Genomic DNA, 57,310 nt, shown 5'->3' on the forward strand with positions numbered 1-57,310 from the left:
CCTACCAGGTGGCCACCAGCAGCGGCGCCACCTCGATCATGTTCCGCAAGGCCAACCTGCGGCTGGAAGTGACGCCGCAGATCACGCCGGACGGCAACGTCGTCATCGACGTCGACGTCAACAAGGACAGCGTCGGCCAGGAAACCCGCGCCGGCTTCGCCATCGACACCAAGCACGTCAAGACCCAGGTCATGGTCGAGAACGGCGGCACCGTGGTGCTGGGCGGGATCTACCAGCAGACCGAACGCAACACCACCGACAAGGTGCCGCTGCTGGGCGATGTGCCGGTGCTCGGCTATCTGTTCCGCAGCAACACCCGCACCAACGACAAGACGGAATTGCTGGTCTTTATCACGCCGAAGATCGTCGCCGAGCGGCTGTCGACCCGCTAGGCCGCCGCAACGCAAGCTCACGCGTCACAAGCTTATTTATGAACACTAAGGGAATTCGCATCATGAAAAAAATCACCGGATGGCTGGCCCTGCTGGCATGCGCCAGTGTCTTGTCCGCCTGTGGCGGCGGCGGCGGTTCGGCCGGCGCCAACGGCAATGGCGTGACGCCGTCCAAGGCGGCTTCCGTGGTGCTGACCGCCAGCGCGAACACCATCGCCTCGTCCGGCCTGGACGGCACCGAGGTGACGCTGACGGCCATCGTCAAGGATGCCGGCGGCAATGCGCTGCCGAACGAGACGGTCAACTTCAGCGCCAGCTCCGGCACCATCAGCAACACCAACCGCATCACCAACAGCTCCGGCCAGGTGGTTGAAAAGCTCAGCGTCAAGGGCGACCCCAGCCCCCGCACCATCACCATCAGCGCCAGCGCCAACAACGGCGGCGCCAAGTCGACCGAGATCAAGGTCGACGTGGTCAGCGCCGTGCCGAGCCTGACGTTGACCACCTCCGCCGGTTCGCTGGCCTCGGTCGGCACCGCCGGCAGTGAAGTCGATGTGATTGTGCTGGTACGCGACTCCAACAACGCTGCGATGGCCGGCGTGACGGTGGGCCTCAAGGCCGACTCGGGCAGCCTGTCGCTGTCCAGCGTCGTTTCCGACGCCCAGGGCCGGGCGGTCGCCAAGCTCGGCACCGGAGACGATCCGACCTCGCGCGACATCAAGATCACCGCCAGCGCGCCGGGAGCGGTGTCGAAGACCACCGTGATTCCCGTGACCGGCAACAAGCTGACCATCAACGCCCAGCCGACCATCAATGTCGGCGCCAGCGCCGACGTCACCCTCAAGCTGGTCGATTCGGCCGGCAACGGCTTGAGCGGCAAAGCCGTGACCTTCGGCTCCAACTCCAACTCCCTGACCGTCAAGGGCGGCGGCGCCGCCGTCACCAATACGGCCGGCCAGCTGGTGCTGACCTATGCGGCGTCCGGCGGCTCGGCCGACCAGATCACCGTGCGCGCCGGCGGCGAAATGGCCACGGTCGGCATCGTCATCAATTCCTCGACCTTCGCGATCAAGGTGCTCGACCTCAACGGCAGGGTGGAGACCGTCGCCGACATCGGCGGCTGCCAGCAGGTCGCCGTGACCGGCGGCCCGATCCCGGCCTCGCCTTTGGTCGCCACCGTCACCATCAACACCTCGCGCGGCGATATGTACAGCAATGCCAGTTGCACCACCAAGCTCAACGGAGCGATGCTGTTGAGCAATGGCGCCGCCACCGCCTTCGTCAACGCCAGCGGCCCCGGCGTGGCCACGCTGACGGCGACCTCCGGCCTGCTCAACACCCAGACCGACCTGGAGTTTGTCGCGCCGTTGACCGATGTCGCCACCATTTCGGTGCAGGCCGATCCGGCCGTGATCGGCGTCAATCCCCTGGGCATCACGTCCCAGCAGACCACACTGCGCGCCGTGGTGCGTGACGGCACCGCGCTCAACAACGTGGTCAAGAACGCCACCGTGGCATTCACCATCGTCGCCGATCCGAGCGGCGGTTCGCTGACCCAGCCCAACGTGGTGCTGACCGGCGCCGATGGCGCCGCCACCGTCAGCTTTGTCGCCGGCAGCAATCCGTCGGCGCTCAATGGCGTGCAGGTGCGGGCCAAGCTGAGAGACGGTTCCCAGGCCAGCGCCATCGCCAGCCTGACGGTTGCGCAGAAATCGCTGTTCATCAGCGCCGGCACCGGCAATACCGTGATCATTCCGCCCGACACCACCACGCTGTACCAGCTGGACTATTCCATCCTGGTGACCGACGCGGCCGGCAACGCGGTGCCGGGGGTGAAGCTGACCGCATCGGTGCTGCCGGTGGCCTACTTCAAGGGCGCGATGTTCTTCCCTGAACCGCAGGGCCCATGGCAGCCGGCGAGCCGCCTCGGCTGCGCCAACGAAGACAGCAACACCAACGGCATCATGGACGCGGGCGAGGATCTCAACGGCGACGGCAAGCTCACCCCGGGCATCCCGGTCACCGTCACCACCAACGTCACCACCGACGCCAAGGGCCAGGCCCTGGTCTCGCTGACCTACACCAAGGACAACGCCAACTGGCTCGATTTGAACCTGACGGTGCGCGGCCAGGCAAATGGCACTGAGTCTTCCTATACGGCTCTGGTACACTTGCCGGGCGCCGGGATCGATTACGCGACGAAAACAGTGCAGCCACCGGGTGTTAAAAGCCCGTACGGCACCTCAACTTCGTGTAGCAACTCAAATTAACGTTCATGCCTAATGTGTTTCTAGTCGGCCTGATGGGGGCGGGAAAAACCACCATCGGCCGCATCCTGGCCCGCAAGCTGGGTTTGCGCTTCATCGATTCCGACCACGAGATCGAGGCCCGTACCGGCGCCTCGATCCCGTGGATTTTTGAAATTGAAGGCGAGCAGAGCTTCCGCCGGCGGGAGGCGGACGTGATCCGCGAGCTGACCGCCCAGCCCGACCTGGTGCTGGCCACCGGCGGCGGCGCCATCCTGAACCCGGACAACCGCGCCTACCTGAAGGCGCGCGGCACCGTCATTTATCTGCGCGCCACCGTCAACAGCATCCTGCAGCGCACCGCGCACGACAAGAACCGGCCGCTGCTGCAAACCGCCGATCCGCGCAAAAAACTCGAAGAATTGATGGCGACCCGTGATCCTTTGTACATGGAAATTGCCGATATCGTCATCGATACCGGCCGACCTAACGTACAATCGATGGTTCAATCCATCCTGACCCAGCTGGAAACCCGGGCTTGCGAAGCCTCGCCCAACTGCGTCACACAAGCCGAACCATCGATGAACGAAGAATCCACCATCCTGTTAAATGTCGAGCTGGGCGAGCGCAGCTACCCCATCTCGATCGGCCCGGCGCTGTTGCAAGACAGCATGCTGCTGGCGCGTCATGTCAACGGCGACAAGGTCGCCATCGTCACCAACACCACCGTCGCGCCGCTGTACCTGGAGCGCGTCGAGGCCGGCTTGCGCCAGGCCGGCAAGCAAGTCACGTCCATCGTGCTGCCGGACGGCGAGGAACACAAGAACTGGTCCAGCCTGATGCTGATCTTCGATGCGCTGCTGGCCGCCAAGGCCGACCGCAAGACCACGCTGATCGCCCTGGGCGGCGGCGTCATCGGCGACCTGACCGGCTACGCGGCCGCCAGCTATATGCGCGGCGTCGATTTCATCCAGGTGCCGACCACCTTGCTGTCGCAGGTCGATTCCTCGGTGGGCGGCAAGACCGGCATCAACCATCCGATGGGCAAGAACATGATCGGCGCGTTCTACCAGCCGCGCGCGGTGATCGCCGACACCTCGACCCTGGAAACCCTGCCGGCGCGCGAGCTGTCGGCCGGCCTGGCCGAAGTGATCAAGCACGGCGCCATCATCGACGCCGCCTTCTTCGACTGGATCGAGGCCAACATCGGCAAGCTGATGGCGCGCGACAAGGGCGCGCTGGCCTACGCCATCGCCCGCTCGTGCGAGATCAAGTCCGACGTGGTGCGCCAGGACGAACGCGAGGGCGGCCTGCGCGCCATCCTGAATTTCGGCCACACCTTCGGCCACGCGATCGAAAACGGCCTGGGCTACGGCGAGTGGCTGCACGGCGAAGCCGTCGGCTGCGGCATGGTGATGGCGGCCGACCTGTCGCACCGCATGGGCCTGGTCGACGCGGCCACCGTGGCGCGCATGCGCGCGCTGGTGGTGGCGGCCGGCCTGCCGGTCAAGGCGCCCGACCTGGGCACCGAGCGCTGGCTGGAGCTGATGGAGGTCGACAAGAAGAACGAGGGTGGCGCCATCAAGTTCATCCTGCTGAAACCGCTGGGCGCTCCGAGCATCACCAACGCGCCGCAGGAGCTGCTGCTGGCCACGCTGGCCGCCAGCATCTAAGCGGAGGTTCGCATGCTGCCCGACGAATTCCTCGCCCCTTACGCGGCCCATTCGGCGGGCGGAGCGGGGCGCCGCTTTGACGAAACGGCGCACGCCTCGCGCAGCCAGTTCCAGCGCGACCGCGACCGCATCATCCATTCCTCGGCCTTCCGCCGGCTGGAATACAAGACCCAGGTGTTCCTCAACCACGAGGGCGACCTGTTCCGCACCCGGCTGACGCACAGCCTGGAGGTGGCGCAGGTGGGCCGCTCGCTGGCGCGCAACCTGCGCCTGAACGAGGACCTGGTGGAAGCCATCTCGCTGGCGCACGACCTGGGCCACACGCCGTTCGGCCACGTCGGCCAGGACGTGCTCAACGAATGCATGCAGGACCACGGCGGCTTCGAGCACAACCTGCAAAGCCTGCGCGTGGTGGACGAGCTGGAAGAACACTACGGCGCCTACAACGGCCTGAACCTGATGTTCGAGACCCGCGAGGGCATCCTCAAGCACTGCTCGCTGAACAATGCGCGCTTGCTGGGACCGGTGGCGCAGCGCTTCATCGACCGCACCCAGCCGTCGCTGGAAGCGCAGCTGACCAACCTTGCCGACGAGATCGCCTACAACAGCCACGATATCGACGACGGCCTGCGTTCCGGCCTGATCACCATCGAGCAGCTGGAACAGGTGGAGTTTTTTGCGCGGCTGTGGCGCGATGTGCAGGTGACCTTCCCCGGCCTGTCGGGCCGGCGCGCGATCTATGAAACCCTGCGCCGCCTGATCACCGCGCTGGCTGACGATTTGATCGCAACTTCCAGCGCCTTGCTGGCCGACGCCGCGCCCAAGAGCCTGGACGAAGTGCGGGCCGCGCCGCCGCTGATCCGTTTTTCCGATCCGATGCGCAAGGACGCGACCGAGCTCAAGCGCTTCCTGCGCGAGAATCTGTATCGTCACTACAAGGTCAACCGCATGCGGGTGAAAGCCAGCCGCATCGTGCGCGAGCTGTACCACGCCTTCATGGCCGAGCCGGTGCTGCTGCCGCCGGACTACCAGGACAAATCGGGCGACGTCGGCAAGCAGGCGCGCAAGATCGCCGACTACATCGCCGGCATGACCGACCGCTACGCGATCCGCGAACACCGCCGCCTGTTCTCGCTCGACGAGCTTTGAGTGGGCTCAATCGTGCGGTCTTGAGCAGCAACGGTGTTCGGCGCATGATAGCTCGATGGACGAGCAAATCACCCAACTGGATCGGCGGCTGACCTCGGTAGAAAAGGAGGTCGCCGTCCTTGCTGCGGACGCGGCTTTGATGTTCCCGCGCCATGCCACCAAGGAAGACGTTGCCAGGGTTGAGGCCAGAGTCGCGGTCATCCAGTCAAATTACGCTACAAAGGAAGACCTCGTCAAACTTGAGGCCAGAATTTCTGTCATTCAGTCAAGCTACGTAACCAAGGAGGACTTAGCCAAACTTGAGGCTAAGGTTTCCGCCATTCAGGCCAATTTCGCGACCTACGTAACCAAGGAGAACTTAGCCAAACTTGAGGCCAAGGTTTCCGCTATTCAGGCCAATTCCGCGACCAAGGACGATATTAGCGATCTGAGGTTGTATTTGGCTAGGTTGGAAACGCGCATGACGGTATGGGCCATCGCTTCAGTCATTTCAATTTCCGGCGTGGTGGTTGGCGTCGTCAAGATCTGGCCCTAGAACATCCTTTGCTGCGCGGCCTTGCTGTCGCCTACCAATTCCAGCAGCAGTTTCTTGATCGGTGCCGGTAGCGGGGCGTCGGGGATCTTGGCGGCGTCGTACCAGACGTGGCCGGACTCGGCGGCCATCGACAGGCGGCGCGCCAAGGTCACGCGGTAGGGCGCGATGTGCAGCTTGTAGTGCGTGAACACATGCGTCACCGTCGACAGCCGTTCGTGCGATTCCATCTCGCCGAACTTGCCTACCGCCAGCATCAGCGCGGCATCATCGACTGCTTCCACCTCGTCGTCCCCGGCCAGCAGATGGCCATCCAGCTCCGGCAGCGACAACAAACCGCCCCAGATCCCGCTTGGCGGACGCTGTTCCAGCAGCACCTGGCCGCCGTCGATAATCGCCAGCATCACCGCGTGCTTTTCCGGGCTGGCCTTCTTAGGCTTGCGCACCGGCAGGTCCTTGGTGCGGTTGCTGGAAAACGCCACGCAGCGCGGCTGCATCGGACAGCGTTCGCACGAAGGGCTGCTGCGCGTGCACAGCGTCGCGCCCATGTCCATCAAACCCTGCGTGTACGACTCGATGCCTTGCTCCGGCAACAGCGCCTCGGCGCGGCGCCACATCGCCTCCTCGGTCTTGCGCTCGCCGGGATAGGTGTCGATGCCGAACACGCGCGCGAACACCCGCTTGACGTTGCCGTCCATGATGGCCGCCCGCGTGCCGCTGGAAAACGCCGAGATCGCCGCCGCCGTCGAACGGCCGATGCCGGGCAGCTCCGCCAGCAACAGCGGATCGGAAGGGAACACACCGTCATACTCCGCCACCACGCGCTGCGCGCACTTGTGCAGATTGCGCGCCCGCGTGTAGTAGCCCAGGCCGCTCCACTGAGCCATCACATCCTCGACCGGCGCGGCAGCCAGGTCGCGCAAGGTAGGGAAGCGCTCCAGGAAGCGCGCGTAATAGCCCAGCACCGCCGACACCTGCGTCTGCTGCAACATGATTTCCGACAGCCAGATCAGATACGCATCGCGCGTGTTCTGCCAAGGCAGCACATGGCGTCCATGTACTTTTTGCCAGCCGATCAGATCGGCCGAGAAACTGGGATCTGCAAAATTCTCACCTGCTACAACCTTCATTCTGTTCCTAGTCCTTAAGCGGCGGCGTCCAGCGCCACGAATTCCGCATTGATGGCGATGCTGATCTGCCCCGCCAATTCATTGAGCCGCGCCTTCTGCGCCTCCAGCTCCTGCTGGCTGCCTTCAAACGCGTCGATTTTCTGTTCCAGGCTGTCGGTCGCATCGTGGATGCGCTGGATCGACGCCAGCCGGTGTTTCAACTGATCCTTGTGCTGGCGGATCTGCGCCTCCAGCGGCGCCATGATCACCTTCAGCCAGGCCTCCGCATCGTTGTTGGCGGCGCGGAAGCAGCCGCGCACGCGCGAGGCGATGGTGTCGAAGAACTTCTCCATCAACACCACGCGGCTGGTGGTCAGCAAGGTCGCCGTGCCGAACTGCTTGTAGTAGATCGCCTCGATCGCCTCGATCTCCTCGCGGTAGTGCTCCAGTGAAAACGGCATCGGCAGCGCCAGGGTCAGCCCGTGCTCGTTGGAGAAGCGGCGATACATCACGCCCATCATCTCGCTGATTTCCACCGTCTTGTGCTCGGCCGCGTCGAGGCTGGCGCGGATGCGCTCGAAGTAGTTGCGCACCGCCTCGCGCACGCCGGTGAAGAAGCGGCTGCGCTGCATCTCTTCGCGCACCAGTTCGATATCGTCGCGCACGAGGTCCATGCCCATGCTGGTGTACAGCTCGGTGGACAGGCGCGTGAACACGGCGCGCGTGGCCTGCAGCTTGAACAGGCTGGCGTCGAATTCCTTTTTCTCCACGTCGATGCGGCGCATCATGTGCGCGATCACGCTCTGGTTCTTGCCGCGCAAGCCCTTCAGCTCATGCAGCTGTTCGACCACGCCGCGGCTGCGCGCATTCACCATCGCCAGCTGCGCCGTGCTCAGCGCATGCAATTCCTCGCTCAGCTGCTTGCGCACGATTTCCTTCTTGGCCGGAATCAGCTCGTTGAACAGCGCGCCTTCCAGCGTCTGCAAGCGGCTGCGCTCCAGCAGCGCCGGATCCTGGTTGATCTTGGCCACCAGCGCCTTCTGTGCCGACACCGGGAACACCTGGCGCGGCTCCAGCGCCAGCACGTGCGCCACGTTGGCTTGCTGGCGTTCGATCTCGACGTTGATCTCGGCCTCGCTGCGCAGCTCGTCCCACATGCTGTCGATCTTGTTGAGCACCACCAGGCGGCCGGCGCCGGCGCCGATGTGGTTGCGCCAGACTTCGATATCGCTCTTGGTCACGCCGGTGTCGGCGGCCAGGATGAACAGCACCGCGTGCGCGTTCGGGATCAGGTTCAGCGTCAGCTCCGGCTCGGTGCCGATCGCGTTCAGGCCCGGCGTGTCGAGGATCACCAGGCCCTGCTTCAACAGCGGGTGCGGGAAGTTGATGATCGCATGGCGCCACAGCGAAATCTCGACCAGGCCGGCATCGTCCAGCGTGACCGGCATGTCGGGATCGTCCTCGTCGTACAGGCCGTAGCGCTTGGCTTCCTCCACCGGCACGTGGCGCGTCATGCTGACCTGCTTGAACACCTCGTGCATGTCGGCGCCGGCGTCCAGGTTCAGCGGCAGCACGGTCCAGGCGGCGGGCTGGTCGCGGTAGTCGCTGGTGGACAGGTTGTCGGCCCGCGTCTCGATCGGCAGCAGGCGGATCGACGGCGCGAAGCTGGCGTCGTACATCAGCTCGGTCGGGCACATGGTGGTGCGGCCGGCGGCGGACGGCAGGATGCGCTGGCCGTAGTCGGCAAAGAAGATGGCGTTGATCAGCTCCGATTTGCCACGCGAGAATTCGGCGACGAAGGCCACCGACAATTTATCGTCGGCCAGCCGCGCCAGGGTGCGCACGATGCGCTGGTCGGTGGCGGCGTCGGTCAGGGACGCGCCGGCAACCCAGGATTGATAATCTTTTAACGCTGTGACGACGCCTTGTCGCCAGGCGCTGTATTGCTCGAAATCCCTGACCATCATGTCTGCCCTTATTTTTGGCAATTTACACAGTAGAACGTGGACCGTTGCCCCTGCTTGATCTGCCGTATCGGCGCCGCGCATACCTTGCAGGGAACGCCTGCACGATCATAGACGAAATAAGTCTGCTGGAAATACCCGGATTGTCCGTTAACGCTAATAAAATCGCGCAGCGTGCTGCCGCCCTGGACAATGGCCTCGGCCAGGATCTCGCGCACGGCCAGGGCCAGCTTCTCGTAGCGCGCCAGGCTGATGCGCTTGGCCGGCGTCTTCGGGTTGATGCCGGCGCGGAACAAGCTTTCCGAAGCATAAATATTGCCGACACCGACAACGATATCGCCCGCCAGCAGCACCTGCTTGACCGGCGCGCTGCGCTGCCGGGTTTGATCGTACAGCAATTTGCCGCTGAAGCCAGCTTCCAGCGGCTCCACGCCCAGTTCGCGCAGCAGCGCGTGGTGTTCCAGCAAGCCGTCGGCGGCATCGTGCCACAGCACGGCGCCGAAGCGGCGCGGATCCTTCATGCGCAGCACGCGCAGGCCGTCCGGGGTCTCGACCACGAGATCAAAATGATCATGTTTTTCCGGTTCGATATCGGACGGCATGATGCGCAGGTGGCCCGACATGCCGAGGTGGATAATCAACGTGCCATGGTCGAAATGCACCAGCAGGTATTTGCCGCGGCGGCCGGTGCGCAGCACCTGGTGGCCGGCCAGCAGCTGCGGCAGCTGCGCCGGAAACGGCCAGCGCAATCCCTCGCGGCGCAGCACCACCTGGCGCACGGTGCGGCCCTCGATATGCGGCGCAACCCCGCGCCGGGTGACTTCAACTTCTGGTAATTCTGGCATCTGGCTCGCAAACAGTCGAAATAATGAGGCGGCTGACTCTGGTCGTGGCGGAATATTTGGTTACACTAGTCAAAAGACGCAATCGGGGTGTTACGCGTAGAATCCGAATGCATCTGTACCTTTTGCCGACTTGCCAGGATCTTCCCTTGAAAAACGCTTTCGCCATTGTAACCCTGTCCGCCTTGCTGTCCGCGTGCGCCGTCGCGCCGCAAAAAGAGGCGGAGTCCGCCACTGCGGCGCCTGCCGACGCGGCTGCGGAGAGCCCTGCGCCGGTCGCCGCCGCACCGGCGCCGGCCGCGGAGGCGTTGCCCAATGTCGAGCTGACCAGCGACATGCTGTTCCGCATCACCAAGGCCGAGCTGGAATTCAAGCAAGGACAGTGGCAGGGCGCCTACATCACCATGCTGGCGCTGGCCCAGCAAACGCGCGATCCGCGCCTGGCGCGCCGCGCCGCTGAAATGGCGCTGACCGCCAAGCAGGGCCCGGAAGCGTTGTCGGCCATCCGCCTGTGGCGCAGCCTGGCGCCGGACTCGGACGAGGCCACCCAATACTTCCTCGGCTTCGCCGTCGTCAACGACGACCTGGGCGAAGCGGAGCAGATCTTTGTCGAGCGCCTGAAGGCCGCGCCGCTGCAGGCGCGCCCGCTGGCCATGTTCCAGATGCAGCAATTCCTGCTGCGCGCCAAGGACAAGAGCGCCGCCTTCGCGCTGGAAGACCGCGTGCTGGCGCCGTACAGCGACACGCTGGAAAGCCACCTGATCCTGGCGCAGGGCGCCTTCGCGCTGGGCGACAACGAGCGCTCCCGCGCCGAGGCGGAGCAGGCCCTGCGCATCAAGCCCGATTCCGAGCTGGCCATCCTGACCACGGCGCAAGTGTCCGGCGATATCGACACCGCGTTGAAGGTGCTGTCGACCTTCCTGGACAAGTATCCGAAATCGCGTGAGGTGCGCGCCGCCTATGCCCGCATCCTGGCCGACGCCAAGCAGACCGAACCCGCCCGCAAGGAATTCCTGACCCTGCTGAAAGACCAGCCGGACAACCTGGCCACGCTGTACGCGCTGGGCGTGATGGCGATGCAGTCCAACGACATCCCCAATGCGGAGAAGTACTTCACCGATTTCGTCAGGGTGCTGGCCGACCATCCGAGCGACGAGCGCGACCCGTCCAAGGTGCTGATGATACTGTCGCAGATCGCCGAGCAGCGCAACGACTTCGACGCCGCCTACAACTGGCTGGACAAGGTCGACGGCAGCGATGAAAAAATCTACCTGGCCGCGCGCATGAAGATGGCGCAGCTGACGGCCCGCAAGGGCAACGTCGACGAGGCCCGCAAGCAGCTGGCCGAGCTGAAGCCGTCCGAAGCCGTCGACCAGGCGCAGATCTTCCAGGCCGACGCGCAAATCCTGCGCGACATCGGCGACAACCGCGCCGCCTACACGGTGCTGGAAAACGCCGTCAAGCGCTATCCGGACAATCCCGACCTGCTGTACGACTTCGCGCTGATCGCCGAAAAGCTGGGCCAGGTGGAGCTGATGGAAAAGGCGCTGCGCCAGGTGATGATCGCCGCGCCCGACAACCAGCACGCCTACAACGCGCTGGGCTACTCGCTGGCCGAGCGCAACGAGCGCCTGCCGGAAGCCTATTCGCTGATCGACAAGGCCATGAAGATGGCGCCGGGCGATCCCTTCATCATGGACAGCATGGGCTGGGTGCAGTACCGCATGGGTAACCTGAACGAAGCGGAAGCCTTGCTGCGCCGCGCCTACGCCTTGCGCGGCGATCCGGAAATCGCCGTCCACCTGGGCGAGGTGTTGTTCGTCAAGGGCGACAAGACCGGCGCCCAGCAGATGTGGCAGGAAGCGCAAACCAAAGATCCGAAGAACGACGCGCTGAAAAGCACGCTCGCCCGTTTGAACCAGAGCCTGTAAGCGATACCCGATGACCTTATTCAACCTGCGCCGCCGCGCGCCCGCCGCCACGCTGGTAGCCGCGTTGGCCGCTTCCGTGCTGGCCGGCTGCGCCACCACCTCCGCGCCGCATTCGGCCGCCGTGGTCGCGCCCTACAGCGACAATATCGAACTGGGTGGCGGCATCGCCATCAACTACAGCAAGGACGGCAAGCGCGAATCGCTGACCGGCAAGTTCACCTGGCAGCAGACCAAGACAGCAACCGACGTCAGCCTGATCTCGCCGACCGGCCAGATCCTCGCCGTCATCAGCGTCGCGCCGGGATTAGCCACGTTGAAGCAAAGCGGCAAGGAGCCGCGCACCGCGCCCGACCTCGACAGCCTGACCGCGCAGGCGCTGGGCTGGACCTTGCCGGTCTCCGGTCTGCGCGAATGGCTGCAAGGCTACGCCACCGACGCCAGCGGCAAGCGCTTCATCGCCTCGCCGGCCAACGACACGGTGGTGACGCGCGACGGCTGGAAAGTCGACTACGCCACTTGGCAGGACGACAAAGCTGCCGTGCCACAACCGAAACGTATCGATCTCACGCGTCTGGGCGCGGGGCAGGTGGATGACCTGACGATACGCATCGCCATCCGTCCGACCGCAGAATAAGAAGCGCCATGACCAGTCTGAAGAATTGCCCGGCTCCGGCCAAGTTGAACCTGTTCCTGCACGTGAACGGCCGCCGCGCCGACGGCTACCATTTGCTGCAAACCGTGTTCCAGTTGATCGACCACGGCGACACGCTGCACTTCGAGCTGCGCGGCGACCATGAGATCCGCCGCGTGACCGACATGCCCGGTGTGCCGGAAGCGAGCGACCTGATCATCCGGGCCGCGCGGCTGCTGCAAGCCGAAGTGCTGCGCCGCACCGGCGCGCTGCCGGCCGGCGTGGACATCGCCATCGACAAGATTTTGCCGATGGGCGGCGGCCTGGGCGGAGGCTCGTCCGACGCGGCCACCACGCTGATGGCGTTGAACTATTTGTGGCGGGCCGGTCTAAGCAAGGAAGAGTTGATGGCGCTGGGCCTGCCGCTGGGCGCCGACATCCCGTTCTTCATCTTCGGCCAGACCGCCTTTGCCGAAGGGGTGGGGGAGGCGATGCGGCCGGTATCAGCGCCGGATTGTTGGTATGTCGTCATCGAACCGGGCGTCGCGGTACCGACTGCAGCAATTTTTTGCTCAGAATATTTGACAAGGGATACTCCGGTCGTCATAATAACGGACTTTTCCAGCCACCTCGAAAATCGAATCGGTTTAAAAGGGTTTGGAAAGAACGACTTGCAACAAGTAGCAACGAAGTTGTTCCCGCCGGTAGCAGAGGCGATAGAATGGCTCAGTGCTTACGGTGACGCCAGGATGACTGGCTCCGGTGCTTGTGTGTTCAGTGCGGTAGCAACCGAGGACGAAGCGGATGCGGTACTTGCAAAAGTACCGGCGAAGTGGAAGGCCTGGAAAGCAAAAGCGCTGGATCGCCACCCGATCATCGAAAAGTTGTGAGGCGGTAAAAAAATTTGGCTTAGCGTGAAAATGGCTGTAAAATACCGGCCATGTAACGACAAGCAGTCAGTTGCGTAGGGGAATCGCCAAGCTGGTTAAGGCACTGGATTTTGATTCCAGCATACCAAGGTTCGAATCCTTGTTCCCCTGCCATTCGTTTGTATCTGGACCCGTCGAGGCGCAGCTTGTCTCCGGCCAGGTAGAGCAAAGATGGCATCGCCATAGCGCGAACCATACCCAAAGTTCTAAGTACAGCGCCCTGCGGTTTCCGCTGGCGACTTTTCAAAAAATTTCATCGACTATCTCTGGGACTCCCAATGGCTTTCGAAAACCTGATGGTTTTTACCGGCAACGCTAATCCTGCATTGGCAGAAGGAGTCGCTAAAAATCTCGGCATCCCTCTCGGCAAGGCAAACGTTTCGAAATTCTCGGACGGCGAAGTGATGGTTGAGATTAACGAAAACGTCCGCGGTAAAGACGTCTTCGTTCTGCAATCGACTTGTGCTCCAACCAACGACAGCCTGATGGAGTTGATCCTGATGGTCGACGCCCTGAAACGCGCGTCCGCTGGCCGTATCACCGCAGCTATTCCTTACTTCGGCTATGCCCGTCAAGACCGTCGCCCACGTTCGGCGCGCGTTGCGATCTCGGCCAAAGTGGTCGCGAACATGCTGGAAGAAGCGGGCGTCGAGCGCGTCCTGATCATGGATCTGCACGCAGACCAGATCCAGGGCTTCTTCGATATTCCAGTTGACAATATTTACGCTTCGCCAATTCTGCTGGGCGACCTGCAGAAAAAGAACTACCAGGACCTGCTGGTGGTATCGCCGGACGTCGGCGGTGTGGTACGTGCGCGCGCCCTGGCAAAACGCCTGGGCTGCGACCTGGCCATCATCGACAAACGTCGTCCGAAGGCCAACGTTTCGGAAGTCATGAACATCATCGGTGAAGTCGAAGGCCGTAACTGCGTGATCATGGATGACATGGTCGACACCGCAGGTACCCTGGTCAAGGCTGCCGAAGTACTGAAAGAGCGCGGCGCGAAGAAAGTTGTCGCGTATTGCACGCACCCAGTGCTGTCCGGCCCGGCAATCGAGCGCATCACCAATTCGTCGCTGGACGAGCTGGTCGTGACCGACACGATTCCACTGTCCGACGCGGCCAAGGCTTGCGGCAAGATCCGTCAACTGACCTGCGCACCGCTGCTGGCCGAGACGTTCAAACGCATTATCAAGGGCGATTCCGTAATCTCCCTGTTTATCGACTAAGAGACCGATTAAAAAAGACCGCGGCGTCGTTGTGGCGCCTCGCCGTACTAGCGTACTGCCTCGGCCCCACGTCTAGCCGCGCTCATTTTTAATCAGTCTCTTGAGATAAACGATTTAGCCAGTTTTTCATGGCGCGACAAGCAAAAAATGCTTGTCGCGCCTTTGCTTTTCCCAGTTTCATGAGCGCAGTCAGCTCATTTTCGAAGCACCCTGGTCGCGGGGGCTTCATAACACGGGGCGCGAGCCCTGTTATTTTTGGAGTTACACATGAAAGTTGTTGCATTCAAACGCGAATTGCAAGGTTCCGGAGCGAGCCGCCGCCTGCGCAATTCGGGCCAAACCCCTGGCATCATCTACGGCGGTACCGAAGCGCCAGTGACCATCTCGCTGGATCACAACGCCCTGTACCACGCGCTGAAAAAAGAAGCCTTCCACTCGTCGATCCTGGATCTGGAAATCGACGGCAAGACCCAGCAAGTTCTGCTGCGTGACTTCCAAGTCCACGCGTTCAAACAACTGGTTCTGCACGCTGACTTCCAGCGCGTTGACGCAAACGCCAAAGTGCACATGAAAGTTGCTCTGCACTTCGCTAACGCTGACGTGTCCCCAGCAGTCAAACTGCACGGCGCAACCATCAGCCACGTAGCTAACGAAATCGAAGTTTCGTGCCTGCCAAAAGACCTGCCAGAGTTCATCACCGTTGACCTGTCGACCATCGACGTTGGTCACTCGCTGCACATCGCTGACCTGGTTCTGCCAGCCGGCGTCACCGCGATCACCCACGGTTCGAACCTGACCATCGCTACCGCTTCGGTACCTGCCGGTCACGTTGCTGCTGAAGCCGCTGCTACCGCTGAAGCTCCAGCTGCTGACGCTAAGCCAGCCGCTAAAGCCAAGAAGTAATCACTGACGCCGCCTTCGGGCGGTTGCAGGAGGAGAGCCCGCCGGCCTGTGCCAGGCGGGCTTTTTTTATGCTTGAGCGTTGACCCCGCAACCCGGATGCCGGGGTCAGACCCCGTACGGGGTCTGACCCCATGTGGCCGCAGTGCGGGTTTGCGCGATAATCACGTTTATTTGACTGAGCATCTCATGTCCATACGCCTCATCGTCGGCCTCGGCAATCCCGGCCCCGAATACGAACAAACCCGTCACAACGCCGGCTTCTGGCTGGTGGACAACCTCGCCAACGACATCGGCGCGCGCCTGCAGCGCGAGACCAAGTACAACGCGCTGATGGCCAAGGGCTCGGTCGCCGGCCAGGAAGTCTATCTGCTGGAACCGCAGACGTATATGAACCGCTCCGGCCAGTCGGTCGGCGGCCTGTGCCGCTTCTTCAAGATCCTGCCGGACGAAGTGCTGGTCGTGCACGACGAGCTGGACCTGATGCCCGGCGCCGCGCGCCTGAAAAAGGGCGGCTCCTCGGGCGGCCACAACGGCCTGAAGGACATCACCGCCGCGCTCGGCACGCAGGATTACTGGCGGCTGCGCCTGGGCATCGGCCATCCGCGCACGCTCAGCCTGCAGCAGCAGGTGGCGGACTTCGTGCTGCACCGCCCGCGCCGCGAAGACCAGGAGCTGATCGAGCAAGCCATCGACAAGTCGCTGCTGGTGATGCCGCTCATCGTCGAAGGCAAGTTCGACGCCGCCACGATGAAGTTGCATACAGCCTGATTCGGCGGTGGTATGCTGGTCCGGTTATCCCCAGACCAGGAAACCACCGATGAAGCTGCTCCCGCTTGCCGCATTATTGTTCGTCCACGCCGCCCAGGCACAAGACGCCTCCGCCGTCGCCAGCCAGATCAACGGCATGTATCCCAAGCTCGATGCGATCTACAAGGATCTGCACGCGCATCCCGAAATCGCCTTCCAGGAAGAACGCACGGCCGCCAAGCTGGCCGCCGAGATGCGCGCGATCGGCTTCGAGGTGACGGAAAAAGTCGGCAAGACCGGCGTGGTGGCCATCTACAAGAACGGTGCCGGCCCGACCGTGCTGGTGCGCACCGAGATGGACGGCCTGCCGATGGAGGAGAAATCCGGCTACGCCTATTCCAGCAAGGCCCACGCGCTGTTGGAAGGCAAGGACACGATGGTGGCCCACAGCTGCGGCCACGACGTCCACATGACCGCCTGGCTGGGCGCGGCGCGCGCGCTGGTGGCAATGAAGTCGCAGTGGAAGGGCACGCTGATGTTCATCGGCCAGCCTGCCGAGGAAACCGTCAGCGGCGCCAAGGCCATGCTGGACGACGGCCTGTTCAAGCGCTTCCCGAAACCGGACTACGCCTTCGCGCTGCACACCTGGCCGCTGGCCTACGGCACCATCGGCTATAACAGCGGTCCGGTGTCGTCGAACTCGGACGCGATTGAAATCACCTTCAAGGGCCGCGGCGGCCATGGCTCGGCGCCGGACAAGGCGCTCGATCCGATCACCATCGCCGCCCGCTTCGTGGTCGATGTGCAGACCGTGATCAGCCGCGAGAAAGATCCCAAGGAATTCGGCGTCGTCACCATCGGCGCAATCAACGGCGGCACGGTCGGCAACATCATCCCCGACAGCGTGCGCGTGCGCGGCACGATCCGTTCATACAGCCCGGAAGTACGGGCGAAACTGCTGGCCGGCGTGCGCCGCGTCGCCAACGCATCGGCCGCGATGGCCGACGCGCCGGCGCCCGATGTCGAGCTGATCACCGGTGGCGCCGCCATCGACAATAGCGACGCGCTGGTCAAGCGTACCGAGGGCGTGCTGAAGAAAGCCTTCGGCGACGCCAACGTCGCGCGCATGCCGGCGATGACGGCCAGCGAAGATTTCTCGGCCTACGTCAATGAAGGCGTGCCGGGCATGTTCTTCTTCACCGGCGTCTACGATCCGAAAGCGGTGGCCGAAGCGGCCAAGCCGGGCGGCAAGCCGATCGCCTTCAACCATTCGCCGTACTACGCGCCGGTGCCGGAACCGTCGATCAAGACCGCCGCCCAGGCGATGACCCTGGCCGTCATGAACGTGATGGGCGCAGCAAGCGCCAAACCATAAACGCCAGTACGGCCACGCCCAGCAGCAACACGCCCCACAGCACCACCAGGCGCTGCTGGGCTGCGGTGGCTGCTGTCAACGCAGCAGTGGCGTCCTGCGCGCCGCTGCCTTGCTGCTGCGTCGCCGGGCCGGCGCTGGCCTGTTCCAACTTCTGCAATTCCGCGTCGGAGAAGCCGGGCGCGACCTGGCTCAACTCGCGCACGGCCGGCGTGGCGCGCTCGCGGCCGACCGCCAGCGTGTAGGGACCGTTGCCGTTGGCGAGGAAAATCAGCGTGGCCGGCTGCCAGCTCAATCGCAAGGCGGGCCTTGCGGTTGCTGGCGCCGTGGTCCGCAGCACCCATTGCGTCGCGTGCACGGGCGGCACTTCGATGTCGCCGGAACTGCGCACCTGGTCGCCTTGCGCGATGCGGTAGAACGTCGCGCTGGTGAGCGGATCGAAGCGCCAGGCAGGCCCTTGTCCAGCTTGCCGTGCGGGCAGCTCGCGGTAGCTGCCCAGGGTGCCGGACAGTACGACATTGGGCTCGCTGAATTGCAGCCCGGCCTTGCTCGGCGCGACGGCGGGTGGCACGGCGTAGACCAGGTCCTGCGCCTGCCTTCCTGTCGCCGCTTGCAGCAGCAGTTGCTCGGTGGGCAGGGTGACATCGGCATGGACCAGCTGCTCGGCGGTGATCGCGGCGAACTGGATCGGCGTGCCGCTGCGCCAGTTCAGCCGGGCATAGCGGACGCTGCGCGCGTCGAACTCCAGCCGGTCGTTGGACAGCGTTTGCGCATCCTGGTTGACCAGCCAGTTCAGGTCGGCGGCGCCGATGGTATCCCAGTGTTTCATGTCGGCGCTGGTCTCCAGCCAGACTTGTGCGCTGTACTCGCGCTGGCCGGACGGCAGCGTGAAGCGCAGCGCGCTGACCGGCGTGGCGGCCGCATCCTTGCCCAGGTCGAGCACCAGCCCCGCCAGGTGCGGCGGCTGTGCGGCCTTGTCGCGCGCGTTGTCGGGGCGGACCTTGACGGACAGCAGGCGTCCGTCGGTGGCCGTGCTGACATCCAGGTCCAGCTGCCCGGCCGATGCGGCCGTGCTCATCAGCGGGAAGATGGCCGACGGCAGGTCGCGCCGGCTGGTGCGCGTCGCCGGCGCCGGCGTGCGCAGCGCGAACGGCTGCAAGGCGCCGCTGGCGTCGAATACCCGCACGTCGTCCAGCAGCGGCGAGCGCGCATGCAGGTAGACATCCTTGGGCAGGCGCACTTGCAGCACGCCCTGTTTGGCGCTGGCGGTCAGCGGCAGCAGGTGGGTGTAGTCCTGCGGCGCATCGCTGGCCGCCGCTGATGCAATGGCCGATGTAATGGCCGATGCGGCCGCAGCCGCAATCAGAAGGTTCTTCATTTCTTTTCCGTTTCGGTAGGGTAGGGCGCCAGATAACCGATGCCGACCATCAGCGCGCCCACGCCGACGAAGGAAACGATGCGCTCGACGCCGCCCACGTTGGACAGGTCGACCAGGAACAGCTTGGCGACCACCAGGGCCAGCAGCACCGCGCCGCCTATCCACACGGCGCGTAGCACGCGTTTGGCGGCATAGCGCATCATCACCAGCGCCGTGATGCTCCACACCAGCGACAGCATCGCCTGCACGAATTGCGAGGCGAACATGGCGTCGAATTCATACGGCACTTTCATGTAGTTGGAGACGGTGCGCAGCAGCGCCAGGTTGAGCCAGCCATAGCCGGCCAGCGCGGCCAGCAGCGGCAACGGCGCCACCCAGTTCGGCGGCCAGGAGGCGAGCAGCTTGTGGCGCAGCGTGCCGCCGGCGTCCATGTCGCGCAGCAGGCGGTAGCAACCGTAGGCCATCAGCATGGCGAAGCAGGTCGTCAGGTCCAGCGGGTTCAGCAAAGGCACGTAGGGCAGCGGCGCCATGGCGCCGTTCTGCGACAGGTTCCAGACCGCGACCAGCAGCAGCGCCCAGCCGCAAGCCAGCGGGATCAGGCGGCGCCGGTACCACGCGGCCAGCGGCGCGACCGGCCAGCCGCCGGCGCGGCTGCGCTGCATCAGCCAGCCGACGGCGGCCATCATCAGCCAGGCAGGGATGAAGCGCGCCCAGCTGGCGCTGGTCTCCCAGCCGGCGTCGGCCAGCAGCTGCGCCTCGGCGCTGTTGCCGCCGTGCAGCCAGCGCGAGATCCAGATCGCCGCGACCGGCCAGATCATCAGCCACAGGCCGCCGGTGCGTACCACGTGCAGCGCGCGCAGCTGGAAGTCGCCCAGCGGCCAGTCGCTGGCGGGCCAGACGCGCAGCAGCCATTCGCCGGCCAGCCACAGCGCCGCGTAGGCCAGCCAGGCGGACGCCGCCGGCAGGCGGTTGCTGTCGTACAGGATGATGAGCATGGCCGCGCTGGCGACCGTCAAGCCGATCCAGGTTGGTTCCGCCAGCGTGCGCAGGCGCGGCCATTGCAGGCGGCGCGCCAGCATGACGATGGCCAGGGTGTTCGCCGCCAGCAGCATGCCGTAGATGCTCGGTCCCAGCACGTCGTCGTTGGCCCAGGTGCCGGTCGTCAGGATCTGGTAGCGGATAGCCAGCCAGCCCGCCAAGTCGGGCAGGATCAGCAGGAACCACCACAGGCCGGCCCACAGCATCGTCAGGCGCGACAGCAGGTAGCTGGTGGTGCCCGGCTCGCGGCCGTCGTGTCGCATCAGCGCCCAGCTGCTGAACAGGGCGCCGGCGCAGATCATGGCCGCGCCCAGCACCGGTTTGTCGAACAGGTCGGGCGAGGCGGCGGTCCAGCTCCATTGCGTCAGCGCCAGCATGGCCAGCGTCGCGCCCGCTACTGCCTGGGCGATCAGGGCCAGCCCGCTGGCCAGCGGCCAAGCCATCCTGCGGGCGATGAAGTACAGCGCCACCGCCGCCACCAGCGCACTGACCACCAGCAGGTTGGCTTGGTTGGCGCCGTCGGTGCGCAGGAAGATTTCGGTCCATGCGCCGGCGACCAGCCAGATCGATGCGAATGCGAGGAACAGCGCCGCCAGTGCGGCAAACAATTTCGTGCCGCTGTCCTGCTGTGCGCGGAAGCGCGTCGCCATCAGGAAGGCGGTGAACGACAGCAGGATGAAGCCCAGCCACAGGTTCGATTCCAGCGCGCGCTCCGGCGACAGCCCGCTGACGGTGCCGAAGAACGACAGCCAGGCGCCGGCCTGCACCAGCAGGCCGAAGCCCCAGGCCATCGTCTGCTTCTGGCGCAGCCCGATCCAGACGATGCCCGCGCCTTCCAGCGCCCACGCGGCGGACGTCCAGCGACCGTCGAGCGCGAACGGTATCGCCAGCGTGCCGAACACGATGCCGAGCGCGAGGAAGGCGTCGGCCAGCAGGGCGACCTTGTCGCGCCGGCGCAGCACCGTGGCCAGACCGATGTAGAACAAGCCCAACGCCAGCGCCGAGTAGGCCACGCCGAACGGGTAGCCGTGCACCAGGCTGAATTGCAGGCCGAAGCCCAGCATCGGCGTGCCGAACACCAGCGTGCCGTCGACATAGTTCTGCAGCTTGACTGATTGCCGGCTTGCATACGCCAGCGGGATCGAGACGTAGAAGGCAAAGAACAGCAGCAGGAACAATTGCACCGACAGATAATTTTCCGGCGTGTAGCGCAGCACGCCCCAGGCGGTGCCGATGGCGAAGGTAAAGGCGAAGCCCAGCAGGTTCAGCGGACGCCACGAGCGCAGCATGGCCAGCGCGAACACGCCGGCGTTGAGCAGCGCGTAGTACGAGAACAGTCCGATGTGGCTGCCGCCGCCGGTGGACGCCAGGATGGGCGCGGCAAAGCCGCCGACGATGCCGAAGATGGCCAGCCACATGGCGTCTTGCAGCACCGCCAGCAGGCAGGTGAAGACGGTCAGCACGAACAGCAGCGCGAAGGCCAGCGAGCCGGGGATCAGCTGGTACAGGCGGAACGCGCCGAAGGTCACCAGCATCAGCACGGCCAGCGCCGCGCCTTGCACCGGCAGGCTGATGGCGGGACGACTGAGTCGTATGCGCCAGGCCCAGGCCAGCAGCGCGATGTCGGCCAGCACGATGCCGGCCAGGCGGAATTCGATCGGCACCGTCACGCGGGCGGCCGTGTACTTGAGCAGGAAGCTGACGCCGATGAACAGGATCAGCAAGCCAAGCTTGGCGACCAGGTTGCCGCCGAATAGCCAGGCCTTGGCGGCCACCAGCCATCGCGGCGGCGTTGGCTCGGGCCGTGGCGCCGTCGGTGGCGGTGGAGCGGGTTCGGCGGGAGCGGGGCGGGGCGACGGCGCTTCAGGCGCGGTTGCCTCCGCCGGTGCAGGCGCGGCCACTTGTGCTGGTACCGGTGTGGGCATCGCTGCCGGTGCTGGCGCTGCTACGGGCGCGGGTTGTGGCGGGCGTGGCGACAGGATGGTGGCTTGTATCGGCCCATAGACAGGCGTCGGCGCCGCCGGGCGCGCGGGCTGAGCAGCTTGCGGTGGTGCTTGCGGCGCGGCGGTGCGCTGCATTGTCGTTTGCATCTCGCGCAGCGCGTTCACTTCCCGCTGCAATTCGGCGGCGATCTTGCGCGCCTGCTTCGCTTCCGTGCGCGCGCGCCAGGCGACGCTCAGCGTGAACACGCCGAAGATAAACAAAAGGAATTCCATTGAACGGCTCCCTGTGGCAATGTTGCAAGCTATCACATTTGCAACATTGCCTCAATCGGAACGCTCAAAATCAGCGGGGGTCAAGTCTGACATTCGGACACGGCCCCTTCCGTAGCGGCCGTTACGGAGGAGGTCGTGTCCGAATGTCAGACTTGACCCCAATTTTATTTTGCGGCGATCCAGCGGTCGACGCGGGCTTCCAGGATCGGCAGCGGCAATGTGCCGTCGCCGATCACGACTTCATGGAATTTCTGATAGCTGAACTTGTCGCCTAGCGCCTGCTGCGCGCGCGCTCGCAGTTCCAGGATCTTCAGCGAGCCGACCTTGTAGCTCAGCGCCTGCGCCGGCCACACCATGTAGCGCTCGATCTGGTTCTTGGCGCGCGCTTCGCTCCAGCCCAGCGTGTCGGCCAGGTAAGTGATGGCTTGCTCGCGGCTCCAGCCCTTGGCGTGCATGCCGGTGTCCACCACCAGCCGCGCGGCGCGCAGCATTTCCGCGTTCAGGTGGCCGTAGTAGGCCACCGGATCTTCATACAAGCCCATCTCGCGACCCAGCGTTTCCGAGTACAGCGCCCAGCCTTCGGTGTAGGCCGCGCTGTTCGGATTCTCGGTGCTGAATTTGCGGAAGTCCGGCAGGTCCAGTTCCTTCAGTAGCGCCGCATGCAGGTGGTGGCCGGGCACGCCTTCGTGCAGGAACAGGCTGACCATGTCGACCCGGCTGTATTTCTTCGGATCGTTGACCACCGGCCAGAACACGCCAGGATGCGAACCGTCCGCCGCCGACGGCGTGTAGTGGTCGGACGCGGTGGCGCGCGTCAGCTCTGGCTCCAGGTGCAGCTCCAGCTTGGCTTTCGGGATCAGGCTGAAATAGGTCGGCAGCTTGGTTTGCACGGTCGCGTAGATCTCGCGGTAGGCGTCCAGCACCTGCTCGTCGGTGCTGAAGATCTTGAATTTTTCCTGCGCCGCCACCCACTGCGGCAATTGTTTTTCCGGACCGTCGTAGCCCAGCTTGGGACCGAGCGCCGCCAACTGCTGCTGGATGCGCGCCACTTCCTTCAGGCCCAGCGCGTGCACCACGTCCGGCGTCAGCGGCAGGTTGGTGCTGTCCTTGATGCGCGCGGCGTACCAGGCGGCGCCGTTCGGCAGCGCGCTCCAGCCGGTGCTGGCGCGGCTGGCCGGCAGGTATTCGTTTTCCAGGAAGCTGACCAGGCGGGTCAGCGCCGGCGCGATCTTGCTGTCCACCGTGTTCAGGTAGGCGGCCGTCAGTTTGCGCTGGTCGGCGTCGGAGAAGCCGGCCGGGAAGCGCGTCACCGGCGAGTAGTAGATGCTGGTTTCCGGCGTCGCGCTGCGCAGGTTCTGGAACTGCGGCAGCATCGCCACCGTGATCGCCTTCGGCTGCACGATGCCGGCGCGCATGCCCAGCTTCATGTTGGCGATGGCCTGGTCTATCCACGCCGGCAACTGGTTCAGGCGGCTCAGGTAAGCCTGGTATTGCTTGACCGTGCCCAGCGGCTGCGAGCCGTTGCCGTCGGCATAGTTGGCCAGCGTGCTGGGCACGTTGTCGAGCTGGTTCAGCGGCAGCAGGTGTTCCGGGAAGGACTCCAGCTGCATCGCGTTGTTCAGTTCGTAGGACAGCAGGTCGTAGGTCAGTTGCTCTTGCTGGCCGAGCTGGTCGCGGCGCACCGTCATCAGCTGCTTCTGCATCTGGCGGTACAGCGTGAATTGCTGCGCGCGCACCTTGGGCGAGATGGCCAGGCCGAGCTGGTCGTCATAACGGCCGTCGCCGTTGGCGGTGGCGAACAACAGCGGATCGAATTTGCAGCGCGCCGTGTGGAAGGCCGCCGCCAGCTTGGCCAGCTGCTTCTGGGCTTGCCCGGCCTGCTGCGTATGCGCCGGTTTGGCGGCCGCCATCACGGGCGGCGCGCCCATCAGCAAAGCGGCAATCAGGGCGGAAGTGGTCAGCGCGGCAAGCGGGCGTGCGGATGGCATAGGTGTCCTCGGAGTGGAGATGGATTTTCGCCCAGCAGTCTAGCATTTGTCGCTGCGGTTTACTCATCGCCGGAAAAATTGCGTATTCTATGGTTGCCGCGAACCGGCTACCCATAAAAATGCAAACAAAAGCGAGACCACACATGCAGACAAAAGATAACGCAGCAGCCATCGCCCCCGGCCCCGGCATGGATCACAGCGCCACACCCGCCCGACCGCTTACCCGCCAGGATTACAAGACCCTGTCGCTGGCCGCCCTGGGCGGCGCGCTGGAGTTCTACGATTTCGTTATTTTTGTTTTCTTCACCGCCGTGATCGGCAAGCTGTTCTTCCCGCCGTCGATGCCGGGCTGGCTGAGCATGCTGCAAACCTTCGGCATCTTCGCCGCCGGCTACGTGGTGCGTCCGCTGGGCGGCATCATCATGGCGCACTTCGGCGATCTGTTTGGCCGGAAAAAAATGTTCACCATGTCCATCCTGCTGATGGCGGTGCCGACGTTGCTGATGGGTATGCTGCCGACCTACGCCAGCATCGGCCTGGCGGCTCCCATGCTGCTGTTGCTGCTGCGCGTGATGCAGGGCGCGGCCGTGGGCGGCGAGGTGCCGGGCGCGTGGGTGTTTGTGTCCGAGCACGTGCCGGCGCGCCATATCGGCTACGCCTGCGGCACGCTGACGGCCGGCCTGACCGCCGGCATCTTGCTGGGCTCGGTGGTCGCCACCGGCATCAACACCGCCTTCACGCCGGAGCAGGTGGCCGACGGCGCCTGGCGTTTGCCGTTCCTGCTGGGCGGCTTCTTCGGCCTGGGCGCGATGTACCTGCGCCGCTGGCTGCATGAGACGCCGGTCTTCGCCGAGCTGCAGCAGCGCAAGGCGCTGGCCGCTGAAATGCCGCTCAAGACGGTGCTGCGCAATCATCGCGGCGCGGTGGTGGTGTCGATGCTGTTGACGTGGATGCTGTCGGCCGCCATCGTCGTGGTCATCCTGATGACGCCGACCTTGCTGCAAAAGATATACGGCTTCGATCCGCATACCTCGCTGGTGGCGAACACGCTGGCGACGCTGTGCCTGTCCATCGGTTGCCTGGTGGCGGGCGTGCTGGCAGACCGCATCGGCGCGCGCACCACCTTGTTCGGCGGCGCCTTGCTGCTGGCGATTAGCACCTATGTGTTCTACACCACGCTGCATGCGCGGCCGGATCTGCTGTTGCCCTTGTATGCGCTGGTCGGCTTCACGGTCGGCGTGGTGGGCGCTGTGCCTTGCGTGCTGGTCAAGGCGTTCCCGGCGCAGGTGCGTTTCTCGGGCCTGTCGTTCTCGTACAATGTGTCGTACGCCATCTTCGGCGGCCTGACGCCGGTGGTGGTGGCGCTGATGCTGAAGAATAATCCGCTGGCGCCGGCCTACTATGTCATCGCCGTGAGCGTGCTCGGCATGATTACCGCGCTGTTCGTCAAAGAGCGTTGAGTCAGATGGCGACGGGGCGGTCGAAAGGCCGCCTCCGGTCGCGCAGCAGCAGGAACGGTTTTTCCAGCGCGACGTGCAGCAGCCACGCGGCGGCCCAGGACATGGCGCCGTAGATCGCCAGGAACAGCAGGCTGCCCAGCACGGGCGCCTGCTGCATGCCACCAGGCAGGGCCTGGCACACTTTGGTGGCAGGTCCGATCAGCGGGTAGTGCACCAGATACAGCGCGTAGGACAACCTGGCGATGTAGCGCAACGGACGCGCGGCGCCGAACGAAGGCAACTGCGCATTGACGGCCAGGCCGCAGCGCACCAGCAGCGCAAACATAATGGACGACAGCGCGATGATCCAGCAGACCGTCGGCCAGTCACCCTGTGTCAGCCAATCCCTATACATCAGCAGCAACAGCGGCGGCATCGCCAGCGCCAGGAACAGCGCGCGCGGTGCGCGCCCCTTGCCGGATGCGCCATGCTGGATGGCTACCAGCACGCCCGCCAGGATGCCCAGCACGGCGTGATGAAACGGCGCGCGTATCGCCCAGAAGAAGGCCGGGTAGTCGCCCGGCGCGATGCTGCGGGCGCTGGTTTGCATCGACCAGCACAGCCCTCCCATCACCGCCGCCAGCAAGACGCAGGCGGAGCGTGTGCCCATCCGCGTCAGCAGGAACAGCAGCAATGGCGTGGCAAGGTAAAACTTCTCCTCCACCGCCAGCGACCACAGCGTGACCATGACATCCGAGCCCAGATAATCCTGCATGAACAGCAGGTGCGTGGCGAAGGACAGGCTGGAGTATCCAGCGCCCAGCGTCCATGGCGCGGCCAGCCAGCACAGCAGGATCACTCCCCAGTACAACGGCAAGGTGCGGAAGGCGCGGCGGCGGTAGAAGTCCATCACCGAGGCGCGCTCGAACGGCGCGGCATGCGGCCCGGTGTAGTGGCTGCCGATCAGGAAACCGCTGAGCACAAAGAACAGGTCGACGCCGATCCAGCCGTTGGCCGACAGCACCGCCAGCGGCCCGCCGGGCACCACGCCGAATGTGGTCTGCGATGCCACCGCCCAATGCCGCGCCAGCACCAGCAGGATCGCGACGGCGCGCAATGCATCGAGGACGGGGTAGCGGCCCGGCTTGCCGGCCAGTCCGATGTGCGGCATGGTCAGACTATCTTCAGCGCGCTCTGGACATCGCGCTTGCGCAGCTTCCAGATGATCGAGTCAACGATGTAGTGATGGAAATTGATGCCCTGGTAGGCGATCACGACCAGCGGCACCAGCGTGTAATTGGCGAAATAGGCGTTGGACGCGTCGATCGACTGGTACACCACACCGGTCAGCGCCAGGCAGGCCATCAGGTAGACTGGCCAGCGGCCCTCCTGGCTGAGCCAGGACAGCGCCCGCTGCTCGGGGTTGACGCCGCCCTTGAACTGGTTGGAGTTGAACAGCCACACGAAGGCGATGTACTGCGCGTTGTGCCAGACGTTGATGACCAGCCAGCCGCTCGTGATGTCGTGGATCGCGACGTACGACACCAGATAGATCAGGTAATGCGAGCACAGGTAGGCGAAATGCAGGCGGCCCAGCGTGCCGTCGCGCAGCGCGCGCACCTGCGCCGCCAGCCACCACGCCAGGCAGGCGCCCGCCGCCGCCAGCGCGGCCAGGGCCAGCCATTGCGGCACCGGCAGCTTCCACACTTCCATCCCAAGGAAGGTCGAGTCCGGGCGCGCGCTCATCATCAGGAAGGCGGCGGCCGGCACCAGGTAGAAGGTGACGCGGTTGAACACGGGATTGCCGGCCTGGACGCTGCGCGTCTTCATGCCATAGGCCTTGTTGATGCCTTCGCTTTGCCGCGTGTAGTGATACCACTGCCAGTGCATGTACAGCGTGGCGACCGCCGCCACGCCGCCCCAGCCGATCAGCAGGTAGACGCCGGCAAACACCGCCACCGGCAAAGGCAGCAACAGCGCCCAGTGCTGGCGGGCCGACTTCAGGTCGAACAGCAGGCGAGTGTAGGTGGAAATGACATGGTGATAACCCAGCAAGGCCAGGTCCAGCGAAATGATCAGCACGAAGTACTGGGGGAAGCCGAGCGCCAGCGCGCCCACGGCCAGCGCGAGCAGGGGAATGCCCAGCACGAACAGGCGATCGAATCGCCTGCTGCGCATATAAATCGGGGCCGTTGCGGCGATTGCTGGCATGGCGTGGACTCCTGCAGATAGCACTGTCTGTATGATAGTGCTATACGGCAATAAGTCCACTATTCCTTTTGCGCGGTGTTGCGCCGGTTTATTTTGCGCGGCGGCTGCGTTCGGCCGCCTGCGCCTTCGCCAGGCCGGCGTCGAAAGCGCTCGCGCCGCCATCCTGGACCGTTTCGCCGCTGACATCCTCGGCGATGCGGAAGCCTTCGCCCACGCTGCTGCGGTTGTCCGTCCCCGCATGGGCGCGGAAGGTCGGGCTGGCGCCGGCCGGGCCGTTGTTGTAGTTGCCGCCGCGATGGATGACCATGGACGAGCCGTGGAACAGAGCGCAGTCGGTGGTCCAGGGCGCGCCATTGTTGGGGGCGCCCTGGTAAGTCAGGTGCTGGCAATCTTCGACCAGTTCGCCCACATTGCCCAGCATGTCGTACAGGCCGTAGGCGTTCGCCTGGTACATGCCGACCACCGTGGTCAAGCCGGCCTGGTCGTCGCAGGCGATTTCCTTCCTGTCCTTGCCGGTGATGCGCGTAATGGCGGTCTTGCCGCTGCGGTCGTAAACATTGGCGTATTGGCACAGCGCGGCGGGATCGTCGCCGTGCGGATAGCGGCTGCTGGTGTCGGCGCGCGCCGCGTATTCCCATTCCGCTTCGCTGGGCAGGCGGAAGTGCCGGCCGGTTTGCTTCGACAGCCATTGCAGGTAGGCGTGGGCGTCGTCCCAGCTGACGCACATCACCGGGTGGTAGTCACCGGGCGCGTTGGAGGTGGCGTTCCAGCCGGCCTTGCCGCTTTCCATGCCCCATTCGTTGGCGGCCAGCTTCCAGCAATCGCCGTCGGCCTTGTAGCCGGTGGCCTCGATAAACTGGCGGAATTGCCCGACCGTGGTCTCGTAGCGTGACAAGCGGTAGCTCTTGATGTTGACGGTGTGCAGCGGTTCCGACGCCGGATAGTCATCGTTCTTCGGATTGTCGGTACTGCCCATGACGAACTCGCCGCCCTTGAGCGTGACCATCGAAGGCGTGAGCAGGGGATCGGTGGCCGCGAACAGCGGGCAGCTCAACATCAGCATCGACAACAGCGAAATGGTTTTTTTCATTGCGGGGTCCTATGGGATTAATGTTTGCGAGAATGCAAAGATCCCACAGGGCCTGCGCGGACGGCAGCGGCAGGCGACGAATCGACGGCCGCGCCGACGAATCGCCAGCCGCCTACATCGCCCGGAACAGGTGGACGTAGGCGCGGCTGACGCGCAACTCGCGCGCATGGCCCTTGATGCGCAGGAACAGGCGGCTGCTTTCATCGCGCCGGGTGCCGGCCAGGTAGTCCAGGTTGACCAGCGTGGAGCGGTGCACCTGCCAGAACTGCTCGGGATCGAGCTGCTCGGACAGCTCGACGATGGTGGTGCGGATCAGGTGCTCGCCGGCGGTGGTCTGCACCACGGTGTACTTGTCGTCGGCATGGAAGTACAGGATGTCGCTGACGGCGATCTGATGCACGTACTCGCCCTGGCCGGCGCGCACGAAGCGCAGTCGCGCCGGCGCCGCCGGTCCGCGCGTCAACTGGTGCAGCGCTTGCGACAGGCGCGCATCGGGTTGCGCGCTGCGGCCGGCCGCCTGCAAGGCCAGCGCCGCCTTGGCCCGTTCGATCATCTGCGCCAACCGATCGGTCTTCAGCGGCTTGAGCAGGTAGTCCAGCGCGCAATGGTCGAAGGCCTGCACCGCGTAGGTGTCGAAGGCGGTGACGAACACCACGCGGGTGTCGCCTTCGATGCCCTGCGCCACTTCCAGCCCGCTCAGGCCCGGCATCTGGATGTCGAGGAAGGCCAGGTCCGGCTCCAGCTGCTCGATGCATGCGGCCGCCTCCACGCCGTTGCGGGCGATGTGCACGATCTCCAGTTCCGGCCACAGCAGTTCCAGCTGTTCCTTCAGGTACAGTGCCAGATGCGGTTCATCGTCGGCGATGAGCGCGCGCGTCATGCCAGCGCCCGGTAGGGAATGGACAGCGTGGCTTGCGTGCCCACGGTCTGTGGCGCCAGCGTCAGCGTCGCCTTGCCGCCGTAGCGGGTGCGCAGCCGATCATGGATATTGGGCAGGGCCATTCCGCTGCCGCGCTTGCGCGGACGGCGCGGGCCGTCCAGGCCGAGGCCGTCGTCGTCGACGCAGATGTCGAGCTGGCCGTCGACGACGCGCGCGCGGATGCGGATGCGGCCGCCTTCGATCTTCGGCTCCAGTCCGTGTTCGATGGCGTTTTCCACCAGCGGTTGCAGCAGCAGGGTAGGCAAGGCTGCAGCAAGGGCTTCGTCGCTGGCGTCGATGTCGAAGCGCAGCCGGTCTTCCATGCGGATCTGCAGCAGCGTCAGGTAGCTGCGCACCATTGCCAGTTCGGCCTCCAGCGTGCTGTCGGTGTGGCGCAACTGGCCCAGGCTGGCGCGCAGGTAGTCGGTGAAGGTTTCCAGCATCAGCCGAGCGCGCGGCGTGTCGCGCTCGAGCAGGCTTTGCACATTGGCCAGCGTATTGAACAGGAAGTGCGGTTCGATCTGCGCCTGGAGCAGGCGCAGCTGGGCTTCCATCGCCTGGTGCAGCAGCCGGTCCTGCCTGACCCGCAGGCGCCACCAGAACCAGTTGGCCGCCGCCACCACCATGACGAAGGCGAGGAACTCTGTCTGGGCCACGCTGTGGCTCATGAAACTGCCCCAGGCATCCCAGTCCGTGAGCCAGGTGTACAAACTCAGGCTGAACGCGCAGCCCAGCACGACGCCCGATACGGCAATGGCGTTGATCAGCAGCGCGGCGCGCCAGTCGGCCGCCTCGGAAATCCGTTCGATGCTGGCGGCCGGCAACAGCTTTTCGACGGCGCGGGTGATCGCCAGCATGCTGTAGGCCACGCACAGGCAGATGAACAGGTTGAACAGAAACGACGCGCGCCACCAGCCGGGGTCGCCCACGCGCCCGGTCAGCAGGCCGTTAATCAGCATCATGACGGAGCCGATCGGCAGCGCCAGGGCGGCGCCGACCGCCAGTTGCGCCCACAGCGGCTCCTGGCGGTGTTTTTTTAACACCCAAAACGAGCGCCAGGCCAGTTGGAAAGAGGAACTGATATTCATGGCGGCAATTGTAGCCGGGAAGAATGGCCGGGCAGGGCGGAATGCGATGGATCGACAGGATTGCCGACGGAATGCAAGCCCGGGTAGGCTGTTTTTTTGAAGAGTCGCTGCGAGGGAGGTACAATTGACCCTTGAACGCTTTAAAAAGCACGAATATCCAGAAAACGCCCCTCGCTGGCCGTTTTTCACCAGCCGCTTGCCGGCGAAATTGATAATTAAAGGTTTTTCATGAGTCTCCAATGCGGCATCGTCGGCCTGCCTAACGTCGGCAAGTCCACCCTCTTCAACGCCCTGACCAAGGCCGGCATCCCGGCCGAGAACTATCCGTTCTGCACCATCGAGCCTAACGTCGGCGTGGTCGAAGTGCCGGATCCGCGCATGGGCGCGCTGGCCGACATCGTCAAGCCGGAACGCATGGTCAACGCCATCGTCGAGTTCGTCGACATCGCCGGCCTGGTGGCGGGCGCGTCGCAGGGCGAGGGCCTGGGCAACCAGTTCCTGTCGCACATCCGCGAAACCGACGCCATCGTCAACGTCGTGCGCTGCTTCGAAGATGACAACGTGATCCACGTGGCCGGCAAGGTCAGCCCGCTGGACGATATCGAAGTGATCCAGACCGAGCTGGCGCTGGCCGACCTGGGCACCGTGGAAAAAGCCATCCACCGCGAAAACAAGAAAGCCCGTTCCGGCGACAAGGACGCCGCCAAGCTGCTGGCCATCATGGAGCGCATCGTGCCGCACCTGAACGAAGCCAAGCCGGTGCGCGCCATGGGCCTGGACGCCGACGAAATGGCCCTGATCAAGCAGCTGTGCCTGATCACCGCCAAGCCGGCCATGTACGTGGCCAACGTCTCCGACACCGGCTTCAAGAACAACCCGCTGCTGGACCAGCTGACCGCCTACGCCGCCACCCAGAACGCGCCTATCGTCGCCATCTGCGCGTCGATCGAAGCGGAAATCGCCGACCTGGACGACGCCGACAAGACCGCCTTCCTGACCGACATGGGCATGGAAGAGCCGGGCCTGGACCGCCTGATCCGCGCCGCCTACAAGCTGCTGGGCCTGCAAACCTACTTCACCGCCGGTGTGAAGGAAGTGCGCGCCTGGACCATCCACGTGGGCGACACCGCGCCGCAAGCGGCCGGCGTGATCCACACCGACTTCGAACGCGGCTTCATCCGCGCGCAAACCATCGCCTATGACGACTACATCCAGTACAAGGGTGAGGGCGGCGCCAAGGAAGCGGGCAAGATGCGCGCCGAGGGCAAGGAATACGTGGTCAAGGATGGCGACGTGTTGAATTTCCTGTTCAACGTCTAATCGCTTTCAGTACTCCCCAAAACCCTGCCGCGGCAGGGTTTTTTTACGTTTCAGGCTTTGAAACTCTCGACCAGCTTGAACGCCGCCAGGGTCTTGGCGCGGGCCGCCGTCACGCGCTCAAACAAATCTGCGGCCAGCAAGTTGTAGACCTCGATCTTGGCGCACTGCGCCAGTTCGTGCGCCATCGCATGCTCTTCCGCCAGGGCGGCTTCATAGCTGCGGAATGCTTCCAGCCCTTCGGCACGATAAATTGACATACAACCTCTCTGAAATGCCTATGTGTGCTTCAGACTAGCACGATTGCCGCCCGAAATCCGCCGGCACGCCAGACATGCGGTAATCCCGTCGTTTGCGCCGATGTGTGTTAGGCTGTCGGACTATCACCGTTTTTCGTCCCCACCCCTACCTAGCTGACGACTGGAACAAGGAATGTTTCCATGCGTCTTAACGACCCCAACCAGAACCACCTGCTGGCCGCGCTATTAGACGCCGAGTTCGCACGCCTGTCGCCGCACCTGGAACCCGTCATGATGCGGCTGGGCGATGTGCTGTACGAATCCGGCGGCAAGCTCGATCACGTGTACTTCCCGACCTCGGCCATCGTCTCGCTGCACTATGTGCTGGAGAACGGCAGCTCGTCCGAGATCGCCGGCGTCGGCAACGAGGGCATCCTCGGTATTTCCCTGTTCATGGGCGGTAACACCACGCCCAGCCGCGCCATGGTCCAGACCTCCGGTCACGGCTACCGGCTCAAGGCGCACATCCTGATGGAAGAGTTCAACCGCGCCGGGCCGGTCATGCGCCTGCTGCTGCGCTACACCCAGGCGCTGATCACCCAGATGTCGCAGACGGCGATCTGCAACCGCCATCACACGGTGGAGCAGCAGCTGTGCCGCTGGCTGCTGCTGACCTTGGACCGCCTGCCGACCAGCGAGCTGACCATGACCCAGGAATTGATCGCCAGCATGCTGGGCGTGCGGCGCGAAGGGGTGACGGTGGCCGCCGGGCGCTTGCAGGCCAACGGCTACATCAGCAACCGCCGCGGCCATATTTCCGTGCTGAACCGGGCCGGCCTGGAAGACGACGTCTGCGAATGCTACGGCGTGGTCAAAAAAGAATTCGCGCGTCTGATGTCGGACGTACACCAACGCCAGGGACTGAAATGAAACCGATCAAACTGCCGGAAAGCCCGCTGCTCAAGGCCGATGCGCTGCAACTGGCGATCCACAACAGCGCCAATTTCTCCAGCATCGCCACCGACGCCCAGGGCGTCATCCAGATCTTCAACGTCGGCGCCGAGCGCATGCTGGGCTACAGCGCGGCCGAGGTGGTGAACCAGATCACGCCGGCCGGCATCTCCGACGCGGAGGAAATCATCGCGCGCGCGGCCGAGCTCAGCATCGAAGCCGGCGTGACCATCCTGCCGGGCTTTGAGGCGCTGGTGTTCAAGGCTTCGCGCGGCATCGAAGATATCTACGAGCTGACCTATATCCGCAAGGACGGCAGCCGCGTCCCCGCCATCGTCTCGGTCAGCGCGCTGCGCGACGCCGAGGAAAAAGTCATTGGCTATCTGCTGTTGGGGACCGACAACACGGCCCGCAAGCAGGTCGCGCTGGAGCGGGCCCTGCTGGACCAGCGCCTGCGCGAGCAGCAACTGGCGCTGCAGGAAACCAATGTGGAACTGGAGGCGGCGCGCGCGCTGGCCGAGACCGCCAACCGCGCCAAGTCGGAATTCCTGTCGGCCATGAGCCATGAGCTGCGCACGCCGCTCAACGCGGTGCTGGGCTTTGCGCAGCTGCTGGCGTCGGACAAGCCGCCACCGAGCGTCTCGCAGCAGCGTTCGCTGGACCAGATCCTCAAGGGCGGCTGGTACCTGCTGCAATTGATTAACGAAATCCTCGACCTGGCCATGATCGAATCGGGCAAGGTGACGATGTCGCAGGAGTCGATGGGCCTGTCCGAAGTGCTCAGGGATTGCCGGGCGCTGATCGGCCCGCAGGCGGAAAAGCGCGGCATTCGTTTGTTCTTCGCCCCGATGAGCGAGCCGTTCTTCGTGCATGCGGACCGTACCCGCGTCAAGCAAGTGATGATCAACCTGCTGTCCAACGCCATCAAGTACAACCGGCGCGACGGCAAGGTGACGGTGGAGTGCGCGGCCGGCAGCGAGGGCATGGTGCGCATCAGCGTGACCGATACCGGCGCCGGCCTGAGCGACGAGCAGATGGCGCAGTTGTTCCAGCCCTTCAACCGGCTGGGCCAGGAAGACGGCGCTGAAGAGGGCACCGGCATCGGCCTGGTGGTGACCAAGCAGCTGACCGAGCTGATGGGTGGGGTCATCGGCGTGTCCAGCGAGATCGGCGTCGGCACCACCTTCTGGATCGAGCTGGCGGCCAGCAGCGAGCCGGTGCTGGAGATCGTCGCCTTCGACAGCGCGGCGCCGTTCGAGGGCTCGGGCCACGCCGCGCTGAGAACGCTGCTGTACATCGAGGACAACCCCGCCAACCTGAGCCTGGTGGAGCAGCTGATCCAGCGCCGCAGCGATCTCAAGCTGCTGACCGCGATCGACGGCCACAGCGGCATCCAGCTGGCGCGCGCCTACCAGCCCGACGTGATCCTGATGGACATCAACCTGCCCGGCGTGAGCGGCTACGGTTGCCTGAAGATCTTGCAGGACGATGCCGCCACAGCGCACATCCCAGTGATGGCGCTGTCGGCCAACGCCATGCCGCGCGACATAGAAAAAGGGGTCGAGGCCGGCTTCTTCCGCTACCTGACCAAGCCGATCAACGTCGTCGAATTCATGGGCGCGCTGGACCTGGCGCTAGCATTTGCTGCCGAGTACGGCAGCCTCCACACCAGTTCCCACGGAAGCGCATCATGATAGATCCCTCTGAAATACTGGGCGCCCAGATCCTGATCGTCGACGACCAGGAAGCGAACGTCATGCTGCTGGAGCAGATGCTGGCCAACGCCGGCTACACCAATGTCAGCAGCACGATGGACCCGTTCACCGTGTGCGATCTGCACCTGAAGCACCACTATGACCTGATCCTGCTGGACCTGCAAATGCCCGGCATGGACGGCTTTGCCGTGCTGGAAGCGCTCAAGCTGATCGAGCCGGACGGCTACGTGCCGGTGCTGGTGGTGACGGCGCAGCCGAACCACAAGCTGCGCGCGCTGCAGGCCGGCGCCAAGGACTTCGTCGGCAAGCCGTTCGAGCTGATCGAGGTGGAAACGCGCATCCGCAATATGCTGGAAGTGCGCCTGCTGCACCGCAAGCTGCAGCGCTACAACCAGCAGCTGGAAGCCACAGTGCTGGAACGCACGGCGCAATTGCGCGCCAGCGAGGCGCGCTTCCAGCGCTTCGCCGAACTGTCGACCGACTGGTACTGGGAGCAGGATGTCGATGGCCAGCTCACCAACTGGTCCGGGCCGGTGGCCGACATGGTGGGCATCGGCGGCACCGACACCGGCGGCTGGGACGTGGCCGAGCACGCGCTGCTGCAATCGAATATCGCCGAGCGCAAGGCCTTCCTGGACTTCGTCTACAGCCGGACTATCGGCGGCGTGCTGCAATACCTGCAGGTCAGCGGCGAGCCCATGTTCGACGAGACCGGCCGCTTCATCGGCTATCGCGGCGTCGGTCGCGACGTGACGGCGATGGCCGGCATGTTCGCCAAAGCGGAGTAAACCCCGGCCAAGCTGGTAGTATGGCTGCCATGAAAAAAATAAGGACATGGGGACTGCTCGCCGGCCTGGCGCTGCTGCTGCATGGGCGCCTTGCGCCGGCGGCCGAAAGCGTGCCCTTGTACGTCTATTATTCCGATCCCACCTTCGCCGCCGGCTCGCCCGGCAGCCTGACCGACAAGCTGGCCGCCTGGCTGACGCAGCGTTCCAACGGCCGCTACCAGTTCGTCGCCACCCAGCTGCCGCGCCGCCGGCTCGAGCTGATGATGGAACAGCCCCATTGGCCGGGCGTGGTGGCCTGGGCCAATCCGCGCTGGTTCGCCGCCGCCGCGCGCCAGAGCTGGAGCCGCTACTACATGGTCGACGCCAACCTGGTGGCGTCGCTGCGCGGCGCGCCGCTGGAGTATGTGGACGACAGTTCGCTGCACGGCCAGCGCATCGGCACGGTGCAGGGCTACATCTATAAAAACCTGGAACCGCTGGTCAAGGACGGCAAACTGAGCCGCGACGATGCCGATAGCGAGCTGCGCAACCTGCTCAAGCTGCAGCAGCGCCGGGTGCCGGTGGCGTTTGTGCAAGCGAGTTCGCTGCCGCGCTTCCGCCGGCAGTTCGCCGACCTGGACAGCTGGCTCTACCTGTCGGCGCGGCCGCGCACGGTGTTCGAGCGGGCCTTTTTCACCGGCCCTAACCAGCCTGAACTGCTGGATTTCGTCAACCGCCAGGCCGACGCGCTGCTCGCCGACCAGCCGTGGCAGGACGCTTTCGGCACCTGCAAGCTGGTGCTGCCGCGCCAGTCCGGCGCCACCGATGCGCAACGCAAGCTGTGCCGCTAGTTGTCGTGTTCGTCGCGCGGGCGGCTTTGTTGGGTATAATCGCCGGATTGCCTGTTCGCCGGACCGCAACGTTTGCCTTCCGCGCCCGTCTCACCCTTCACTAGAAAAATACTCTTCATGGCATCTTCCAACGATAACGTCAGCATGGCGCTGTTCTGCGATTTTGAAAACGTGGCGCTCGGTGTGCGCGACGCCAACTACGACAAGTTCGACATCAAGCCGGTGCTGGAACGTCTGCTGCTCAAGGGCAGCATCGTGGTCAAGAAGGCGTATTGCGACTGGGACCGCTACAAGGGCTTCAAGGCGCCTATGCACGAGGCCAACTTCGAGCTGATCGAAATCCCGCACGTGCGCCAGTCCGGCAAGAACTCGGCCGACATCCGCATGGTCGTCGATGCGCTCGATTTGTGCTACACCAAGTCGCACGTCGACACCTTCGTCATCATTTCCGGCGATTCCGACTTTTCGCCGCTGGTGTCCAAGCTGCGCGAGAACGCCAAGAAGGTGATCGGCGTCGGCGTCAAGCAGTCGACCTCGGACCTACTGGTGGCCAATTGCGACGAATTCATCTTCTACGACGACCTGGTGCGCGAAAGCCGCCGCGCCAAGCGCGAAGCCAGCCCGGAGGCCAAGCCGGCCGTCAAGCGCTCGCCGGAAGAGGAGCGCATGCGCCGCGAAGAGATGGACAAGCGCCGCAACCAGGCGGTGGAAATCGCCGCCAACACCTTCGAGGCGCTGGTCTCCGAGCGCGGCGACAGCGGCAAGATCTGGGCCTCCGTGCTGAAAGAGGCGATCAAGCGCCGCAAGCCGGACTTCAGCGAGTCCTACTATGGCTTCCGCACCTTCGGCAACCTGATCGAGGAATGCAAGGCGCGCGGCCTGCTGGAATTCGGCCGTGACGAAAAGTCCGGCGCCTACGTGTATCGCGGCACCGGCGTGGCGACGCCGGGCGAGTCGTCGGTGGACGGCGCACCGGCCGAGGCGCAGGACGGCGGCAAGCAGGAATCGCGCCGCAGCCGTGGCCGCGGCCGCACCGCCGCCGAGCGCTTTGCCGAACGCCAGGCCGAGCGCCAGGCGCAGCAAGCCCGCGCGGCGGGTCAAACCGATGGCGACGAGGACGACGCCGAGCAGCCAGCGACTAGCTACGTCGAGCCGGAACAACTGGCCGGCCAACCGGAAGCGCCTGAGGCATCGGAAGCGCCAGCCGCCGCACCGTCCGGCGACTCCGAGCGCGGCCGTGGCCGTGGTCGTGGCAATCGTGGTGGACGCAAGCAGGGCGAGCGTCAGGGCCAGCAGGATGCCGTAGCCGCCGCCGAAGCGCCGGTCGTGGCGCAGGCTGTGGTCGAAGCGCCGGTCGCCGTCAGCGCGCCGGTGGTGGCCGACGAGGCGCCAGCCAAGAAAAAGGGCGGCCCGAAACCGCCAGCACGCAAGCTGAAAGAGGCTGCCAAGCCGAAGGCCGACGCCGCGGCGCCTGCCAAGGGCGGCAAGAACGCTAAAAACGTCCGTGGCGCCAAGGGCGCGGCAGCGGCCAACGGCGAACAACCGGCGGCGGCTCCGGCCCCAGTTCCAACGCCGGCGCCTGTGCCGGTCGCTTCGGCCGAGTCCGACGCCAAGCCAGCGGCCAAGCCTGCCAAGGCCAAGGCGGCCGCCAAGCCGGCCCGCAAGCCGGCCGCACCGCGCGCGCCGCGTCCTGCCAAGGCAGCGGCCAAGACCGAGGAGTAATCCCGGATGGGGAAGGGCGGGCCGCCAGCGGCCCGCCGCCGCAGCTATAATGGCAATGTTTTCATCTGCCTAACGACTGGTGCCGAGCATGCCCATCCTCTCCGAAATCACGCTGTATCCGATCAAATCCTGCGGCGGCATCTCCCTGCAGGAAGCCACGCTGACCGTCACCGGCCTGATGACCGCGCAGATCTACGACCGCGAATGGATGGTGGTCGACGCCGCCGGCGTCTGCCTGACACAGCGCGAGCACCCGCGCATGGCGCTGATCACCCCCAGCCTCAAGGGCAGCACGCTGGAACTGCGCGCGCCCGGTATGCTGCGCCTGGAAATCCCGCTCGACCTGCCCGATCCCTATCTGGCGCCCACCCTCACCACCCAAGTCTGGGACGACACCGTGCTGGCCTACGACTGCGACGACCTGACCGCCGAGTGGTTCAGCAAGGCGATCGGCGTGCCGTGCCGGCTGGCGCGCTTCCACGCCAAGGCCGAACGCGCCGTCAGCCAGAAGTGGACCAGCGGCGTGGCCGCCACCACCATGTTCTCGGACGGCTACCCGATGCTGGTGGCCGGCGCCGCCTCGCTGGACGACCTGAACGACAAGCTGCGCAAAGCCGGCCGCGACGCCATCCCGATGAACCGCTTCCGTCCCAACCTGGTCGTGGCCGGCATCGAGGCCTTCGAGGAGGACTACGTCGAAACCTTCCAGCTGGGCGACGCGGTGCTGAAGCCGGTCAAGCCCTGCTCGCGTTGCCCTATGCCATCAGTCGACCAGGCCACCGGCGAGTTCGGTCCCGATCCGCTGGACCTGATGCAAGGCTACCGCGCCAAGCCGGAGCTGGACGGCGCCTTGTGCTTCGGTATGAACAGCATCCTGATCGCCGGAGAGGGCCAGCACGTGCGGGTTGGGCAGGAAATCGTCGTTACCTTGGCGTTTTAACGCAGCTAGCCATTCCCAAGCGCTAAAACTTGGCGTAATGTGACATCTGGCATGAAACTAGCTGATGAGTAAGGGCATATATGACGCAAACCGCAACCGGCAAGTTCTCGCCGCAGACTGACCACGCCGCGCGCGCGGTGGATCTGGCGGCCGAAAACCAGGCCCTGCGTGCGCGCATGGCCTACCTGCTGGAGCAGGCCGAGCGCAACCACTCGATCATGACCCGCCATCAGGCCTTCGACCTGGACATCGTCAGCGCCGCCAATTTTCCCGAACTGATAGGCACCATCTTCCGCGTGCTGCCGGTGATCTCCGAGCTCGACAGCGTGACCTTGACGCTGATCGACGAAGACGCCGACATCCGCACCGTCATGGCCAAGCTGGACGTGGTGTTTGCCGACTTCCCCGAACTGATCTTCGTTGAAACGCTGGACGACCTGGGTTTCGACCTCGGCCAGCGCAACGCCTACACGCCGACGCCCAAGCCGCTGCTGGGTATGTACGACGCGCGGCGCCATGCGACGCCGTTCCCGCAGCCGCCTGCCGGGCTGCAAAGCGTGGCGCTGGTGCCGCTGCTGCGCAACAAGCGCATCATCGGCAGCCTCAACCTGGGCAGCTGCGACCCGACCCGCTTCACGCCCAGCCTGGGCACGGATTTCATCGAGCACATGGCGTCGATCATCGCCATCTGCCTGGAAAACGTCATCAGTAACGAGATGCTCAAGTACATCGGCCTGACCGATTCGCTGACCGGCGTCTACAACCGGCGCTATATCGACCGGCGTTTGCTGGAAGAGATCGCGCGCGCGCGGCGCCAGCAGTATCCGATCTCGTTCATGTACATCGACATCGACCACTTCAAGCGCGTCAACGACACCGTCGGCCACGGCGGCGGCGACGATGTGCTGCGCGAAGTGGCCAACCGCATCAAGAACGAGCTGCGCACCTCGGACGCGCTGGCGCGTTTCGGCGGCGAGGAATTCGTCGTGCTGCTGATCGACGCCAACCTGGACAGCGCCGCCTTCGTGGCCGAGCGCATCCGCGCCAGCGTGGCCGGCAGCATGATTGCCTTGTCGCAGGAATTGCAGTTGTCGGTGACGGTATCGATCGGCGTGGCCTGCCTGAATCCGGGCGAAGCCGAAGGCGATCCGGCGGCCGTCGCGCGCGCCTGGGTGGCGCATGCCGACACCTTGCTGTACGTCGCCAAGGAAACCGGCCGCAACCGCGTAGTCAGCCGCGACCCGGTGGCGCAACCCCACAGCGGTTAACAAGTTGCCAGCACCGCAGTCGTAGGGTCAGACCCCCGAGGGGTCTGACCCTGTCGTGACGTGCGGGGTAAAGGCTAGCGCAGCAGGCGCTGCTCGGCGCGGTTGACGGCTTCGGCTGTGCCGCGCAGTACCACCACATCGCCCGCCTCCAGCACGATCTCGGGCGTCACGTCCAGCCGGCCTTTGCCGCGGCGGATGCTGCTCACTTCGGCGCCCGTGCCGGCCACGTCGGTCTCGCTCAAGGCCTTGCCCACGCTGACCGCGCTGCCGCTCAGCGTGACTGAATGCAAACGCTCCAGGTCGGCCTCCTCGCCGGCGTCGCTGGATCCGTGGAAGTAGCCGCGCAGCGATGCATAGCGTTCCTCGCGCGCCGTCTGCACCCGGTGCACCACGCGCCGCAACGGTACGCCCAGCATCACCAGCGCGTGCGAGGCCAGCATCAGGCTGCCCTCCATCAATTCCGGCACCACTTCCGCCGCGCCGGCCGCTTTCAATCGGTCGAGGTCGGTGTCGTCGTGGGAACGCACGATCACCGGCAAGGTCGGCGCCAGCTCATGCACCAGGTGCAGCACCTTCAGCGCCGACGCCGTGCTGGCGTAGGTGATCACCACCGCGCTGGCGCGGTAGATGCCGGCGGCCACCAGGCTCTCGCGCCGCGCCGCGTCGCCATAGGAGACGTGGCGGCCGGCGGTCTGCGCTTCCTGCACCCGCTCCGGGTCCAGGTCCAGCGCGTGGTAGTCGATATTCTCTTCGCCCAGCAAGGTCGCCAGGCTCTGCCCGCTGCGGCCGAAGCCGCACACGATCACGTGCTTGTTGGTCGACATGGTGCGGCTGGCGATCTTGGTCAGCGCCAGCGACTGCATCATCCACTCGTTGCTCGACACCTTCATCACGATCTGGTCCGACTTGGAGATGATGAACGGCGCCACCAGCATCGACAGCACCATCGACGCCAGCACCACCTGGATGATGAACGGATCCATCAGGTTGCTGCCGCCCGCCAGGTTCAGCAGCACGAAGCCGAACTCGCCCGCCTGCGCCAGCGCCAGGCCGGTGCGCATCGACACCCCGTCGGAGGCGCCGAACAGCTTGGCCAGGCCGGCGATCAGCGCGAACTTCAGCAGCACCGGTCCGGCCAGCAGCACCAGCACCAGCCACCAGTGCGCCATCACCATCTGCACATTGAGCAGCATGCCGATGGTGATGAAGAACAGTCCCAGCAGCACGTCGCGGAAGGGCTTGATGTCCTCTTCCACCTGGTGCTTGTACTCGGTCTCGGAAATCAGCATGCCGGCCACGAAGGCGCCCAGCGCGAGCGACAGGCCGGCGCGCTCGGTGATCCAGGCCGCGCCCAGCGTGATCAGCAGCAGGTTCAGCATGAACAGTTCCTGCGAGCGCCGCTTGACCACCACGGTGAACCAGCCGCGCACCAGCTTCTGGCCGAAGAACAGCAGCAGCGCCAGCACGATCACGGCCTTGACGCCGGCCCAGGCCAGCGTCTCGACCAGCGCGTCCGGCCGCTGGCCCAGCGATGGAATCAGGATCAGCAACGGCACCACGGCCAGATCCTGGAACAGCAGGATGCCGATGATCTTGCGGCCGTGCTCGCTCTCCAGCTCCAGCCGCTCCGTCAGCATTTTTGACACGATGGCGGTCGACGACATGGCCAGCGCGCCGCCCAGCGCGAACGAGGCTTGCCAGCCGATATGGATGCCCGAGGGCAGTTGCGTGGCGATGCCCCAGCCGAACAGCATGGTGGCGACGATGGTCAGCACCACCTGCGCCATGCCCAGCCCGAACACGATGCCGCGCATGGCCATCAGTTTGGGCAGGGAGAATTCCAGCCCGATCGAGAACATCAGGAACACCACGCCGAATTCGGCCAGCGAGTGGAAGGCTTCGCTCGACTCGGCCAGCCCCAGCGCGTGCGGGCCGATCAGGATGCCGACCGCCAGGTAGCCCAGCATCGGCGGCAGGTGCATCATGCGGAAAGCGACGACGCCCAGCACCGCGCTCCCCAATAACAACAATGTTAATTCCAAAGGTGAAAACGTCATATCAACATAGCCAGTAAATATAATTTCGTTGTTTGTGGGCCGGCGGGGGCGTTATGTTGTGACTGGCAAGTTTTTTGCTTTCTCAATTCGGCTATACTTGGGCATGAGTGTAACCCATGAAAAAACAATGCTGAAAGCTTTTGACGCAAATATGGCCGCGCATGCGTTGCGGCTGGCCCGCGACACCCTGCAGAACGAAGCAGAGGCGATCGCCGCCCTGAACGCCCGCCTGGACGCCGACGACAGCGTGGTGCAGGCCATCGAATTGCTGCTGAACTGCAAGGGCCGCGTCGTCGTGTCCGGCATCGGCAAGTCCGGCCACATCGGCCGCAAGATCGCCGCCACCCTGGCCTCGACCGGCACCCCGGCGCTGTTCGTGCACCCGGCCGAAGCCGCCCACGGCGACCTCGGCATGGTCACCGCCGACGATGCCTTTATTGCAATCTCGTATTCCGGCGAAAGCGCCGAGCTGATGACCATCCTGCCGGTGGTCAAGCGCATGGGCAGCAAGGTCATCGCCATGACCGGCAAGCCCGGCTCCAGCCTGGCCGAGATCGCCGACGTGCACCTGAACGTGGCCGTGGCCAAGGAAGCCTGCCCGATGAACCTGGCGCCGACCACCTCGACCACCGTCACGCTGGCGCTGGGCGACGCCATCGCCGTCGCGCTGCTGGACTTGCGCGGCTTCAAGGAAGAAGATTTCGCCCGCTCCCATCCGGGCGGCGCGCTGGGCCGCCGCCTGCTGACCCACGTGCGCGACGTCATGCGCAGCGGCGACGCGGTGCCGAAAGTCACCGCCGACGTCAAGCTGACCGACGCGCTGCTGGAAATCACGCAAAAGGGCATGGGCATGACCGCCGTGGTCGACGCCGACGACAAGCCGATCGGCGTGTTCACCGACGGCGACCTGCGCCGCATGATCGAGAAAGTCCAGGACTTCACCAAGGTCGTGATCCGCGATGTGATGCACGCCAACCCGCGCAGCATTTCGCCGGAAAAACTGGCGGTCGACGCCGTGGCCGTGATGGAACAGTTCCGCATCAACCAGATGCTGGTGACCGACGCCGGCGGCAAGCTGGTCGGCGCGCTGCACATCCACGACCTGACCCGCGCCAAGGTGATCTGATGACTGAGGTTGCAACCCCATTGACTTACGTGGAACGCGCCGCGCGCGTCAAGCTGATGATCTTCGACGTCGACGGCGTACTGACCGACGGCAGCCTGCACTACGGCGCCGAGGGCGAAGCACTGAAGACCTTCAACGTGCACGACGGCCTGGGCATCAAGCTGCTGCAGGAATCCGGCGTGCAGACCGCCATCATCAGCGCGCGCACTTCGCCGCAGGTGATCAAACGCGCTGCCGACCTCGGCATCGTCCATCTGCACCAGGGCGGCCACGACAAGCTGACGCCGTTCAAGGCGCTGCTGGAAAAGACCGGTCTCACCGCCGACCAGGTCGGCTTCATCGGCGACGACGTGGTCGACCTGCCGATCTTGACGCGCGTCGGTTTCGCCGTCGCCGTGCCGAACGGCCGCGCCGAAGTGCTGGAGCGCGCCCACCACACCACGGTGGCCGCCGGCGGCCGCGGCGCGGTGCGCGAAGTATGCGAGCTGCTGTTGCACGCGCAGGGCACGTACGAGCGCGTGATGGCGCAATTCCTGGTTTGACGAGGATCGAGCATGCGTAAAAAAACAGCCCATCGCTGGCAGCTGACCGTCATCATGGTGGTCGGCGTGTTTGTCGCCGTCGGCAGCTTCTGGCTGGTGCAGGTGGTCAACCAGGCCGGCCAGGATGCGCAGGTGGACCAGCATCGCAACGAGCCGGACTACATCATCGACCGCTTCAGCATGGTGCGCATGAACAAGACCGGCCAGCCGGCCTACATTATCTCCGGCGAAAAGCTGACCCACCGGCCGGTCGACGATGCCTCCGATATCGACAAGCCGATTGTGCACAGCCTGTCCGGCGACCAGCCGCCGATGAATATCAATGCCGACACCGCCCATGTCGATCAGGGCAATACGCGCGTCAAGCTCAGTGGTAATGTGGACGTGGTGCGCCCGGCCGGGCCGCAGACGCAGGCGATGCGCATGACCACGCCGGCGCTGACCGTGTACCCGGACGAAGAACGGATGGAAACCGCCAGCCCGGTGGCGCTGGAAATGGGCAACGCCACCGCCAACGGCATCGGCATGAAGGCCAATAACGCCACCCGCGAAGTGCAGCTGGGCGGACGCGGACAGCTGGTGATGCCGCCGCGCGCCGGCCACTGAGGAAACAATGATGATGAATGGAATGATGATGAAGAAACTGATACTCTCGGCGGCGATGCTGTTGATGGCGGCCGGTGTGGTCCACGCGGAAAAAGCGGATGCGAACAAGCCGACCAAGATCGATTACGACGATTTGCAAATCGACGACGTCAAGCAGATCAAGACGCTGATCGGCAATGTCGTGCTGACGCGCGGCACCCTGCTGATGAAGTCGCCGAAGGCGGTGGTGACCACCGATCCCGAAGGCTATAACTTCGTCGTGCTGACCAGCACGCCAGGTACGCTGTCGACCTTCCGCCAGAAGCGCGACGGCGCCGGCGACCAGTGGATCGAGGGCGAAGCCGAGCGCATCGAATACAGCGACAAGACCGACCTGGTCAAGCTGTTCTCGAAAGCCAAGGTGCGCCAGCTGGAAGGCCCGCGGATGACCAGCGAAGTCAACAGCGAGTTCATTTCCTACGACAGCCGCACCGAGCATTTCGATGTCAAGAACAACGTCTCGGGCGTGAGCAAGCCGGGCGCCGGCCGCGGCACCATGGTGATCCAGCCGACCATCCGTCCGGCCGCGCCGGCCGCCGCATCGACGCCGCCGGCCACGGAGAAGTAAGCATGGAATCATCCTGCGGTAGCACCCTGATCGTACGCGGCCTGCAAAAGACCTACGGCAAGCGCCAGGTCGTGCACGACGTGTCCCTGCAAGTCGAGTGCGGCGAAGTGGTGGGCCTGCTCGGCCCCAACGGCGCCGGCAAGACCACCTCGTTCTACATGATCGTCGGCCTGGTGCCGTCGGACGCCGGCAGCATCGATATCAGCGGCACCGATATCTCCTCGCTGCCGATCCACCGCCGCGCCTCGCTCGGCTTGTCCTACCTGCCGCAGGAAGCGTCGGTGTTCCGCAAGCTGACGGTGGAAGAAAATATCCGCGCCGTCCTCGAAATTCAGAAAGTGGACGGCAAGCCTTTATCCAAGGCTGCCATTGATGAACGGCTCAATACCCTGCTGGCCGATTTGCAAATCGAAAAGCTGCGCGAGAACCAGGCGCTGTCGCTGTCAGGCGGCGAGCGCCGCCGCGTGGAGATCGCGCGCGCACTGGCGACCAATCCGCGCTTCGTGCTGCTCGACGAACCATTCGCCGGGGTCGACCCGATCGCCGTGATTGAGATCCAGCGCATCGTGCGCTTCCTCAAGGAACGCGGCATCGGCGTCCTCATTACCGATCACAATGTGCGCGAGACGCTGGGCATCTGCGACCGCGCATATATCATCAACCAGGGCACGGTATTGGCTTCAGGCCGGCCAGACGACATCATCGCCAACGAATCGGTGCGTCGCGTGTATCTGGGTGAACACTTCCGTATGTAAAACCCATGAAACAGTCTTTGCAACTGCGCACGTCGCAGCACCTCGCGCTGACACCGCAATTGCAGCAGTCGATCCGGCTGCTGCAACTGTCGACGCTGGAGCTGCACCAGGAACTGGAACAGCTGCTGACCGATAATCCGCTGCTGGAGCGCCTCGACGACCCGCTGGACCGCTCGCTGCGGCTGCTGTCGGACGGCGCCATCAGCCAGCAAGCCCCGGTCGGCGACGCGCCGCCGGAAGGCCCGCCCAACGCGCAAGAGGCGCCGGCCGCCGACGCCGACAACTACGACGGCCCGGCCGCCGACACCGAAAGCACCAGCAGCGACGCCGACGTCGACTGGAGCGACGCCGGCCGCAGCAAGGCGCCCGACGACGAGGACTCGCGTCCGCAGCTGGAGGCCAGCCACTGCACGCTGCGCGAGCACCTGATGGAGCAGATGCGGGTGACGGTGCTGGAGATGCGTGACCGCGCGCTGGTCGAGCTGATCATCGACGCGCTGGACGAGAACGGCTACCTCGAAGAATCGCTGGAAGAAATCCTGGCCCGCCTGCCGGAAGAGCTGGAGCTGGAGATCGACGAGTTGCAGACCGCCTTGTCGATGCTGCAAAGCTTCGACCCGATGGGCGTGGGCGCGCGCAACGCGTCCGAATGCCTGGCGCTGCAGATCAAGCGTTTGCCGGCCATCCCGATGGTGACGCGGCGCATGGCGCTGGCGATTGTTGAAAATCATTTGACCTGGTTTGCCCAGCGCGATTTCAACAAACTGAAGAAGGCGCTGCTGTGCGACGACGAAGATTTGCGCGAAGCACAAACCGTCATCCGCCAGTGCAATCCGCATCCGGGTTCGGCGTTCGCGTCGGACGTGTCGGACTACGTGGTGCCGGACGTGATCGTCAAAAAAGCGCGCAACGGCTGGCAAGTGAGCCTGAACAACGACGTCATGCCACGCCTGCGCGTGAACGCCATGTACGCCAACCTGCTCAAGCAGGGAAAAGGCGAGGGCGCGATGGGCGCGCAGCTGCAGGAAGCGAAGTGGCTGATCAAAAATATGCGCCAGCGTTTCGACACGATTTTGCGCGTTGCACAAGCGATAGTAGAACGACAAAAGAACTTTTTCTCCCATGGTGCGGTTGCCATGCGCCCCCTTGTGCTTCGCGAAATTGCTGATACACTGGGACTACACGAGAGCACTATTTCTCGTGTAACAACTCAAAAATATATGCTGACCCCGCATGGCATGTTTGAGTTGAAATATTTCTTTGGTAGCCATGTCGCCACCGAAGCGGGGGGGGAAGCAAGTTCGACGGCGATACGTGCACTCATCGTGCAATTGACAGGAGCAGAAGACCCGAAAAATCCTTTATCCGACAGTAAGATTGCGGACATGCTGGGAGAACAAGGCATGGTGATTGCGCGACGCACTGTTGCCAAATATCGCGAAGCGTTGAAGATCCCGCCAGTCAGTCTCCGTAAATCTTTGTAGTTACTTGGTTCCTGCGCGCCCGGCAGTAATGGGCTCCGCACTAACCGTAAGAAGCGACATTATCTTTAGGAGTGTGTATGAATCTCACCATCAGTGGACATCATCTCGAAGTGACCTCGGCCATCCGTGAATACGTGCAGAACAAGCTGGAACGCGTCACCCGCCACTTTGATCAAGTGATTGATATTGCTGTCATCCTGACTGTAGATAACCTCAAAGAGAAAGAGAAACGCCAGAAGGCTGAAATCAACCTGCGTATGTCGGGCAAGACCGTCTACGTGGAAAGCCTGTCCCAAGACTTGTACGCCGCCATCGATACCTTGATCGACAAGCTGGATCGGCAGGTCATGAAATACAAAGCCAAGGTCCAAGAGCACGGCCACGATGCGATCAAGCATCTCCCGGATAGCTACGAACCCGCTGCCGCCGCCCTATAACAACGGCCCCGGCACCATCAAACTAAGGGTGCAGAGGCGCCCTTTTTTGCGTCCAAATGGTTTAGAGTAAACGTTTTCCAAACTTGGACGGGAGTGGCATGAAACGAGCTAAACTATTTACGGCATGGCTGCTGGCGCTGGCCGCCCCCACCGTGCTGGCCTGCACCGCGCCGCCGCCGGCCGTGATCGACATCGACGCCAACAGCTACTACTCGGATGCGCACCACTCCGTCATCGATCCGGTACTGCGGGCGCGCAATATCGCCAACACCAAGCCGATCGACGACTTCCTGGCCGAGGTGGCGCAGAACGCCAGCCAGGGCAACGCCGCCTGCGCGCTGGGCTGGCTGGAGAGCTGGGCCGGGCAGCGGGCCTTGCTGGGCAAGCTGTCCAGCGAGCAGGCCTGGTACGTGCGCAAGTGGACTTTGGGCGGCATGGCGCTGAGCTACGCCCGCGTCAAGCCGGCCGCCACCCCCGTCCAGCAGCAAACCATCGAAGCCTGGTTCAAGACGCTGGCCGACGCCACCATGGCGCACTCCGATGCCCACAAGGGCACGCGCAATAACCACTACTACTGGGAAGGCCTGGCGGTGACGGCGGTGGGCGGCGTCACGCATGACGAGCGCTACCTGGCCTGGGGCCGCAAGGTGTTCGAGCACGCGATGGCGCAGGTGGCGGCGGACGGTTCGCTGCCGGCGGAAATGGAGCGCGCGGCCAAGGCCTTGCACTACCACGTGTTCGCGGCCGTGCCGCTGGTGATGAGCGCGTCCATCCTGGACCTGCATTCCGCCAAACTGGACCAGCTGATGCGCTTCACGCTGGCCGCCGCGCAAGACCCGTCGGCGATGGAAAAGGCCACCGGTTTCACGCAGGAGCGGGCCAATGTCAGCGAGATGTCGTTCGCCATCGTCTACGCCCGGCACCAGGGCAGGGCGGAGCTGATGCCGCTCAAAGCCAACTTCCAGCCGCGCCTGGGCGGCGACCTCAACCTGGCCAATCCGCTGGAGCATCTGGCGCCCGGCAAGTCGCAGTAGAATAGGGTTTTTTCCACCACACCAAGCACCTCATGAGCGAATACGTCCACACCAGCGTCAGCAACGGAACCGGCTTCATCACGCTGGACCGGCCCAAGGCCTTGAACTCTTTATCGCTGGCGATGGTGCGCGATATCACGCAGGCGCTGATGGCGTGGCGCGACGATAGCGGCGTGGCCGCCGTCGTCATTCGCAGCAGCAGCGAAAAGGCCTTCTGCGCCGGCGGCGACATCCGCTTCTTCTACGACGCCGGCCGCGCCACGCCGCAGGGCGGCAGCGCGCTGGTGGAGGATTTCTTCACCGAGGAATACGCGCTCAATCACCTGATCCATTTTTATCCCAAGCCGTACATCGCGTTGATGGACGGCGTGGTCATGGGCGGCGGCATGGGCGTGGCGCAGGGCGGTCCAGACTGCCGCGTGCGCATCGTCACCGAGCGGACCAGGATGGCCATGCCGGAAGTGAACATCGGCCTGTTTCCGGACGTGGGCGGCAGCTATTTCCTGGCGCGCGCGCCGGGCAAGCTGGGCTGCTATCTTGGCGTCACCGGCGTCACCATCGGAGCGGCAGATGCGCTGCATGCGGGCCTGGCCGATCACTTTGTGCCTGGCAGCGAAATGGCGGCCTTGTCGGTGCTGCTGGAGTCGACGCCGGGCGCGGGATTGGCCGAGGCCATTGCTGCCTTCGCGGCGCCGTTCAAGGCCGCGGCGGGCGACAGCAAGCTGGAGTCCGAGCGCGCCGCTATCGACCGTCACTTCGGCGCCGGTTCGGTGGCCGCGATCACCGCCTCGCTGAAAACGGACGACGGCGCCTTCGCGCAAAAGACGTTGCAAGTGATGGCCACCCGCTCGCCGCTGATGATGTGCGTGACGCATGAGCTGGTCCAGCGCGGCGCCGCATTGGACGTGGCCGATTGCCTGCGCATGGAACGCACGCTGGTGCGCCACAACTTCGAAGACGGCGAAGTGATCGAAGGCGTGCGCGCGCTGGTCATCGACAAGGACAACGCGCCGCAATGGAAGCCGGCGTCGCTGGAAGAAGTCGGCGAGGCCATGGTGCAGCGTTTCTTCCAGCCGGTGTGGCCGGACTACGCCCACCCGCTGCGCCACCTGGACTAAACGCCGATGGCCGTGGAACTGGACCGACTCGACATCCAGATACTGAATCTGCTGCAGGAGGACGCCACCATCCCGCTGCGGCGCATCGCCGAGCAGGTGCACGCGTCCGCCGCCACCTGCCAGCGCCGCATCGCGCAGTTGCGCGCCAGCGGCGTGCTGGTCAAGGAGGTGGCGCTGGTGGACCGCGTGCGCGTCGGCCGTCCGCTGACGGCGTTCGTCACGGTGCAGCTGGAGCAGCAGAATACCTCGCTGCTGAAAATGTTCGAATCGCTGATGCGCGAAGAGTCCGACGTCATGGCTTGCTACGAAGTGGCGGGCGAATTCGACTTCATGCTGGTGGTGACGGCGGTATCGATGGAAGCGTTCCAGGCTTTCACGCGGCGCGTGTTCACGTCGAATAACAACGTCAGCAACTACAAGAGCTTGCTGGCCATGAACTGCGCCAAGTTCGAAACCAAAGTGCCGTTGTGAAGATCGAGTAATTCTTGCATCGGGACGGGCGAGTCTGCAATTTTGCCTCACGGCCGCTCAGTATGATGGGCCTTCCAACTTCAGGAGGACAGCATCATGATCGACCACGTTTCCATCGGCACCCGCGCCCTGCCGCGCGCCACGGATTTCTACACCGCCTGCTTCGCGCCGCTGGGCTACACCTTGCAGCACAGCGACGCCACCCAAGTGATTTACGGCGCCGACGGCGTCTGGAGTTTTTGCCTCTATCCCTCGGCAGCCGAGGGCGTGCTGGCCGGCGATCGCACCCATGTGGCGGTCTCCGCGCCCAGCCAACAGGCGGCCAGGGAGTTCTTTGACGCAGCGATGAGCAAGGGCGCGACGCCCCTGCGTGAGCCCGGTTTACGGCCGGACATCAACGAGCGCTACTTCGGCACCATGATCAAGGACCCGGACGGCCACACCATCGAAGTGGTGCACTGGGGCCGGTGATCAGGCCTGCTCGCGGTGGCGCAGGATGACGCGTTCGGTTTTCTGGAAGTAGGCCGCCAGCTGCTCGGCCATGTAGACCGAGCGGTGCTGGCCGCCGGTGCAGCCCACCGCCACCGTCAGGTAGCTGCGGTTGTCGGTCTTGAAGGACGGCAGCCATTTCTCGATGAAGACGCGGATGTCGTTCATCAGATCCAGCGCGCTCGGCTGGGCGTTGAGGAAATCGATCACCGGCGCATCGCGGCCGGTCAGCGGGCGCAAAGTCAGGTCGTAGTAGGGATTCGGCAGCGCCCGCACGTCGAACACGAAGTCGGCGTCCAGCGGCACGCCCAGCTTGAAGGCGAACGATTCGAAGAACAGGATCAGCGGCGCCCGCTCGATTGCCACCAGGTCCTTGACCCAGGCGCGCAGCTTGTTGGCGCTCAGCTCCGAGGTATCGATCACATGGCCCAACTGCTCGATCGCCGACAGCCGCTCGCGCTCTTCCGAAATGCATTCGATCAGCGTGCGGCGCGCCGCCGGGTTCTGGCCTGGGCGCAATTCGTGCGACAGCGGATGGCTGCGCCGCGTTTCCGAGAAGCGCGCCACCAGCGAGTGCGTGTTCGCGGTCAGGAACATGACCTTGACGTCGTGCCCCAGCTCGCGCAGGCGTTCGACGGCGGCCGGCAGCGTGGCCAGCGATTCGGCGCTGCGCGCGTCGACCGCCACCGCAAGCGATTGCAGACCTTCGGCGACCAGCGTGTCCACCAGGCTGGAGAGCAGGGCCGGCGGCAGATTGTCGACGCAATAGTGTCCCGTGTCCTCCAGGACGTTCAGGGCCACGGACTTGCCGGAGCCGGAAATACCAGTAATGAGTACGATGCGCATAGGCCCCGATGATACCGCAGGCCGGGCTTACTTGCCCATAATGACCATGTTTAGTTTTCGCAATGATGCGGAAAAATACACGCTTAGTCGCCGCTCATGGCTTGACGTTGACGCTCCATGAATTCCTGGAGCGTATCGATGCCGCGCAGTTGCAGGATGGTGTTGCGCACGGCGGCTTCCAGCAGCACCGCGATGTTGCGGCCGGCCGCCACCGGGATCACCACCTTGCGGATCGGCAGGCCCAGCACATCCTCGGTCGGGAACTGGAACGGCAGGCGCTCGACTTCCTCGTCGGCCGCGCCGCGCCGCACCAGGTGCACGATCAGCTTCAAACGCATCTTGCGGCGCACGGCGGTCTCGCCGAAGATGGCCTTGATGTCCAGCAGCCCCAGCCCGCGCACTTCCAGCAGATTCTGCAGCAGAGCCGGGCAGCGGCCTTCGATCATGTTCGGCGCGATGCGCGAGAACTCCACCGCGTCATCGGCCACCAGGCCGTGCGAACGCGAAATCAGTTCCAGGCCCAGCTCGCTCTTGCCCAGGCCGGAATCGCCGGTGATCAGCACGCCTACGCCCAGCACGTCCATGAACACGCCGTGCATGATGATGCGCTGCGCCAGCTTCTTCGACAGGTAGACGCGCAGGAAGTCGATCACCTGCGCGGCCGGCAGCGGCGTGGAGAACAGCGGGATGTTTTTCTCGTCGCAGATGGCGAGGATGTCGGGCGGCGTTTCCAGCCCCTGCGCGATGATCAGCGCCGGCGGGCCGCCGGCGATCAGCTCGCCGATGACGTGGGCGCGCGTCAGCGACTTCAGGCGCTGGTAGTAGTTGATTTCCTGGTGCCCGAAGACCTGGATGCGGCCCGGGTGGATGGTGTTCAAGTGGCCGACCTGGTCGGCGGCCGAGGCGACGTCGCCGGAGATCAGGCGCTCGCCGCCGGGGAAGCCGGCGAACCAGCCTAGCTGCAAACTTTCGCGATTGTCGTCGTAGAGGCGTTGTATCGTCAGCGGAGTTTGCAGCATGGGTCGTCTTTACATGAGGATGAACTGGAGCCTAGTTTAACCTATTGTCTGACGACCAAGAAAATCTCAACCCGCAGCTTGCAAGCTAGGCATCCAGTTGATGATGCGCGAATGCACCGATTTCGGATCCGCATCCGTGCTCAGCGCGGTGCGGAAGGCGTCGTCGGAGAACATCTCGGCGATCTCGGACAGGATCTCGAGGTGCTGCTGGGTGACGTGGTCCGGAATCAGCAGGAAGAACAGCAGGTTGACCGGCTTGCCGTCGGGCGACTCGAACGGTATCGGTTCGGCCAGGCGCACGAAGGCCGCCAGCGGCGATTTCAGGCTTTTCATCCCCTTGATGCGGCCATGCGGGACGGCGACGCCATGACCCAGTCCGGTCGAGCCCAGGCGCTCGCGCGCGAACAGGTTGTCCGACACGGTGGAGCGGGCGATACCGCAGTTGTTCTCGAAGATCAGGCCGGCTTGCTCGAAAGCGCGCTTCTTGCTGGAGACTTCCAGATCCAGCAGTACGTTTTCCAGTGAGAGTATTTTGCTAAGGTTATTCATAACGCGACATAGAATGTTGCAACGCACAAAGGTGGCATGCGAGCAGAATTATAGGCTTGTTTCTGCGCCATGTAACAGGAAATCGCTCGCGCCCGTTGTTACGGTTGTGTCGGCCAGCCGGCGCGCGGGCTGGATTGATGTGCATCAAAGAAAGGAATCGCTATTTCTGAATAGAAATCACGGAAAACGCCGGTTTTTCGCCAGGGTCTGGGGCGAATTTCCGATTATTTGCGCGTTTTCAGGCCGGTGGGGCCGTATGACGCGTGGTGGTCAATAACCGCGCGCCATTTGCATATCATACGCCTGATTTTTCCTGTTTGATTGGAAAAAGTACCAGATTTATTGACGTGCGCCACGAAGGTTGGGCGGTTTCTGTGCTGTGCTGAAGTTGCTGCGCCAGGGGTTGATGTCCAGCCCGCCGCGCCGGGTGTAGCGGGCGTACACCGACAGCTGCTGAGGCTGGCAATGGCGCAAGATGTCGGTGAAGATGCGCTCCACGCATTGCTCGTGGAACTCGTTGTGCTCGCGGAAACCGATCAGGTAGCGCAGCAGGCTTTCCTGGTCGATCTGCGGACCGGAATAGTGGATCTGCACGCTGGCCCAGTCCGGCTGTCCGGTGACCAGGCAGTTCGACTTGAGCAGGTGCGAGATCAGTTTTTCCTCCACCGGCTCCTCGTCCAGCGCCGCCTTGAGCAGCTCCGGCGCCGGGTGGTAGTGGTCGACCTCGATGTCGAGGCGGTCCAGCAGCAGGCCGTCGAGCTCGCCCATTTCCACCATGCCGAATTCTTCCGGCTGGGTCAGCGAGATGTGCACGGTGGCGCCGAAGCCGTTCGACAAGTCCTGTTGCAGCAGGTTCTTCAGCGCGACCAGGCTGTCGAGGCGGGTCTGGTTGAAGGAGTTCAGGTACAGCTTGAAGGACTTCGATTCGATGATGTTGGGCGAGTCGGCCGGCACGGTGATGCGGGCGATCGCCACCTGCGGCTTGCCGCGCGCGTTCAGCCACGAGATTTCGTAGGCGTTCCAGATGTCGACGCCGAAGAAGGGCAGGGTGCCGGTCAGGCCGAGTTCGTCGCGCTTGCCCTGGCGCGCAATCGGGAACAGCAGTTCCGGTGCGTAATCGGTGCGGTAGGCGGAAGTTTTTCCCAGTGGGGACAAGTCGACGGTGTTGGTCATGGTGTTGTTTGATTCGGGTAAAGGTGAATGGTAGCGCAGTTTCACCCCTCAAGCGTGGTGGGGTCAGACCCCGCACGGGGTCTGACCCCTAAGCGACGGCGCTTGTTCTGTCGCTTAGGGTTGCGGGGTTAGCCCAGGAACAGCTTGTACACCGGGTTGGCGCTCTCATCCCAGTAGCGGTAGCCCAGCGTGGTCAGGAATTGCGCGAACTGGTCCATTTCCTCGGACGGCACCTGCAGGCCGATCAGGATGCGGCCGACGTCGCCGCCCTGGCTGCGGTAGTGGCACAGCGAGATATTCCAGTTCGGCGCCATCGAGTTCAGGAAGCGCATCAGCGCGCCCGGGCGCTCGGGGAATTCGAAACGGTACAGCAACTCGTCCTTGGCCAGCGCGCTCTTGCCGCCCACCAGATGGCGGATGTGGGCCTTGGCCAGTTCGTCGTGGGTCAGGTCCAGCGTCTTGAACTCGTTCTGCTCGAAGGTGCGGGCCAGCGTGCCCGATTCGCTGCGGTCGGCGATCTGCACGCCGCAGAACACATGGGCCTCGTCCTTGTCGCTGATGCGGTAGTTGAACTCGGTCACATTGCGCGGGCCGACCAGCGCGCAGAAGCGCTTGAAGCTGCCGCGCTGTTCCGGCAAGGTGACGGCGAACACCGCCTCGCGCGCTTCGCCCAGCTCGGCGCGCTCGGCGACGAAGCGCAGGCGGTCGAAGTTCATATTGGCGCCGCTGGCGATGGTGATCAGCGTTTCGTTCTTGATCGGGTCCTTGCTCAGCGCGGCGCGTTCGACATAGGCCTTGGCGCCGGCCACGGCCAGCGCGCCGGACGGTTCCAGGATCGAGCGGGTGTCGCTGAACACGTCCTTGATGGCCGCGCTGATGGCGTCGGTGTCGACCAGGATGATGTCGTCCACGTACTGCTGCACCAGGCGGAAGGTTTCCTCGCCGGCCAGGCGCACCGCGGTGCCGTCGGCGAACAGGCCGACGTCGGACAGCGTGACGCGCTCGCCGGCCTTGACGCTGCGCGCCATGGCGTCGGAATCGAGGCTTTGCACGCCGATGATCTTGATGTCCGGGCGGATCTGCTTGACGTAGGCGGCGATGCCGGAGATCAGGCCGCCGCCGCCGATCGGCACGAAGATTGCATGGATGGGGCCGGAATGCTGGCGCAGGATTTCCATGCCGATGGTGCCCTGGCCGGCGATCACGTCGGGATCGTCGAACGGATGGACGAAGGTCAGCTTCTGTTCCTGCTCCAGCGACAGCGCGTGGTTGTAGGCGTCGGTATAGGACTCGCCGTGCAGCACCACCTCGACATCGGCGCCGCCGCGCGCCTTGACCGCTTCCACCTTCACTTGCGGGGTGGTGGTCGGCATCACGATGACCGCGCGGCAACCCATGCGCGCCGCCGACAGCGCCACGCCCTGGGCATGATTGCCGGCCGAAGCGCAGATCACGCCGCGTTTGCGCTGGGCGTCGCTCAGGTGGGCCATCTTGTTGTAGGCGCCGCGAATCTTGAAGCTGAACACGCTCTGCATGTCCTCGCGCTTGAAATAAATTCGGTTCTCGAAGCGCTGCGACAGGGTCGGCGCGAGTTCCAGCGGGGTTTCAGTAGCGACGTCGTAGACGCGCGCGGTCAGGATTTTCTTCAGATAGTCGATAGTCATGGTTTGCAAACAGTGTGATTCCGGGACCCCAAGGGGGCGTTGCTCATTCAGTGCTAACTATCCGGCGTGTGACCGGGTGAAGCAGGGGCGCGGGCCGCGCGCGGATGGCTGCGCGGCCGTACGGTTCAATCATGCGGTGTGCGACTCATTATAATGGACACCTTTCCTTCCGCTCAAAGAAACCGATGATCGAATCTGCAATCGCCTGGCTGCTGCACGTACTGGCGGCGCCGGAAGTGGGCCTGACGTCGGTCTTTATCATCAGCTTGATCTCCGCCACCTTGCTGCCGCTGGGCTCCGAACCGGCGGTGTTTGCCGTCATCAAGGCCAATCCCGCCCTGTTCTGGAGCGTCATCGCCGTCGCCACCGTCGGCAACACGCTGGGCGGCGCGGTCGACTACTGGATCGGCTACCAGGCCAAGAAATCTTTCGCCAAGGAACGCAAGAGCCGCTGGTTCCACTGGCTGGAGCGCTACGGCGCCAAGACCATGCTGCTGGCCTGGCTGCCCGGCGTCGGCGATCCGTTGTGCACCCTGGGCGGCTGGCT

51 protein-coding genes and 1 tRNA gene (2 of these 52 running past the window's edge) are annotated in these 57,310 nt (G+C 64.3%); 34 read left to right on the forward strand and 18 right to left on the reverse strand.

What is annotated here, in order from left to right:
- From pilQ to V6M89_RS11455, 5 genes are all read left to right on the forward strand, one after another.
- Window positions 1–392, forward strand: partial view of a type IV pilus secretin PilQ gene (gene pilQ / locus V6M89_RS11435; protein WP_332853281.1) — the 3' end only. It extends 1,798 nt beyond the left edge of the window; only the last 392 of its 2,190 coding nucleotides appear in the window; its start codon lies off the left edge, out of view; the stop codon is at window positions 390–392.
- Window positions 393–454: 62 nt separating this feature from the next.
- Window positions 455–2,662, forward strand: a complete 2,208-nt coding sequence (locus V6M89_RS11440; RefSeq protein WP_332853282.1) for an Ig-like domain-containing protein — start codon at window positions 455–457, stop codon at window positions 2,660–2,662.
- A 5-nt stretch (window positions 2,663–2,667) separates the two neighbouring features.
- On the forward strand, window positions 2,668–4,311 hold the full coding sequence (gene aroKB / locus V6M89_RS11445) for a bifunctional shikimate kinase/3-dehydroquinate synthase AroKB (protein ID WP_332853283.1): 1,644 nt from the start codon (window positions 2,668–2,670) through the stop codon (window positions 4,309–4,311).
- Between the two features lie 12 nt (window positions 4,312–4,323).
- Window positions 4,324–5,460, forward strand: coding sequence for a deoxyguanosinetriphosphate triphosphohydrolase (locus V6M89_RS11450; protein ID WP_332853284.1), 1,137 nt, complete (start codon window positions 4,324–4,326; stop codon window positions 5,458–5,460).
- A gap of 55 nt (window positions 5,461–5,515) precedes the next feature.
- Entirely contained in the window at window positions 5,516–5,995 is a 480-nt protein-coding gene (locus tag V6M89_RS11455; RefSeq protein ID WP_332853285.1) for a hypothetical protein, read from the forward strand.
- On the opposite strand, the gene mutY is transcribed toward V6M89_RS11455, so the two are convergent.
- The 3 genes from mutY to mutM are packed head-to-tail and all read right to left on the reverse strand — an operon-like array spanning window position 5,992 to window position 9,910.
- Window positions 5,992–7,122 (reverse strand): A/G-specific adenine glycosylase, encoded by a 1,131-nt coding sequence (mutY, locus tag V6M89_RS11460; RefSeq protein ID WP_332853286.1) that lies wholly within the window; start codon window positions 7,120–7,122, stop codon window positions 5,992–5,994. The genes V6M89_RS11455 and mutY overlap by 4 nt on opposite strands.
- A 14-nt stretch (window positions 7,123–7,136) precedes the next feature.
- Window positions 7,137–9,065, reverse strand: a complete 1,929-nt coding sequence (locus V6M89_RS11465; RefSeq protein WP_332853360.1) for a dynamin family protein — start codon at window positions 9,063–9,065, stop codon at window positions 7,137–7,139.
- A gap of 11 nt (window positions 9,066–9,076) precedes the next feature.
- Complete coding sequence (gene mutM / locus V6M89_RS11470) at window positions 9,077–9,910, reverse strand: bifunctional DNA-formamidopyrimidine glycosylase/DNA-(apurinic or apyrimidinic site) lyase (RefSeq protein WP_332853287.1); 834 nt, start codon at window positions 9,908–9,910, stop codon at window positions 9,077–9,079.
- 146 nt (window positions 9,911–10,056) lie between these two features.
- On the opposite strand from mutM, the gene V6M89_RS11475 reads away from it, so the two are divergent.
- The 8 genes from V6M89_RS11475 (at window position 10,057) to V6M89_RS11510 (ending at window position 17,652) form a co-directional block, all read left to right on the forward strand.
- Window positions 10,057–11,838 carry a tetratricopeptide repeat protein gene (locus V6M89_RS11475; protein WP_332853288.1) on the forward strand — a complete coding sequence of 594 codons (1,782 nt, stop codon included), beginning with the start codon at window positions 10,057–10,059 and terminating at the stop codon, window positions 11,836–11,838.
- 10 nt (window positions 11,839–11,848) lie between these two features.
- Window positions 11,849–12,472: an outer membrane lipoprotein LolB gene (locus tag V6M89_RS11480; RefSeq protein WP_332853289.1), complete on the forward strand. Its 624-nt coding sequence runs from the start codon at window positions 11,849–11,851 to the stop codon at window positions 12,470–12,472.
- A gap of 8 nt (window positions 12,473–12,480) precedes the next feature.
- Window positions 12,481–13,359 (forward strand): 4-(cytidine 5'-diphospho)-2-C-methyl-D-erythritol kinase, encoded by an 879-nt coding sequence (gene ispE, locus V6M89_RS11485; RefSeq protein WP_332853290.1) that lies wholly within the window; start codon window positions 12,481–12,483, stop codon window positions 13,357–13,359.
- 76 nt (window positions 13,360–13,435) lie between these two features.
- Window positions 13,436–13,512 (forward strand) — tRNA-Gln (locus tag V6M89_RS11490).
- A gap of 164 nt (window positions 13,513–13,676) precedes the next feature.
- Window positions 13,677–14,627 carry a ribose-phosphate pyrophosphokinase gene (locus V6M89_RS11495; RefSeq protein WP_332853291.1) on the forward strand — a complete coding sequence of 317 codons (951 nt, stop codon included), beginning with the start codon at window positions 13,677–13,679 and terminating at the stop codon, window positions 14,625–14,627.
- Window positions 14,628–14,894: 267 nt separating this feature from the next.
- Window positions 14,895–15,530 carry a 50S ribosomal protein L25/general stress protein Ctc gene (locus V6M89_RS11500; protein ID WP_116992769.1) on the forward strand — a complete coding sequence of 212 codons (636 nt, stop codon included), beginning with the start codon at window positions 14,895–14,897 and terminating at the stop codon, window positions 15,528–15,530.
- Between the two features lie 186 nt (window positions 15,531–15,716).
- Window positions 15,717–16,298, forward strand: a complete 582-nt coding sequence (gene pth, locus V6M89_RS11505) for an aminoacyl-tRNA hydrolase (RefSeq protein WP_332853292.1) — start codon at window positions 15,717–15,719, stop codon at window positions 16,296–16,298.
- Window positions 16,299–16,347: 49 nt separating this feature from the next.
- A complete protein-coding gene (locus V6M89_RS11510; protein WP_332853293.1) occupies window positions 16,348–17,652 on the forward strand; it encodes an amidohydrolase in 1,305 nt (434 codons plus the stop codon).
- Here the strand turns inward: V6M89_RS11510 and V6M89_RS11515 are convergent.
- From V6M89_RS11515 to V6M89_RS11525, 3 genes are all read right to left on the reverse strand, one after another.
- A complete protein-coding gene (locus tag V6M89_RS11515) occupies window positions 17,615–19,027 on the reverse strand; it encodes a DUF3999 family protein (RefSeq protein WP_332853294.1) in 1,413 nt (470 codons plus the stop codon). The genes V6M89_RS11510 and V6M89_RS11515 overlap by 38 nt on opposite strands.
- On the reverse strand, window positions 19,024–22,281 hold the full coding sequence (locus tag V6M89_RS11520; protein WP_332853295.1) for a DUF2339 domain-containing protein: 3,258 nt from the start codon (window positions 22,279–22,281) through the stop codon (window positions 19,024–19,026). The genes V6M89_RS11515 and V6M89_RS11520 overlap by 4 nt, the downstream gene beginning before the upstream one ends.
- Before the next feature lie 164 nt (window positions 22,282–22,445).
- The gene (locus V6M89_RS11525; RefSeq protein WP_332853296.1) at window positions 22,446–24,269 is read right to left on the reverse strand and encodes a DUF885 domain-containing protein; all 1,824 of its coding nucleotides are present in this window, start codon (window positions 24,267–24,269) and stop codon (window positions 22,446–22,448) included.
- 188 nt (window positions 24,270–24,457) lie between these two features.
- Between V6M89_RS11525 and V6M89_RS11530 the strand changes: the two genes are divergently transcribed.
- Window positions 24,458–25,729: an MFS transporter gene (locus V6M89_RS11530; protein ID WP_332853361.1), complete on the forward strand. Its 1,272-nt coding sequence runs from the start codon at window positions 24,458–24,460 to the stop codon at window positions 25,727–25,729.
- 1 nt (window position 25,730) lies between these two features.
- On the opposite strand, the gene V6M89_RS11535 is transcribed toward V6M89_RS11530, so the two are convergent.
- The 5 genes from V6M89_RS11535 to V6M89_RS11555 form a co-directional block, all read right to left on the reverse strand.
- Window positions 25,731–26,879, reverse strand: coding sequence for an acyltransferase family protein (locus tag V6M89_RS11535; RefSeq protein ID WP_332853297.1), 1,149 nt, complete (start codon window positions 26,877–26,879; stop codon window positions 25,731–25,733).
- 2 nt (window positions 26,880–26,881) lie between these two features.
- Window positions 26,882–27,919 (reverse strand): hypothetical protein, encoded by a 1,038-nt coding sequence (locus tag V6M89_RS11540; protein ID WP_332853298.1) that lies wholly within the window; start codon window positions 27,917–27,919, stop codon window positions 26,882–26,884.
- A gap of 88 nt (window positions 27,920–28,007) precedes the next feature.
- The gene (locus tag V6M89_RS11545; protein WP_332853299.1) at window positions 28,008–29,009 is read right to left on the reverse strand and encodes a formylglycine-generating enzyme family protein; all 1,002 of its coding nucleotides are present in this window, start codon (window positions 29,007–29,009) and stop codon (window positions 28,008–28,010) included.
- 112 nt (window positions 29,010–29,121) lie between these two features.
- Window positions 29,122–29,889 carry a LytR/AlgR family response regulator transcription factor gene (locus V6M89_RS11550; protein ID WP_332853300.1) on the reverse strand — a complete coding sequence of 256 codons (768 nt, stop codon included), beginning with the start codon at window positions 29,887–29,889 and terminating at the stop codon, window positions 29,122–29,124.
- The gene (locus V6M89_RS11555; protein ID WP_332853301.1) at window positions 29,886–30,971 is read right to left on the reverse strand and encodes a sensor histidine kinase; all 1,086 of its coding nucleotides are present in this window, start codon (window positions 30,969–30,971) and stop codon (window positions 29,886–29,888) included. The genes V6M89_RS11550 and V6M89_RS11555 overlap by 4 nt, the downstream gene beginning before the upstream one ends.
- Window positions 30,972–31,244: 273 nt before the next feature.
- Here V6M89_RS11555 and ychF point away from each other — a divergent pair, with 273 nt between their 5' ends.
- Entirely contained in the window at window positions 31,245–32,336 is a 1,092-nt protein-coding gene (gene ychF, locus V6M89_RS11560) for a redox-regulated ATPase YchF (protein WP_332853302.1), read from the forward strand.
- 50 nt (window positions 32,337–32,386) lie between these two features.
- Here ychF and V6M89_RS11565 read toward each other — a convergent pair whose 3' ends face one another.
- Complete coding sequence (locus V6M89_RS11565; protein ID WP_332853303.1) at window positions 32,387–32,593, reverse strand: hypothetical protein; 207 nt, start codon at window positions 32,591–32,593, stop codon at window positions 32,387–32,389.
- A gap of 180 nt (window positions 32,594–32,773) precedes the next feature.
- Between V6M89_RS11565 and V6M89_RS11570 the strand changes: the two genes are divergently transcribed.
- From V6M89_RS11570 to V6M89_RS11600, 7 genes are all read left to right on the forward strand, one after another.
- Entirely contained in the window at window positions 32,774–33,502 is a 729-nt protein-coding gene (locus V6M89_RS11570) for a Crp/Fnr family transcriptional regulator (RefSeq protein WP_332853304.1), read from the forward strand.
- Window positions 33,499–35,217: a hybrid sensor histidine kinase/response regulator gene (locus V6M89_RS11575; protein WP_332853305.1), complete on the forward strand. Its 1,719-nt coding sequence runs from the start codon at window positions 33,499–33,501 to the stop codon at window positions 35,215–35,217. Before V6M89_RS11570 ends, V6M89_RS11575 begins: the two co-directional genes overlap by 4 nt.
- Window positions 35,214–36,026 (forward strand): response regulator, encoded by an 813-nt coding sequence (locus V6M89_RS11580; RefSeq protein ID WP_332853306.1) that lies wholly within the window; start codon window positions 35,214–35,216, stop codon window positions 36,024–36,026. Before V6M89_RS11575 ends, V6M89_RS11580 begins: the two co-directional genes overlap by 4 nt.
- 29 nt (window positions 36,027–36,055) lie before the next feature.
- Window positions 36,056–36,856, forward strand: coding sequence for a hypothetical protein (locus V6M89_RS11585; RefSeq protein ID WP_332853307.1), 801 nt, complete (start codon window positions 36,056–36,058; stop codon window positions 36,854–36,856).
- 117 nt (window positions 36,857–36,973) lie between these two features.
- Window positions 36,974–38,578 carry an NYN domain-containing protein gene (locus V6M89_RS11590; RefSeq protein WP_332853308.1) on the forward strand — a complete coding sequence of 535 codons (1,605 nt, stop codon included), beginning with the start codon at window positions 36,974–36,976 and terminating at the stop codon, window positions 38,576–38,578.
- Between the two features lie 88 nt (window positions 38,579–38,666).
- Window positions 38,667–39,518 (forward strand): MOSC domain-containing protein, encoded by an 852-nt coding sequence (locus V6M89_RS11595; RefSeq protein ID WP_332853309.1) that lies wholly within the window; start codon window positions 38,667–38,669, stop codon window positions 39,516–39,518.
- Window positions 39,519–39,598: 80 nt separating this feature from the next.
- Window positions 39,599–40,786 carry a GGDEF domain-containing protein gene (locus tag V6M89_RS11600; protein ID WP_332853310.1) on the forward strand — a complete coding sequence of 396 codons (1,188 nt, stop codon included), beginning with the start codon at window positions 39,599–39,601 and terminating at the stop codon, window positions 40,784–40,786.
- A gap of 74 nt (window positions 40,787–40,860) precedes the next feature.
- On the opposite strand, the gene V6M89_RS11605 is transcribed toward V6M89_RS11600, so the two are convergent.
- A complete protein-coding gene (locus V6M89_RS11605; RefSeq protein ID WP_332853311.1) occupies window positions 40,861–42,843 on the reverse strand; it encodes a cation:proton antiporter domain-containing protein in 1,983 nt (660 codons plus the stop codon).
- A 127-nt stretch (window positions 42,844–42,970) separates the two neighbouring features.
- Between V6M89_RS11605 and V6M89_RS11610 the strand changes: the two genes are divergently transcribed.
- From V6M89_RS11610 to V6M89_RS11660, 11 genes are all read left to right on the forward strand, one after another.
- A complete protein-coding gene (locus tag V6M89_RS11610; RefSeq protein ID WP_332853312.1) occupies window positions 42,971–43,969 on the forward strand; it encodes a KpsF/GutQ family sugar-phosphate isomerase in 999 nt (332 codons plus the stop codon).
- Complete coding sequence (locus V6M89_RS11615) at window positions 43,969–44,511, forward strand: KdsC family phosphatase (RefSeq protein ID WP_332853313.1); 543 nt, start codon at window positions 43,969–43,971, stop codon at window positions 44,509–44,511. Before V6M89_RS11610 ends, V6M89_RS11615 begins: the two co-directional genes overlap by 1 nt.
- A 12-nt stretch (window positions 44,512–44,523) precedes the next feature.
- Window positions 44,524–45,117, forward strand: coding sequence for an LPS export ABC transporter periplasmic protein LptC (lptC, locus tag V6M89_RS11620; RefSeq protein ID WP_332853314.1), 594 nt, complete (start codon window positions 44,524–44,526; stop codon window positions 45,115–45,117).
- A gap of 7 nt (window positions 45,118–45,124) precedes the next feature.
- Window positions 45,125–45,724 (forward strand): lipopolysaccharide transport periplasmic protein LptA, encoded by a 600-nt coding sequence (lptA, locus tag V6M89_RS11625; RefSeq protein WP_442881969.1) that lies wholly within the window; start codon window positions 45,125–45,127, stop codon window positions 45,722–45,724.
- 2 nt (window positions 45,725–45,726) lie between these two features.
- Window positions 45,727–46,479, forward strand: coding sequence for an LPS export ABC transporter ATP-binding protein (gene lptB, locus V6M89_RS11630; protein ID WP_332853315.1), 753 nt, complete (start codon window positions 45,727–45,729; stop codon window positions 46,477–46,479).
- 5 nt (window positions 46,480–46,484) lie between these two features.
- Window positions 46,485–47,963, forward strand: coding sequence for an RNA polymerase factor sigma-54 (locus V6M89_RS11635; RefSeq protein WP_332853316.1), 1,479 nt, complete (start codon window positions 46,485–46,487; stop codon window positions 47,961–47,963).
- Between the two features lie 77 nt (window positions 47,964–48,040).
- Window positions 48,041–48,400: a ribosome hibernation-promoting factor, HPF/YfiA family gene (gene hpf, locus V6M89_RS11640; protein WP_026334892.1), complete on the forward strand. Its 360-nt coding sequence runs from the start codon at window positions 48,041–48,043 to the stop codon at window positions 48,398–48,400.
- A gap of 98 nt (window positions 48,401–48,498) precedes the next feature.
- Window positions 48,499–49,434, forward strand: coding sequence for an alginate lyase family protein (locus tag V6M89_RS11645; protein WP_332853317.1), 936 nt, complete (start codon window positions 48,499–48,501; stop codon window positions 49,432–49,434).
- Between the two features lie 32 nt (window positions 49,435–49,466).
- The gene (locus tag V6M89_RS11650) at window positions 49,467–50,552 is read left to right on the forward strand and encodes an enoyl-CoA hydratase/isomerase family protein (RefSeq protein WP_332853318.1); all 1,086 of its coding nucleotides are present in this window, start codon (window positions 49,467–49,469) and stop codon (window positions 50,550–50,552) included.
- A 12-nt stretch (window positions 50,553–50,564) separates the two neighbouring features.
- Window positions 50,565–51,023 (forward strand): Lrp/AsnC family transcriptional regulator, encoded by a 459-nt coding sequence (locus tag V6M89_RS11655; RefSeq protein WP_116992825.1) that lies wholly within the window; start codon window positions 50,565–50,567, stop codon window positions 51,021–51,023.
- A gap of 96 nt (window positions 51,024–51,119) precedes the next feature.
- Entirely contained in the window at window positions 51,120–51,494 is a 375-nt protein-coding gene (locus V6M89_RS11660) for a VOC family protein (RefSeq protein ID WP_332853319.1), read from the forward strand.
- On the opposite strand, the gene rapZ is transcribed toward V6M89_RS11660, so the two are convergent.
- From rapZ to ilvA, 5 genes are all read right to left on the reverse strand, one after another.
- Window positions 51,495–52,358, reverse strand: coding sequence for an RNase adapter RapZ (gene rapZ / locus V6M89_RS11665; protein WP_332853320.1), 864 nt, complete (start codon window positions 52,356–52,358; stop codon window positions 51,495–51,497). It lies immediately after the preceding gene.
- An 83-nt stretch (window positions 52,359–52,441) separates the two neighbouring features.
- Window positions 52,442–53,377 carry an HPr(Ser) kinase/phosphatase gene (gene hprK, locus V6M89_RS11670; protein ID WP_008444515.1) on the reverse strand — a complete coding sequence of 312 codons (936 nt, stop codon included), beginning with the start codon at window positions 53,375–53,377 and terminating at the stop codon, window positions 52,442–52,444.
- A 66-nt stretch (window positions 53,378–53,443) separates the two neighbouring features.
- On the reverse strand, window positions 53,444–53,926 hold the full coding sequence (locus V6M89_RS11675) for a PTS sugar transporter subunit IIA (RefSeq protein ID WP_020704458.1): 483 nt from the start codon (window positions 53,924–53,926) through the stop codon (window positions 53,444–53,446).
- 339 nt (window positions 53,927–54,265) lie between these two features.
- A complete protein-coding gene (gene queF, locus V6M89_RS11680) occupies window positions 54,266–55,099 on the reverse strand; it encodes an NADPH-dependent 7-cyano-7-deazaguanine reductase QueF (RefSeq protein ID WP_332853321.1) in 834 nt (277 codons plus the stop codon).
- A 128-nt stretch (window positions 55,100–55,227) separates the two neighbouring features.
- Window positions 55,228–56,763 (reverse strand): threonine ammonia-lyase, biosynthetic, encoded by a 1,536-nt coding sequence (ilvA, locus tag V6M89_RS11685; RefSeq protein WP_332853322.1) that lies wholly within the window; start codon window positions 56,761–56,763, stop codon window positions 55,228–55,230.
- Between the two features lie 185 nt (window positions 56,764–56,948).
- On the opposite strand from ilvA, the gene V6M89_RS11690 reads away from it, so the two are divergent.
- Window positions 56,949–57,310 carry the 5' portion of a YqaA family protein gene (locus V6M89_RS11690; RefSeq protein WP_332853323.1) on the forward strand. Its footprint extends 130 nt past the window's final position, so only the first 362 of its 492 coding nucleotides appear in the window; its start codon is at window positions 56,949–56,951; its stop codon lies off the right edge, out of view.

It is taken from the genome of Duganella sp. S19_KUP01_CR8 (assembly GCF_036688705.1).
Lineage (GTDB): Bacteria > Pseudomonadota > Gammaproteobacteria > Burkholderiales > Burkholderiaceae_D > Rugamonas.

Coding starts and splice junctions, on each gene's coding strand:
- V6M89_RS11440 (WP_332853282.1), top strand. CDS start 455: ATGAAAAAAATCACCGGATGGCTGGCCCTGCTGGCATGCGCCAGTGTC.
- aroKB (WP_332853283.1), top strand. CDS start 2,668: ATGCCTAATGTGTTTCTAGTCGGCCTGATGGGGGCGGGAAAAACCACC.
- V6M89_RS11450 (WP_332853284.1), top strand. CDS start 4,324: ATGCTGCCCGACGAATTCCTCGCCCCTTACGCGGCCCATTCGGCGGGC.
- V6M89_RS11455 (WP_332853285.1), top strand. CDS start 5,516: ATGGACGAGCAAATCACCCAACTGGATCGGCGGCTGACCTCGGTAGAA.
- mutY (WP_332853286.1), bottom strand. CDS start 7,122: ATGAAGGTTGTAGCAGGTGAGAATTTTGCAGATCCCAGTTTCTCGGCC.
- V6M89_RS11465 (WP_332853360.1), bottom strand. CDS start 9,065: ATGGTCAGGGATTTCGAGCAATACAGCGCCTGGCGACAAGGCGTCGTC.
- mutM (WP_332853287.1), bottom strand. CDS start 9,910: ATGCCAGAATTACCAGAAGTTGAAGTCACCCGGCGCGGGGTTGCGCCG.
- V6M89_RS11480 (WP_332853289.1), top strand. CDS start 11,849: ATGACCTTATTCAACCTGCGCCGCCGCGCGCCCGCCGCCACGCTGGTA.
- ispE (WP_332853290.1), top strand. CDS start 12,481: ATGACCAGTCTGAAGAATTGCCCGGCTCCGGCCAAGTTGAACCTGTTC.
- V6M89_RS11495 (WP_332853291.1), top strand. CDS start 13,677: ATGGCTTTCGAAAACCTGATGGTTTTTACCGGCAACGCTAATCCTGCA.
- V6M89_RS11500 (WP_116992769.1), top strand. CDS start 14,895: ATGAAAGTTGTTGCATTCAAACGCGAATTGCAAGGTTCCGGAGCGAGC.
- pth (WP_332853292.1), top strand. CDS start 15,717: ATGTCCATACGCCTCATCGTCGGCCTCGGCAATCCCGGCCCCGAATAC.
- V6M89_RS11510 (WP_332853293.1), top strand. CDS start 16,348: ATGAAGCTGCTCCCGCTTGCCGCATTATTGTTCGTCCACGCCGCCCAG.
- V6M89_RS11515 (WP_332853294.1), bottom strand. CDS start 19,027: ATGAAGAACCTTCTGATTGCGGCTGCGGCCGCATCGGCCATTACATCG.
- V6M89_RS11520 (WP_332853295.1), bottom strand. CDS start 22,281: ATGGAATTCCTTTTGTTTATCTTCGGCGTGTTCACGCTGAGCGTCGCC.
- V6M89_RS11525 (WP_332853296.1), bottom strand. CDS start 24,269: ATGCCATCCGCACGCCCGCTTGCCGCGCTGACCACTTCCGCCCTGATT.
- V6M89_RS11530 (WP_332853361.1), top strand. CDS start 24,458: ATGGATCACAGCGCCACACCCGCCCGACCGCTTACCCGCCAGGATTAC.
- V6M89_RS11535 (WP_332853297.1), bottom strand. CDS start 26,879: ATGCCGCACATCGGACTGGCCGGCAAGCCGGGCCGCTACCCCGTCCTC.
- V6M89_RS11540 (WP_332853298.1), bottom strand. CDS start 27,919: ATGCCAGCAATCGCCGCAACGGCCCCGATTTATATGCGCAGCAGGCGA.
- V6M89_RS11545 (WP_332853299.1), bottom strand. CDS start 29,009: ATGAAAAAAACCATTTCGCTGTTGTCGATGCTGATGTTGAGCTGCCCG.
- V6M89_RS11550 (WP_332853300.1), bottom strand. CDS start 29,889: ATGACGCGCGCGCTCATCGCCGACGATGAACCGCATCTGGCACTGTAC.
- ychF (WP_332853302.1), top strand. CDS start 31,245: ATGAGTCTCCAATGCGGCATCGTCGGCCTGCCTAACGTCGGCAAGTCC.
- V6M89_RS11565 (WP_332853303.1), bottom strand. CDS start 32,593: ATGTCAATTTATCGTGCCGAAGGGCTGGAAGCATTCCGCAGCTATGAA.
- V6M89_RS11570 (WP_332853304.1), top strand. CDS start 32,774: ATGCGTCTTAACGACCCCAACCAGAACCACCTGCTGGCCGCGCTATTA.
- V6M89_RS11575 (WP_332853305.1), top strand. CDS start 33,499: ATGAAACCGATCAAACTGCCGGAAAGCCCGCTGCTCAAGGCCGATGCG.
- V6M89_RS11580 (WP_332853306.1), top strand. CDS start 35,214: ATGATAGATCCCTCTGAAATACTGGGCGCCCAGATCCTGATCGTCGAC.
- V6M89_RS11585 (WP_332853307.1), top strand. CDS start 36,056: ATGAAAAAAATAAGGACATGGGGACTGCTCGCCGGCCTGGCGCTGCTG.
- V6M89_RS11590 (WP_332853308.1), top strand. CDS start 36,974: ATGGCATCTTCCAACGATAACGTCAGCATGGCGCTGTTCTGCGATTTT.
- V6M89_RS11595 (WP_332853309.1), top strand. CDS start 38,667: ATGCCCATCCTCTCCGAAATCACGCTGTATCCGATCAAATCCTGCGGC.
- V6M89_RS11600 (WP_332853310.1), top strand. CDS start 39,599: ATGACGCAAACCGCAACCGGCAAGTTCTCGCCGCAGACTGACCACGCC.
- V6M89_RS11605 (WP_332853311.1), bottom strand. CDS start 42,843: ATGACGTTTTCACCTTTGGAATTAACATTGTTGTTATTGGGGAGCGCG.
- V6M89_RS11610 (WP_332853312.1), top strand. CDS start 42,971: ATGCTGAAAGCTTTTGACGCAAATATGGCCGCGCATGCGTTGCGGCTG.
- V6M89_RS11615 (WP_332853313.1), top strand. CDS start 43,969: ATGACTGAGGTTGCAACCCCATTGACTTACGTGGAACGCGCCGCGCGC.
- lptC (WP_332853314.1), top strand. CDS start 44,524: ATGCGTAAAAAAACAGCCCATCGCTGGCAGCTGACCGTCATCATGGTG.
- lptA (WP_442881969.1), top strand. CDS start 45,125: ATGATGATGAATGGAATGATGATGAAGAAACTGATACTCTCGGCGGCG.
- lptB (WP_332853315.1), top strand. CDS start 45,727: ATGGAATCATCCTGCGGTAGCACCCTGATCGTACGCGGCCTGCAAAAG.
- V6M89_RS11635 (WP_332853316.1), top strand. CDS start 46,485: ATGAAACAGTCTTTGCAACTGCGCACGTCGCAGCACCTCGCGCTGACA.
- hpf (WP_026334892.1), top strand. CDS start 48,041: ATGAATCTCACCATCAGTGGACATCATCTCGAAGTGACCTCGGCCATC.
- V6M89_RS11645 (WP_332853317.1), top strand. CDS start 48,499: ATGAAACGAGCTAAACTATTTACGGCATGGCTGCTGGCGCTGGCCGCC.
- V6M89_RS11650 (WP_332853318.1), top strand. CDS start 49,467: ATGAGCGAATACGTCCACACCAGCGTCAGCAACGGAACCGGCTTCATC.
- V6M89_RS11660 (WP_332853319.1), top strand. CDS start 51,120: ATGATCGACCACGTTTCCATCGGCACCCGCGCCCTGCCGCGCGCCACG.
- rapZ (WP_332853320.1), bottom strand. CDS start 52,358: ATGCGCATCGTACTCATTACTGGTATTTCCGGCTCCGGCAAGTCCGTG.
- hprK (WP_008444515.1), bottom strand. CDS start 53,377: ATGCTGCAAACTCCGCTGACGATACAACGCCTCTACGACGACAATCGC.
- V6M89_RS11675 (WP_020704458.1), bottom strand. CDS start 53,926: ATGAATAACCTTAGCAAAATACTCTCACTGGAAAACGTACTGCTGGAT.
- queF (WP_332853321.1), bottom strand. CDS start 55,099: ATGACCAACACCGTCGACTTGTCCCCACTGGGAAAAACTTCCGCCTAC.
- ilvA (WP_332853322.1), bottom strand. CDS start 56,763: ATGACTATCGACTATCTGAAGAAAATCCTGACCGCGCGCGTCTACGAC.